54 protein-coding genes (1 of these 54 cut by a window edge) are annotated in these 56,857 nt (G+C 61.0%); 28 read left to right on the top strand and 26 right to left on the bottom strand.

All coding sequences use genetic code 11. The annotated features are described in order from the left end of the window. Window positions 1-30: 30 nt before the first annotated feature. From BS629_RS11295 to BS629_RS11315, 5 genes are all read left to right on the top strand, one after another. On the top strand, window positions 31-522 hold the full coding sequence (locus tag BS629_RS11295; protein WP_018243641.1) for a hypothetical protein: 492 nt from the start codon (window positions 31-33) through the stop codon (window positions 520-522). Between the two features lie 194 nt (window positions 523-716). Continuing rightward, window positions 717-995: a hypothetical protein gene (locus tag BS629_RS11300; protein WP_018243640.1), complete on the top strand. Its 279-nt coding sequence runs from the start codon at window positions 717-719 to the stop codon at window positions 993-995. Between the two features lie 231 nt (window positions 996-1,226). Next, complete coding sequence (locus BS629_RS11305; protein WP_018243639.1) at window positions 1,227-1,967, top strand: response regulator; 741 nt, start codon at window positions 1,227-1,229, stop codon at window positions 1,965-1,967. Beyond that, on the top strand, window positions 1,964-3,340 hold the full coding sequence (locus BS629_RS11310) for a sensor histidine kinase (RefSeq protein WP_018243638.1): 1,377 nt from the start codon (window positions 1,964-1,966) through the stop codon (window positions 3,338-3,340). Before BS629_RS11305 ends, BS629_RS11310 begins: the two co-directional genes overlap by 4 nt. Before the next feature lie 166 nt (window positions 3,341-3,506). Further along, a complete protein-coding gene (locus BS629_RS11315; RefSeq protein ID WP_077988263.1) occupies window positions 3,507-4,166 on the top strand; it encodes a DUF3313 domain-containing protein in 660 nt (219 codons plus the stop codon). 129 nt (window positions 4,167-4,295) lie between these two features. Here the strand turns inward: BS629_RS11315 and BS629_RS11320 are convergent, their stop codons facing one another. From BS629_RS11320 to BS629_RS11350, 7 genes are all read right to left on the bottom strand, one after another. Then, entirely contained in the window at window positions 4,296-4,469 is a 174-nt protein-coding gene (locus tag BS629_RS11320; protein ID WP_003552965.1) for a DUF1328 domain-containing protein, read from the bottom strand. 150 nt (window positions 4,470-4,619) lie between these two features. Then, the gene (locus BS629_RS11325) at window positions 4,620-6,047 is read right to left on the bottom strand and encodes a gamma-aminobutyraldehyde dehydrogenase (protein ID WP_018243636.1); all 1,428 of its coding nucleotides are present in this window, start codon (window positions 6,045-6,047) and stop codon (window positions 4,620-4,622) included. Between the two features lie 13 nt (window positions 6,048-6,060). After that, window positions 6,061-6,873 carry an ABC transporter permease gene (locus BS629_RS11330; protein ID WP_018243635.1) on the bottom strand — a complete coding sequence of 271 codons (813 nt, stop codon included), beginning with the start codon at window positions 6,871-6,873 and terminating at the stop codon, window positions 6,061-6,063. Beyond that, window positions 6,863-7,825, bottom strand: coding sequence for an ABC transporter permease (locus BS629_RS11335; RefSeq protein ID WP_018243634.1), 963 nt, complete (start codon window positions 7,823-7,825; stop codon window positions 6,863-6,865). Before BS629_RS11335 ends, BS629_RS11330 begins: the two co-directional genes overlap by 11 nt. Beyond that, window positions 7,822-8,808 (bottom strand): ABC transporter ATP-binding protein, encoded by a 987-nt coding sequence (locus tag BS629_RS11340; protein WP_018243633.1) that lies wholly within the window; start codon window positions 8,806-8,808, stop codon window positions 7,822-7,824. Before BS629_RS11340 ends, BS629_RS11335 begins: the two co-directional genes overlap by 4 nt. 232 nt (window positions 8,809-9,040) lie before the next feature. Next, complete coding sequence (locus BS629_RS11345; protein WP_018446010.1) at window positions 9,041-10,201, bottom strand: ABC transporter substrate-binding protein; 1,161 nt, start codon at window positions 10,199-10,201, stop codon at window positions 9,041-9,043. Window positions 10,202-10,318: 117 nt separating this feature from the next. Continuing rightward, window positions 10,319-11,227: a LysR family transcriptional regulator gene (locus tag BS629_RS11350; protein WP_003566676.1), complete on the bottom strand. Its 909-nt coding sequence runs from the start codon at window positions 11,225-11,227 to the stop codon at window positions 10,319-10,321. A 179-nt stretch (window positions 11,228-11,406) separates the two neighbouring features. Between BS629_RS11350 and BS629_RS11355 the strand changes: the two genes are divergently transcribed. Next, entirely contained in the window at window positions 11,407-12,156 is a 750-nt protein-coding gene (locus BS629_RS11355; protein ID WP_018243631.1) for a hypothetical protein, read from the top strand. Window positions 12,157-12,324: 168 nt separating this feature from the next. Here the strand turns inward: BS629_RS11355 and lysS are convergent, their stop codons facing one another. From lysS to BS629_RS11380, 5 genes are all read right to left on the bottom strand, one after another. Continuing rightward, window positions 12,325-13,821 (bottom strand): lysine--tRNA ligase, encoded by a 1,497-nt coding sequence (gene lysS / locus BS629_RS11360; RefSeq protein WP_018243630.1) that lies wholly within the window; start codon window positions 13,819-13,821, stop codon window positions 12,325-12,327. Window positions 13,822-13,844: 23 nt separating this feature from the next. Next, window positions 13,845-15,311, bottom strand: coding sequence for a glutamate--tRNA ligase (gltX, locus tag BS629_RS11365; protein WP_018243629.1), 1,467 nt, complete (start codon window positions 15,309-15,311; stop codon window positions 13,845-13,847). A 245-nt stretch (window positions 15,312-15,556) separates the two neighbouring features. Further along, the gene (locus tag BS629_RS11370) at window positions 15,557-16,306 is read right to left on the bottom strand and encodes a TerC family protein (RefSeq protein ID WP_026188530.1); all 750 of its coding nucleotides are present in this window, start codon (window positions 16,304-16,306) and stop codon (window positions 15,557-15,559) included. A gap of 155 nt (window positions 16,307-16,461) precedes the next feature. After that, entirely contained in the window at window positions 16,462-17,301 is an 840-nt protein-coding gene (locus BS629_RS11375; protein WP_018243626.1) for an AraC family transcriptional regulator, read from the bottom strand. Window positions 17,302-17,509: 208 nt separating this feature from the next. Next, window positions 17,510-18,190, bottom strand: a complete 681-nt coding sequence (locus tag BS629_RS11380) for a TetR/AcrR family transcriptional regulator (RefSeq protein ID WP_018243625.1) — start codon at window positions 18,188-18,190, stop codon at window positions 17,510-17,512. A gap of 151 nt (window positions 18,191-18,341) precedes the next feature. On the opposite strand from BS629_RS11380, the gene BS629_RS11385 reads away from it, so the two are divergent. From BS629_RS11385 to xylA, 5 genes are all read left to right on the top strand, one after another. After that, window positions 18,342-19,559: an HlyD family secretion protein gene (locus BS629_RS11385; protein WP_018243624.1), complete on the top strand. Its 1,218-nt coding sequence runs from the start codon at window positions 18,342-18,344 to the stop codon at window positions 19,557-19,559. Between the two features lie 127 nt (window positions 19,560-19,686). Then, window positions 19,687-21,285, top strand: coding sequence for a DHA2 family efflux MFS transporter permease subunit (locus BS629_RS11390; RefSeq protein ID WP_018243623.1), 1,599 nt, complete (start codon window positions 19,687-19,689; stop codon window positions 21,283-21,285). A gap of 208 nt (window positions 21,286-21,493) precedes the next feature. After that, on the top strand, window positions 21,494-22,519 hold the full coding sequence (locus BS629_RS11395) for a LacI family DNA-binding transcriptional regulator (RefSeq protein ID WP_018446020.1): 1,026 nt from the start codon (window positions 21,494-21,496) through the stop codon (window positions 22,517-22,519). 21 nt (window positions 22,520-22,540) lie between these two features. Beyond that, on the top strand, window positions 22,541-23,995 hold the full coding sequence (xylB, locus tag BS629_RS11400) for a xylulokinase (protein WP_018243621.1): 1,455 nt from the start codon (window positions 22,541-22,543) through the stop codon (window positions 23,993-23,995). 154 nt (window positions 23,996-24,149) lie between these two features. After that, entirely contained in the window at window positions 24,150-25,460 is a 1,311-nt protein-coding gene (gene xylA, locus BS629_RS11405; protein ID WP_018243620.1) for a xylose isomerase, read from the top strand. Window positions 25,461-25,541: 81 nt separating this feature from the next. On the opposite strand, the gene BS629_RS11410 is transcribed toward xylA, so the two are convergent. After that, on the bottom strand, window positions 25,542-26,573 hold the full coding sequence (locus tag BS629_RS11410) for a LacI family DNA-binding transcriptional regulator (RefSeq protein ID WP_003543025.1): 1,032 nt from the start codon (window positions 26,571-26,573) through the stop codon (window positions 25,542-25,544). A 170-nt stretch (window positions 26,574-26,743) separates the two neighbouring features. Between BS629_RS11410 and BS629_RS11415 the strand changes: the two genes are divergently transcribed. The 5 genes from BS629_RS11415 to BS629_RS11435 all read left to right on the top strand — a co-directional run bounded on the left by BS629_RS11415 (window position 26,744) and on the right by BS629_RS11435 (window position 33,116). Then, window positions 26,744-28,270, top strand: a complete 1,527-nt coding sequence (locus BS629_RS11415) for a sugar ABC transporter ATP-binding protein (protein ID WP_018243619.1) — start codon at window positions 26,744-26,746, stop codon at window positions 28,268-28,270. 78 nt (window positions 28,271-28,348) lie between these two features. Then, a complete protein-coding gene (locus BS629_RS11420) occupies window positions 28,349-29,353 on the top strand; it encodes an ABC transporter permease (RefSeq protein ID WP_018243618.1) in 1,005 nt (334 codons plus the stop codon). A gap of 100 nt (window positions 29,354-29,453) precedes the next feature. Continuing rightward, window positions 29,454-30,401 carry a substrate-binding domain-containing protein gene (locus tag BS629_RS11425; protein ID WP_018072728.1) on the top strand — a complete coding sequence of 316 codons (948 nt, stop codon included), beginning with the start codon at window positions 29,454-29,456 and terminating at the stop codon, window positions 30,399-30,401. 252 nt (window positions 30,402-30,653) lie between these two features. Further along, entirely contained in the window at window positions 30,654-31,706 is a 1,053-nt protein-coding gene (locus BS629_RS11430; protein WP_012759029.1) for a sugar phosphate isomerase/epimerase family protein, read from the top strand. Between the two features lie 222 nt (window positions 31,707-31,928). Beyond that, the gene (locus BS629_RS11435) at window positions 31,929-33,116 is read left to right on the top strand and encodes a Gfo/Idh/MocA family protein (RefSeq protein ID WP_018243617.1); all 1,188 of its coding nucleotides are present in this window, start codon (window positions 31,929-31,931) and stop codon (window positions 33,114-33,116) included. A gap of 76 nt (window positions 33,117-33,192) precedes the next feature. Here the strand turns inward: BS629_RS11435 and BS629_RS11440 are convergent, their stop codons facing one another. Further along, complete coding sequence (locus BS629_RS11440) at window positions 33,193-33,597, bottom strand: DoxX family protein (protein ID WP_018243616.1); 405 nt, start codon at window positions 33,595-33,597, stop codon at window positions 33,193-33,195. Window positions 33,598-33,848: 251 nt separating this feature from the next. Between BS629_RS11440 and BS629_RS11445 the strand changes: the two genes are divergently transcribed. Next, a complete protein-coding gene (locus tag BS629_RS11445) occupies window positions 33,849-35,222 on the top strand; it encodes a GH1 family beta-glucosidase (RefSeq protein WP_018243615.1) in 1,374 nt (457 codons plus the stop codon). A 113-nt stretch (window positions 35,223-35,335) separates the two neighbouring features. Further along, the gene (locus tag BS629_RS11450) at window positions 35,336-37,549 is read left to right on the top strand and encodes a putative bifunctional diguanylate cyclase/phosphodiesterase (RefSeq protein WP_018243614.1); all 2,214 of its coding nucleotides are present in this window, start codon (window positions 35,336-35,338) and stop codon (window positions 37,547-37,549) included. A gap of 50 nt (window positions 37,550-37,599) precedes the next feature. On the opposite strand, the gene trhO is transcribed toward BS629_RS11450, so the two are convergent. From trhO to BS629_RS11470, 4 genes are all read right to left on the bottom strand, one after another. Next, window positions 37,600-38,529, bottom strand: coding sequence for an oxygen-dependent tRNA uridine(34) hydroxylase TrhO (trhO, locus tag BS629_RS11455; RefSeq protein WP_077988264.1), 930 nt, complete (start codon window positions 38,527-38,529; stop codon window positions 37,600-37,602). 71 nt (window positions 38,530-38,600) lie between these two features. After that, on the bottom strand, window positions 38,601-39,077 hold the full coding sequence (locus BS629_RS11460; protein ID WP_018243612.1) for a VOC family protein: 477 nt from the start codon (window positions 39,075-39,077) through the stop codon (window positions 38,601-38,603). A gap of 138 nt (window positions 39,078-39,215) precedes the next feature. Next, window positions 39,216-40,124 carry a CHAD domain-containing protein gene (locus BS629_RS11465; protein WP_018243611.1) on the bottom strand — a complete coding sequence of 303 codons (909 nt, stop codon included), beginning with the start codon at window positions 40,122-40,124 and terminating at the stop codon, window positions 39,216-39,218. Further along, window positions 40,102-40,590, bottom strand: coding sequence for a CYTH domain-containing protein (locus tag BS629_RS11470; RefSeq protein ID WP_018243610.1), 489 nt, complete (start codon window positions 40,588-40,590; stop codon window positions 40,102-40,104). The genes BS629_RS11465 and BS629_RS11470 overlap by 23 nt, the downstream gene beginning before the upstream one ends. Before the next feature lie 154 nt (window positions 40,591-40,744). Here BS629_RS11470 and BS629_RS11475 point away from each other — a divergent pair, with 154 nt between their 5' ends. The 4 genes from BS629_RS11475 to BS629_RS11490 all read left to right on the top strand — a co-directional run bounded on the left by BS629_RS11475 (window position 40,745) and on the right by BS629_RS11490 (window position 43,177). Next, window positions 40,745-41,383 carry a 2-dehydro-3-deoxy-phosphogluconate aldolase gene (locus tag BS629_RS11475; protein WP_018243609.1) on the top strand — a complete coding sequence of 213 codons (639 nt, stop codon included), beginning with the start codon at window positions 40,745-40,747 and terminating at the stop codon, window positions 41,381-41,383. A 111-nt stretch (window positions 41,384-41,494) separates the two neighbouring features. Next, window positions 41,495-42,214, top strand: a complete 720-nt coding sequence (locus BS629_RS11480) for a tellurite resistance TerB family protein (protein WP_018243608.1) — start codon at window positions 41,495-41,497, stop codon at window positions 42,212-42,214. 64 nt (window positions 42,215-42,278) lie between these two features. Further along, entirely contained in the window at window positions 42,279-42,974 is a 696-nt protein-coding gene (locus BS629_RS11485; RefSeq protein ID WP_018243607.1) for a GNAT family N-acetyltransferase, read from the top strand. Then, window positions 42,971-43,177 (top strand): hypothetical protein, encoded by a 207-nt coding sequence (locus BS629_RS11490; RefSeq protein WP_018243606.1) that lies wholly within the window; start codon window positions 42,971-42,973, stop codon window positions 43,175-43,177. The genes BS629_RS11485 and BS629_RS11490 overlap by 4 nt, the downstream gene beginning before the upstream one ends. A gap of 58 nt (window positions 43,178-43,235) precedes the next feature. Here the strand turns inward: BS629_RS11490 and BS629_RS11495 are convergent, their stop codons facing one another. From BS629_RS11495 to BS629_RS11505, 3 genes are all read right to left on the bottom strand, one after another. Beyond that, window positions 43,236-44,312: a nickel/cobalt transporter gene (locus BS629_RS11495; protein WP_018243605.1), complete on the bottom strand. Its 1,077-nt coding sequence runs from the start codon at window positions 44,310-44,312 to the stop codon at window positions 43,236-43,238. Continuing rightward, window positions 44,306-44,947: a DUF1007 family protein gene (locus BS629_RS11500; protein WP_018243604.1), complete on the bottom strand. Its 642-nt coding sequence runs from the start codon at window positions 44,945-44,947 to the stop codon at window positions 44,306-44,308. The genes BS629_RS11495 and BS629_RS11500 overlap by 7 nt, the downstream gene beginning before the upstream one ends. A gap of 174 nt (window positions 44,948-45,121) precedes the next feature. Beyond that, window positions 45,122-46,015, bottom strand: coding sequence for a LysR family transcriptional regulator (locus tag BS629_RS11505; RefSeq protein ID WP_018243603.1), 894 nt, complete (start codon window positions 46,013-46,015; stop codon window positions 45,122-45,124). Window positions 46,016-46,542: 527 nt separating this feature from the next. Here BS629_RS11505 and odc2 point away from each other — a divergent pair. From odc2 to BS629_RS11525, 4 genes are all read left to right on the top strand, one after another. Next, the gene (gene odc2 / locus BS629_RS11510) at window positions 46,543-47,676 is read left to right on the top strand and encodes an ornithine/lysine decarboxylase (protein ID WP_018517632.1); all 1,134 of its coding nucleotides are present in this window, start codon (window positions 46,543-46,545) and stop codon (window positions 47,674-47,676) included. Between the two features lie 94 nt (window positions 47,677-47,770). Further along, on the top strand, window positions 47,771-48,361 hold the full coding sequence (locus BS629_RS11515) for a GNAT family N-acetyltransferase (protein WP_018243601.1): 591 nt from the start codon (window positions 47,771-47,773) through the stop codon (window positions 48,359-48,361). Window positions 48,362-48,589: 228 nt separating this feature from the next. Then, window positions 48,590-49,642, top strand: a complete 1,053-nt coding sequence (locus BS629_RS11520; protein WP_018243600.1) for a serine hydrolase domain-containing protein — start codon at window positions 48,590-48,592, stop codon at window positions 49,640-49,642. Window positions 49,643-49,761: 119 nt separating this feature from the next. Beyond that, entirely contained in the window at window positions 49,762-50,919 is a 1,158-nt protein-coding gene (locus tag BS629_RS11525; RefSeq protein ID WP_018243599.1) for a GGDEF domain-containing protein, read from the top strand. Window positions 50,920-50,950: 31 nt separating this feature from the next. On the opposite strand, the gene cysE is transcribed toward BS629_RS11525, so the two are convergent. The 5 genes from cysE to BS629_RS11550 form a co-directional block, all read right to left on the bottom strand. Then, entirely contained in the window at window positions 50,951-51,766 is an 816-nt protein-coding gene (cysE, locus tag BS629_RS11530) for a serine O-acetyltransferase (RefSeq protein WP_018243598.1), read from the bottom strand. A gap of 96 nt (window positions 51,767-51,862) precedes the next feature. Then, the gene (locus BS629_RS11535) at window positions 51,863-52,360 is read right to left on the bottom strand and encodes a GNAT family N-acetyltransferase (protein WP_018243597.1); all 498 of its coding nucleotides are present in this window, start codon (window positions 52,358-52,360) and stop codon (window positions 51,863-51,865) included. A 15-nt stretch (window positions 52,361-52,375) separates the two neighbouring features. Further along, complete coding sequence (locus BS629_RS11540) at window positions 52,376-53,365, bottom strand: WD40 repeat domain-containing protein (RefSeq protein WP_018243596.1); 990 nt, start codon at window positions 53,363-53,365, stop codon at window positions 52,376-52,378. After that, window positions 53,365-54,477 (bottom strand): CobW family GTP-binding protein, encoded by a 1,113-nt coding sequence (locus tag BS629_RS11545; protein ID WP_018243595.1) that lies wholly within the window; start codon window positions 54,475-54,477, stop codon window positions 53,365-53,367. Before BS629_RS11545 ends, BS629_RS11540 begins: the two co-directional genes overlap by 1 nt. 148 nt (window positions 54,478-54,625) lie before the next feature. Continuing rightward, a complete protein-coding gene (locus tag BS629_RS11550) occupies window positions 54,626-55,414 on the bottom strand; it encodes a creatininase family protein (RefSeq protein WP_018243594.1) in 789 nt (262 codons plus the stop codon). Window positions 55,415-55,499: 85 nt separating this feature from the next. Here BS629_RS11550 and BS629_RS11555 point away from each other — a divergent pair, with 85 nt between their 5' ends. Together BS629_RS11555 and BS629_RS11560 are read left to right on the top strand one after the other, a co-directional pair. Further along, window positions 55,500-56,012, top strand: a complete 513-nt coding sequence (locus BS629_RS11555) for a MarR family winged helix-turn-helix transcriptional regulator (RefSeq protein ID WP_018243593.1) — start codon at window positions 55,500-55,502, stop codon at window positions 56,010-56,012. Window positions 56,013-56,129: 117 nt separating this feature from the next. Beyond that, window positions 56,130-56,857 carry the 5' portion of a LacI family DNA-binding transcriptional regulator gene (locus tag BS629_RS11560; protein WP_003542973.1) on the top strand. Its footprint extends 295 nt past the window's final position, so only the first 728 of its 1,023 coding nucleotides appear in the window; its start codon is at window positions 56,130-56,132; the stop codon falls past the right edge of the window.

Consider the following 56,857-nt stretch of genomic DNA (forward strand, 5'->3'; position numbering starts at 1 on the left):
GGGCTACACTTTGGGCGATAGGTCAGGAGTGTGCCAGTGATGTCTTCCGCGCAAAACAATCAGCAAAAGCCAATTCTCGTCTTTCTCGCAAAAGACGCTGCCTGCGACATCGTCTCGAAATTGAATGAGAACGGATATGTCGCGGCGGCCGTGTCCGCGGTGCCGGAACTGTTCGACGCCTTGCGTTCGGACCGATATTTTCTGGTCGTAACGATGCGATCGGATATCGACATGGTCCGAAACATCAAGCCGATACCGGTCATCAATCTGGAGGTGTTCTTCCACACTGTCCAGTCGGCCACAAAGTCCGTCCGCTCCTCGAAGGAGTTCGACAGCGATGCATTTCTAAGAAGGATCGCGGCCCTCACGGAGTCAAGGACAGGCAGGGTTAGTGCAGTCCGAAGAGATCCGGCCGCAAACGAGACAGTGATTGCAAGCACGGCGAAGGCATCCCGGTGGCGGGCCGCCACATCTCTTCTGTTGAGTCGCCGCGCCGCGCCCAGCGCAGAACGAGCCGATTAGACGTGGGCGCATTCTCATCGCCGACAGACCGGTCTTCGCTCGATTCAGATCCCGATGACCCGGCGCGCGCGCTCTGGCCGGCCACGCTGGGCCACGTTGCCGACGGATCCTATGCGCATCTTTCTACCGGGTTTCGTCGGCTTGAAAGCGTCATTCCGAAACCAGAACTTCTGACTTGGTGCGGGTGTCTTCTCATGTTTCAGTTGCTCGGGGCAGCGTCAGCGAGCGGATATATCATCACGGCACTGTTCGTGCTCGTGGCGATCGGTCGTCTCGCCAGAAACGTTCTCCATAAGCTCACCGCACGGCTTCCGAAGCGCTCAGCGTTGAAGCATTACACGACGGCGATCGTCTCTCTGGTGTTCTTTTGCCTGCTGGTCGTTCGGATGTGTTTCATCGCCACCGTCATCATCGATAGCGCAATCCGAGGTGACCATGTGGAAGTCAGTGGCGACCCCGAAAGGCAGTTTTGACGGCGGACTCCGTGTCTGAAATCCCGCAACATATCTCAACATTATCGAATATAGCATTGCACGATACTCGATATCCTAAAGGCGGAGCGGTGTCGGCGCGGCGACAGATCGTGTGGTGTCTGATGTCCGGGAGATTAACCACTGCGGTTGACAGTGGCCGAGGCCGCCTGATGTAGACACGGTGAAACGTGGTAATTTCGCGCCGAGAGACATCTCCCGGCAAGAGAACGAATGACGATGGCATATGAAATGGCAGTTCCCAATCAGGCTCATATCCTCATCGTCGAAGACGATCCCGCAATCGCAGATATGCTGGTGGACCTAGTTCGAACCAGCGGCTTCGAGGCCTCGTCGGTGGAGAGCGGCGCGGCTATGGATCGAATGATGGCGCGACAGCAATTCGATCTCATCGTCCTCGATGCGATGTTGCCGGGCGAGGACGGCTTCAGCATCTGCAGGCGGCTTCGTGCGTCGTGCTCGGTGCCAATCCTGATGCTGACGGCACTCCAGGAGGATATCGACCGCATTCTCGGCCTGGAGCTCGGAGCCGATGACTATGTCACGAAACCATTCAACTCCCGCGAGCTGCTGGCCCGGATCAAGAGTATTCTCCGCAGAGCGTCCTATGCTCATCATCAGGAGGAAGCACTTGGACCGATGATGTTCTCGGGATGGCGCATCGATCCAAAAAGCCGTCAACTCCACGACGCCGATGGAGCGCAGGTTTCCATGACAACCGCGGAGTTCGATATCCTCCTGGCCTTCTGCTGCAATCCCAACAAGGTTTTGACTCGCGAACAGCTCTTGTCGATGACACATGCCGGATCAGCGGGGCCGGTCGAGCGCAGCATCGACGCCCACATCAGCCGGGTCAGGCAAAAGATAGAGCCAAATCTGAAAGATCCGTCGTTCATAAAGACGGTGCGGCTGGGCGGTTATCTTTTCGCATCCAAGGTAGAGCGTCTCTCTTGAGAAATTTCCGGCGGGCTTCGATCCAAAGCCAGATCCTCATATTGGCGACCTTCCTTGTCGTGCTCGTTTCCGTGGTGGCGACCGCCATGGAGCCCTATATCTACGGCCGTCATGATCGCGGCTTTCAAAACGGCCTGTTTGCTGCCAGAGCGGCGATGGTCGCGGAGCAATTTGCCCAGGCAAATTCAGCGCAAGATGAAGGCGCCGTTCTCACGAGAGCAGCAGCGCTAGGCGTTGGGGTCGAAAAATTGTCGCTAGACCGGCCGCTCGCCGGCAAACAGCAGATGGTATCTCCAGGCGAGCTGGTGGCGCGTATCAACACAATGCTCGCCGACAATATTTTCGCGGCATTTCATCGCTTCGTCATCGGTCAATCACACCCTGATGTCCTGACTGTCGGAATTGATGATAAGCGCGCCCTTGTCTTTCAACTGCCAGTTTTTCCCAGCTATGTGTGGTTTGTTCCAGCCGCGGCGAGCGGATTTTTAAAAATCGTCATCCCATTGGTGCTGCTCGCATATTTCAGCAGCCGGCTCATCACCGAACCTCTGAGGCACTTTGCCGCCGCTGCAAAACGAGCGAGCATGGAGGGCAGCTGGGAAAAGCCTTTCGAGCCGGACGGCGCATCCGAGATTCGAAGTCTGGCGGAATCGCTGAACGTTATGAGCGATCGAATCCAGAGCATGGCAGAGGATCGAACAAGAATGCTGAGTGGCGTGGGTCATGATCTCAGGACACCGCTGACGAGATTGCGGATGCGTGCCGAGCGTTCCGGCGAGCCCGAGCTTCGCAGCCTGATGCTGACCGATATCGCCACCTTGAGTTTCATGATCGACGAGTGCTTGGCCTATTTCAAAGACGCATCCACTGCGGAGGCTGATCGAAAGGTCGATATCTCAAGCCTGCTGCAGACGATTGCGACAGACTTCTCCGACATGGGCATCGATGTGAGCTTCACCGGTCCGCGGCGACTGGCGTTTATCTGCAAACCTCAGGCCCTTACTCGGGCAATTACCAATCTGGTCGACAATGCGTCTCGTTATGCAAAGCAAGTCGAAATCGATCTGCGAGAGATCGACGATGGCGGGATCAAAATATCGGTGGGCGACAACGGCCCTGGTTTGACCGATGAGGCCAAGGCGAAAGTTCTGGAGCCGTTCTTCAAAGTGGATAAATCCCGCCAGATCAGTGCCAAAGGCGGTTCTGGGCTTGGGCTCGGCCTTCCGATCGCCAAAGGGATCGTCACCAAAGCGCACAATGGACAATTGACGTTGTTGGACAGGAAGCCAACCGGCTTGGTCGTCGTGATCGATCTTCCCGCCCCTCAGGGGATCCAGCCCGGAGGCTCGCCGTCGATCCCTTCATCACATTGACTTACTGCCCGTCGTGGCGTCGTCACGCGTCGCGCTGCCTTCGCAGCAAAAGATCGCTCGCGAACATTTCCGCATATCATAGCAAACACAGCAACATTCGAATTCCATAAAACTGGTGCCAGCAGATCCCATGCCATTCGGCATTTCCAAAGCTGGAGCCAAGTCATTGATAAAAAATCTGAAAATCGGCGTTGCAGTGATGCTCGCCTGTTCGAGCGTTGCCGCATGCACGACCCCTGACCCCACGATTTATTCCGGACTTGCTTCGGCATCACAGCTCCAGCCGAACACTGAGGATAAAACCGGCCGCGTGCCGTATCGCTATCGGACGAAAGTCAACTGGAGCCAATACAACCGGATCATCGTCGATCCCGTTACCGTCTATAGCGGTCCTGACAGTCAGTTTGGCAAGCTTGCGGAAAAAGACAGGATCTTCCTGGCCAATTACATGCAGGCTCAATTCACCGAAAAATTGAAGACGCGCTTTGCGATTGTCAGCACACCCGCTCCGGCAACGCTCAGATTGCATCTGACACTGACGGGGGCGAAGGCGACGACCGCGGTACTCGGAACGGTCACGCGCATCGATGTTGCAGGCGGATTGTACAACACCGTTCAGGCCGCTCGCGGCCGAGAAGGTTCGATGACCGGTTCGGTGAATTATGCCGTGGAGGTCTATGATGCTGCGAGCAATCGTCTCCTGTCTTCCTATGTCACCAAGCAATATCCCAATGCAATGAATATCGGCGCAAGCTTCACGGCGATGGACGCCTCCATGGTGGGCGTCCGCAAAGGTGCCGATGCTCTGCTTGCCGAGTTGAAATAGGGGATAGGAGCAAAAGCCCTAGCCGTGTTCCATGCACGGCCGAACTAGCCGAGACGTTCGACAACAGAGAGGAAGGGCCGCATGCAGAAGTGGTGCGGCCCCGATGTCTTCAAACGGCTCCGCAACCGATCAGAGGATCGCCTGACCGGCCATCAGCGCAAGGACAAGGAAGATCAGGAAGATCACAAGCGCGATGCCGAAAAGAACGCGGGCGATCGTCGCGGTAGCTGCGGAGACGCCCGAGAAACCGAAGAAGCCGGCGATGATCGAAATCACGAAAAATATCAGAGCCCATTTCAGCATGACATCATCCTTTGCGTTTGCCTGGGAAAGACGCAGCAACCGGGAAAATGTTCCAGATCGCTTGAATGGAATGGCGATCTCTGTGAAGCACCTCCCGGTGCTACTGATGGGCATTGCGTCGAATTTCGTACCCTTGCTTTTCCCGCCGGTTCAGCCGTGATTGATCATCACGTGGCGTACGGCGGTGTAGTCCTCCAGTGCGTAGACCGACATGTCCTTGCCGTAGCCCGACTGTTTGAGGCCGCCATGCGGCATCTCGTTGACCAGCATGAAATGCGTGTTGATCCAGGTGCAGCCATATTGCAGGCGGGCGGCGGTCTTCATGCCGCGGCCGATATCCTTGGTCCAGACGGAGGAGGCCAGGCCGTAATCGCTGTCGTTTGCCCAGGCAACGGCATCATCGGCATCGGAGAAGCGGGTGACCGAGACGACCGGGCCGAAGACCTCGCGGCGGACGATTTCGTCGTCCTGCAGGGCGCCTGCAATGACGGTCGGCGTGAAGAAGAAGCCCTTGTCGCCGGAGACCTTGCCGCCGGCAGTGATCTCCATGTGCTTGTGCTCGGAAGCACGGGCGACGAAGCTCTCGACGCGGTCGCGCTGGCGCCTGGAGATCAGCGGGCCGATCTCGTTTTCGGTATCGTCGGCCTGGTTGAAGCGGATGCTCGAGACGGCTGAGGAGAGGTCGGCGACGAAATTGTCGTAGACCTTGGCATCGGCATAGATGCGGCAGGCGGCCGTGCAATCCTGGCCAGCATTGTAATAGCCGAAGGTGCGGATGCCTGCGACAACGGCATCGATATCGGCATCGTCGAAGACGATGACCGGGGCCTTGCCGCCGAGTTCCAGATGGGTGCGTTTGACGGTCTTGGCAGCGGCCTGCAGCACCTTCTTGCCGGTGGCGACATCGCCGGTGATTGAGATCATGCCGATCTTGGCATGATTGATCAGGGCGTTGCCGACACTTTCGCCACGGCCGAGAATGACGTTGACGACGCCTTCGGGAAGGATCTCGGAGAGCAGCTTGGCCATCTTCAGCGCCGTCAGCGGCGTCTGCTCCGAAGGCTTGAAGACGACGGTATTGCCGCCGGCGATGGCCGGCGCCAGCTTCCAGGCCATCATCATCAGCGGATAGTTCCACGGCGCGATCGAGCCGACGATGCCGATCGGGTCACGGCGGATCATCGAGGTGTGGCCGGGCAGATATTCGCCGGCCGCCGGTGCGTGCAGGTTGCGCACGGCGCCGGCGAAGAAGCGATAACAATCGACGATCGCCGGGATTTCGTCGTTCAGCACGGCATTGATCGGCTTGCCGCAGTTCAAAGCCTCCAGTGTGGCGAAGCCGACGGCATCCTTCTCGATCGCGTCGGCGATCTTCAGCAGGTAGCCGGAACGCTCGCCAGGCGTCGTCTGCGACCAGCTTGTGAAGGCTTTTTCGGCGGCATCGACGGCGGCGTCGACCTGGGAGAGCGAGGCTTCCGGAAGGTCGATCACTGTCTCGCCCGTCTTCGGGTTCAGGATGTGCTCTTCCGTCTCCGTGCCTCTTTCGAAGCGGGAACCGATCAGCATTTGGATATCCATGATGTTCTCCCTGTTATTTGCCAGCGCCGGCGATCTGGTCGCCATCGCGGGTGAGGTAATAGGCTGCCAGGATTGGCAGGAGGGTGACGAGCACCACGACCATGGCGACCACATTGGTGACAGGGCGCTGGCGCGGGCGGATGAGTTCTTCGAGCATCCAGATCGGCAAGGTCGATTGCTGGCCGCCGGTGAAGGTGGTGACGATGACCTCGTCGAAAGACAGGGCGAAGGCAAGCATGCCGCCGGCAAGAAGAGCGGTGCCGATATTCGGCAGGATGACATGACGGAAGGTCTGGAAGCCGTCGGCGCCGAGATCCATCGAGGCCTCGATCAGCGAGCCGGATGTGCGCCGGAAGCGAGCGACCGCATTGTTGTAGACGACGACCACGCAGAAGGTGGCGTGGCCGAGCACGATGGTCCAGACCGAAAACGGGATGTCGAACAGGCTGAAGGCGGAGCGCAGGGCAATGCCGGTGATGATGCCGGGAAGGGCGATCGGCAGGATGACCAGCAGCGAGATCGCCTCGCGTCCGAAGAACTTCGTCTGGCTGACGGCCGCAGCACAGAGCGTGCCGAGGACCAGCGCGATCGCCGTGGCGATGACGGCGACCTGTACGGAAAGGCTGAGCGCCGACCAGACATCCGGCCGGTTCCAGGCGACGGCAAACCACTGCAGCGTCAGCCCGGGCGGCGGCCACTGATAGCTCTTCTCTTCGGTCGTGAAGGCATAGACGAAGATCAGCAGGATCGGCAGGTGCAGAAAGAGCAATCCGACGGCTGCGGCGATCTTCAAGGTCAGTGGCGATGTCCTGTGGTCAGAGCGCATCGAAAGCCCCCATTTTCCTGGCGAGCGACAGATAAAGCGCCATGATGACGATCGGCACGACGGAGAAGGCGGCGGCGAGCGGCACATTGCCGGCCGTTCCCTGCTGGGCATAGACCGCCTGGCCGATGAAGAGCCTGGACGAGCCGATGATCTGCGGGATGATGTAATCGCCCAATGTCAGCGAGAAGGTGAAGATCGAACCGGCGACGATGCCGGGGAGCGCTAAGGGCAGGAGCACGGTGCGGAAGGTCTGGCGCGGCGTGGCGCCGAGATCCGCCGAGGCCTCGATCAGGTTGCCGGGCACCCGCTCGAGGGCCGCCTGCGTCGGCAGGATCATATAGGGGAGCCAGATATAGACGAAGACGATGAAGGTGCCGAGGTAGCTGACCGACAGTGAGTTTCCGCCGATGACGGGTAGGTTCAGGATGGCATCGAGCAGCCAGGAGAGATGGAGCTTCTCGAAGATCCAGGTGAGGATGCCCTCCTTGGCGAGGATTAGTTTCCAGGCGTAGATCTTGACGAGATAGCTCGACCAGAGCGGCAGCATGACGCCGAGGTAGAAGAGCGCCTTCCATTTGCCTTGCGCATAACGCGCCGCATAGTAGGCGATCGGGAAGCCGATCAGGGCGGCAGCGATGGTGACCAGCGCCGACATCACCAAGGTGCGGATGATGATGTCGAAATTCGCAGGATTCAGCAGCTGCGCATAGGTCGAGAGGGTGAATTCAGTATTCACCAGCCCGGAGAAATCGTCGATCGAGAAGAAGCTCTGCAGAAGCAGGGCGATCAATGAGCCGATATAGATGATGCCGAGCCAGAGCAGCGGCGGCGTCAGCATCAGGAAGAGCAAGAGCTTCGGGTGCCGCCAGAAGGCATCCGACAGTTGGCCGAAGAAACCTCCACGCCCCGGAAGGATCGAAGTCTTGCCGCCTGTGATGGTGAGCGCCGTCATGCCGCATCATCCATGTAGTGGATATCGGCCGGTTGCCAGGCGAGGCGGATACCGGCGCCGAGATCCGGCACTGGCGCGCCGGCGGGCAGCATGACATGCAGCCGGCTGCCCTTGAGGTCGACGCTGAGACGCGTGGCCGCGCCGAGGAAACTTGCATTTTCAACTTTCGCCTCGACGCCGTCGCTTGCCAGCCGGATCGCCTCGGGGCGGAGGCTCGCCCAGCGTTTCTCGCCGCCAAGCAAGGCCATCAGATCAGGCGCGATGACGTTCGACGAGCCGACGAAATCGGCGACGAAGCGGGTCCTCGGGCAGCGGTAGATATCCTGCGGCGTGCCTTGCTGGACGATGTTGCCATCGTTGAAGACGGCAACGCGGTCGGCCATGGACAGCGCCTCGCCCTGATCGTGGGTGACGAAGACGAAGGTGATGCCGAGCGCGCGTTGCAGGCTCTTCAATTCTTCCTGCATCTGCTCGCGCAGCTTCAGGTCGAGCGCGCCAAGCGGCTCGTCGAGCAGCAGCACCTTCGGCTTGTTGACGAGCGCGCGGGCGAGCGCCACGCGCTGCCGCTGGCCGCCGGACAACTGACCGGGGCGGCGGGCGCCGTAGCCCGGCAGCTTGACGAGTTCGAGTGCATCGCCTGCCGCCTTCATCCGCTCCGCCTTGCCGACGCCCTTGACCATCAGCCCGTAGGCAACATTGTCGAGGATGTTGAGATGCGGAAAGAGCGCATAGTCCTGGAACACGGTGTTGACGTTGCGGCGATAGGGCGGAACGCCGTCTGCCGTCTCGCCGAAGATCTGGATATGGCCCGCGGTCGGCTGCTCGAAACCGGCGATCAATCTCAGGCACGTCGTCTTGCCGGAGCCGGATGGCCCGAGCATGGCAAAGAATTCGCCGGGCGCGATCTCGAGATCGACGCCGTCGACGGCGCGAACCTGGCCGAAATGGCGCGATACCTGTTGGAAACGGACGGCGGGTGTCATGAGGGCTCCGGGTCTTGAGATGCACTGAACGGGTGAGATTCTTGCATACGCAAAAAACTCCTCCCCAACCCCTCCCCAGAAGGGCGAGGGACTTAACCTTCAGCACCCTCCGGATACAACCTTACTGCTGCATACAGCAGGGACGAGGCGGCGCCGCTGAAGCCCTCCCCCTTGTGGGGAGAGGTTGGGAAGGGGTCTTACGCTACAACAGTCCCCTCAGTGAGAACGCAAGTCACCGTCCGCCGATCACGCCGATATAATCCGACACCCAGCGATGATAGGGCACGCATTCGCCCTGCGTCGTGCATTTGGCGACAGGGGTTTTCCAGAACTTGATCTTGTCGAAGTGATCGAAGCCGTTGGTGGCGCAGCCGCTATCCCCCATCAGTTCATTGCCCTTGCAGGCCGCGGGAACGGAGGGCACGGCGCCGAACCAGGCGGCGGCATCGCCCTGGACCTTGGCCTTCAGCGAATGTTCCATCCACATATAGGCACAGTTCGGATGTTCGCTGTCGGCATGCAGCATGGTGGTGTCTGCCCAGCCGGTGACGCCTTCATCCGGGAAAGCGGAGGCGATCTTCTGCTTGTCGGCCTGCAGCAGGTTCACCTGGAAAGGCCAGGAACCGGAGGCGACGACGCCTTCGTTCTTGAAGTCGTCGATCTGGATCATCGCGTCGTGCCAGTAGCGGGAGACGAGCTTGCGCTGGCCGCGCAACAGGTCGAGGGCGGCCTTGTACTGGTCTTCGTTCAGCTCGTATGGGTCCTTGATGCCGAGATCCGGCTTGTGGGCCATCAGGTAGATGGCGGCATCGGCGATGTAGATCGCGCCGTCATAGGCCTGGACGCGGCCCTTGTTGGACTTGCCGTCGGGCAGTGTCTGCTCCTCGAAGACGACGTTCCAGCTGGTCGGCGCCTTGTCCTTGAAGGCATCGGTATTGTACATCAGCACATTCGGTCCCCAGAGATAGGGCACGCCGTAATGCACGCCACCGACCGTATACCACGGTCCGTTCTGCAGGCGCTCGTCGACGGTCTTGAAGCTCGGGATCAGATCGGTGTTGATCGGCTGGACACGCTTGCCGGCGATGAGACGGAGCGAGGCGTCGCCCGATGCCGTGACAAGATCGAAGCCCCCTTCGTTCATCAGCGACACCATTTCATCCGAAGTGGCGGCGGTCTTGACGGAAACCTTGCAGCCGGTCTCCTTTTCGAAATCGGTGACCCAGTCGTAGTTCTTGTCGGTTTCGCCGCGTTCGATATAGCCGGCCCAGGCGACAATGCTGACCGCGCCTTCGCCCTTGCCCAAGGCCTTCAGCGGTTCGGCGGCGATCACCTGCGTCGCGAAGCTCAGGCAGGTGAGCGCCGCCGTGCAGGATTTCAACAGATTCGTCATCATCCGTCTCCCGGTTTGCCACTTTCTGTGGCGGTTTGTTCCCGGATGAAAAGGTGACGCGAAAAAGCCGCTTTCGCAAATTCATTTATCAGAAAGACGGTATCGGAAATTCCGATATCAGCGGATGCGGCCGGATCGTAAGCTTTCGGCGATACCGACGAAGTCGCGCGCCGCCTGGGGCAGGCTGGAGCCCTTGCGCCAGACCATGCCGACCTGCACGACCGGCAGCGAACCGGAGACGTCGCGGCTCTCGATGCGGTCGCCTTCCAGCGACCATGGACGGTAGACGAGATCGGGAAGCAGGGCCACGCCGGCGCCTGTTGCAACCAGGCTGCGCACCGCCTCCACCGAGCGGGTGCGGAAGGCGACATGCGGGCGGGCGCCGAGTGCTGAGAGCAGCTTGCCGGTATTCTCCTCGATTTCGTCGACCGTCAGCATGATCAGCGGTTCGCGGGCGATGTCGGCGACCGAGATGATGTCGGCCGATACCAGCGGATGGCCCATCGGTAGCCATAGTCGATAGGGCGAGGTCTCCAGGATCTCCGCCTGCAGCGCCATGCGGTCGCGCAGGTTTGATATCACCATGACGGCGACATCAAGTTCGCCGCCGACCAGGAGATGTTCGAGGTAACCACCATTGTCCTCGATGGCGCTGACCTCGATGCCCGGACAGGCGCGCCGATATCGCGCCAGCAGGTCGGAGAGGACGTAGCCGGCGACAAGCGAGGTGACGCCGATGTTCAGCGTGCCGGAGAGGGCGCTTTGCTGGCCGGAAAAGCTGGTCCGTGCATCGGAGACGGAGGCCAGGATCTTCGTCGCATGACGCAGGAACTGGTGGCCGTTATGGGTGATCGTCAGGCCGCGCGGATGGCGCTCGAAGAGTTCGACGCCGAGGTCGGTTTCGAGCTCCTTTAGTGCTTCCGTCACCGAGGATTGCGAGATCGAAAGGTTCTGTGCGGCTCGCGTCACCGAACCCTGTTCGGCGACGGCGACGAAATATTGAACCTGGCGAAGCGTGAAGGCCATGGGCGTTTAGAGCATGGCGGAATAGGCCGTGGCAAGCGACCCAAAAAAGCGGACCTTTTTTGGTGTTTTCTCAAAATGGCGCAGGCTTCACACGCCCACTTAAACTTTCGGAAACGTCATTTCTTTAGCGTTCTCAACACTTGTCCTGCGTTGGAGTTTCAGATGGCGGAGCAGTTGGCGTGAAGGCCTTACTGCGCATCTTCCGGCCTTCCCGGAAATTGGCAATCATCATCGGTGGAGTCGCTCTTCTGGCGGGCGTTTCCGGCGGTGCGGCGGTCTATGTCGGCAAGGACAGGCTGATCGGTGCAACTGGTGGTGGCTACGGGCTCGAATGCAGCGACGTCAACCTGGTGACGATCCGGAAGCAGGACCACGTCTGGGTGCGCAAATACATCAAAACCGAACCGACCGACGGGATGACGCGCGTCAAGACCGCGCTTCGTGTCGCCCAGGCCGTTTATGCCGCGCAGAAGCCGGATCTGGTCCAGGTGGTGGTGCTCGACGAGAACGGCCCCACCTTGCGCGCGGATATTCGCGGCCGGGCGATCGGCGCCGATGTCGTCTATATCCCGCATCCCGACAAGACCGTTCCCGGCCTCGACGACAAGTCCTATACGGCGCGCTACTACGACGGCAAGGCCAGTGAAAACGGGCTGTTCTTCGGCGAGCGGATTGAGATGCCACTCGACGAGATCGCCATGATCAGCGCTGGTTTCAAGGACCCCGAGGATTGCGTCGACCCGGTCGCGGTTGGCTCGACGAAGAACGGGGAAAAGGGCAAGGAAAAGAAGCCGGCAGGCGGCGCACATGGCGCAGCACCGGCAGCCGAAAGCGAAGCGGCGCCTGCCGAGAACGCGGGTGCCGATGTGGTGGCGGAAGCGCCGGCCGAAGAGCCGCCGGCGGAAACTGCACCATCTCAGGCCCATTGAACGAACAGCATGAAAAAAGCGGAGCGCCGGCTACAGCGCCGCGCGTCTTTTCGGACGCGCAAAGGACGCTGTAGCACTTTGAGTTGCTGCATAATTTATCCTTAAATCGATCCCGATTTAAGGAATTATGCAGTTGCACCCCGCTTCGATTTTTTGCTTTTCTTCCGGTCAGTCGGCTTTGCTGCGGCGGGCCGGGAAGAGGATGACGTCGCGGATCGACGGCGCATTGGTCAGAAGCATGATGAGACGGTCGACGCCGATGCCGAGGCCACCGGCCGGTGGCATGCCCTGGTCGATGGCGTCGAGGAACTCCTCGTCCAGCTGCTTTTCCTTTTCGCCGCGGGCATGCGCCTGTTCGAGCTGCTCGACCATGCGGCGGCGCTGCTCCTCGGGATCGTTGAGCTCCGAGAAGGCGTTGCCGAGTTCCCAGGCGTTGCAATAGGTCTCGAAGCGCTCGACCAGGCGCGGCTCGCCTGGCACTTCCTTGGCGAAGGGCGAAATGTCCTTCGGGAAATGCGTGACATGCGACGGCTGGATCAGGGTGGATTCGACCTTTTCCTCGAAGATGAAGGCGAGGCATTCGCCCCAGGTCCAATCTTTCTCGACCGCAAAACCGGCAGCCTTGGCGGCAGCGCGCGCCTCTTCATCGGTCTTGATGGCGAGGAAGTCGATGCCGGTCGCTTCCTTGACGGCATCGGGCATCGGCACGCGCTTGAACGGACCCTTGAAGGACATGGTCTTGTCGCCGAAGGGGAATTCCGTCGCGCCGTGGATGGAGAGCGCCAGGTTTTCGAACAACCGCTCGACGAGGTCCATGATGTCCTCGTAATCGGCATAGGCCCAGTAACACTCCATCATGGTGAATTCGGGATTGTGCCGGGTGGAGACGCCTTCGTTGCGGAAGTTCCGGTTGATCTCGAAGACCTTGTCGGTCAGCCCCGACACCAGCGTGCGCTTGAGGAACAGTTCCGGCGCGATGCGCAGGTACATGTCGAGTTTCAGCGTGTTGTGATGGGTCTTGAACGGCTCGGCGGTGGCGCCGCCATAGACCGAATGCAGCATCGGCGTCTCGACTTCCATGAAGCCGTCATTTTCCATGAAGCGGCGGATGCCGGAGAGGATCTTCGAGCGCTGCTGGAAGCGGAGCTTCGAATCCTCGTTGGTCATGATGTCGAGATGGCGCTTGCGATAACGCAGCTCGATGTCGGAGAGACCGTGCCACTTCTCGGGCATCGGTAGCAGCGACTTCGTCAGCATGGTGATCGTCTGCGCGTTGATCGTCAGCTCGCCACGCTTGGTGCGGCGCACGATGCCGGTGACGCCGATGATGTCGCCGATATCGATCATCGGCAGCAGGGCGCGGGCTTCCTCGCCGGTGACATCCTTGTGCGAGAAGATCTGGATCTTGCCGGAGGCGTCATGGAGATCCATGAACATGCCCGAGTTGCGCGAGGAATAGACGCGGCCGGCGACGGTGACGACATCCTGCGTCTCGGTGTCCGGCTCCAGGCTCTCGTATTTCGCGGTAAGCTCGGCATTGCCCATCGTGCGGTGAAAATGCGCCGGATAGACCTCGCCGACCTGCTCGCGCAGCAGCTTCAGCTTCTGGGCGCGCACTTCCGTCGCGTCGGAGGAAAGGGTGTTTTCGGTCTTGTTGTCAGCCATTGTCGAAAATCCTCTGACTGTTCTTACTTCGAGCCGACGAGGGCGGCGACCGCCTGCGAGGCGAGCTTCAGACGCTGACGCACGACGGACCGGCCGAGGATCGCCATGGAATCGAAAAGCGGCAGGGAACGCGATGAGCCGGATACGGCGACGAAGAGCGGCGAGACCACGACCTTCAGCTTCTTGCCCATGCGGTCGGCGATCGCGCGCAGCTCCGCCTCGATCGTCTCGACGTTCCATTCCAGGATCTTTTCGAGATCCGGCTGAACGGTGTTGAGGATCTCCAGGATCTCCTCCGGCGGTGACTTGATCTTGGCGAAGTCGGAAGGCTGCAGGCCGAGATCGGACTTCAGCAGGAAGCCGGCGAGATCGGGCAGTTCGCCGAGCTTGGAAATGCGCGTCTGCGACAGGCGCAGACCTTCCTTCAGACGGTCGTTTTCCATCGCCCAGGTCAGCACACGCGCCTGGAACTCCTCTTCGGACAGCTTCTCGCGGATCCAGCGGCCATTGAGCCAATCGAGCTTTTGAATGTCAAAGATCGCACCGGCCTTGGAGAGGTTTTCCGGGTCAAACTTCTCGGAGAGCTCGTCCATCGTCAGGAGCTCTTCGCCCTCGGCGATCTGGACGAAGAACAGACCGAGGAAGTTCATCAACGCTTCCGGAATGTAGCCAAGCGCGGAATAATAGGAGATCGAGGTCGGGTTCTTGCGCTTCGACAGCTTCGACTTGTCGGCATTGCGCATCAGCGACAAGTGCATGAAGACCGGCTGGTCCCAGTCGAAATAGCGATAGAGAAGGATGTGCTTCGGCACGGAGGCCAGCCATTCTTCGCCGCGTGCGACGTGAGTGATCTTCATCAGATGGTCGTCGATGACGTTGGCCATATGATAGGTCGGCATGCCGTCGGCCTTGATGAGGACCTGCATGTCGACCGAATCCCACGGAATGGAGACATCGCCGTAGACGCCGTCAGTGAAGTCGCAGGAGCCTTCGGCCGGAATCTTCATGCGGATGACGGTCGTCTCGCCGGCGGCCATGCGCGAGGTGACTTCCTCGGCCGTGAGGTTGAGGCAGAGACCATCGTACTTCGGCGGCTTGCCGGCGGCGCGCTGGGTTTCGCGCATCTGCTCCAGCCGCGCGGGTGTGCAGAAGCAGCGGAAGGCATGGCCCTTGTCCAGCAATTCCTGCCCGTAAGGCTGGTACATTTCCTTGCGGTCGGACTGGCGATAGGGGCCGTAGGGACCGCCGATATCAGGGCCTTCCTTCCATTCCAGCCCGCACCATTTCAGTGCGTCCAACACCTTCGTTTCGAATTCCGGGGTCGAGCGCGTCGCATCGGTATCCTCGATACGCAGGATGAACTCGCCTCCGTGCTTCTTGGCGAAAAGGTAGTTGAAGAGAGCGATGTAAGCGGTGCCGACATGCGGCTCGCCGGTCGGCGAGGGAGCGATGCGAACGCGGACGCCGGTAGCTGTCCCGGAAACTGTCATTGTGTGTGCCCGTCAATGATGCCGGACGGCTTTCATGGGGAAAGCGACGTTCGGCCGGAAGGATGCAGATATCTTCATCGGCAAACCGGCCGGAAAAGGGCATGCGCCCGCACTATCCACCGATCGTCCGTTCGGCTGGCCTTAGGCCATATTCAACCGGGCGCGTCAAGAAAAACCACGCCTGCAAAGGCCTGATGGTGGTGCGTGAGGGCGCGTCGGTTCCGCCGCGCCCTCGTGCCCAAGCCTCAATGCGCGGCGTCGCGTTTTCGCTTGCGGGCGTTGCGCGCGATCATGTTCAGCACCTCGACCAGCGCCGAGAAGGCCATGGCGGCATAGACGTAGCCCTTCGGCACATGGAAGCCCATGCCTTCGGCGATCAGCGTCGTGCCGATCATCAGCAGGAAGGCGAGCGCCAGCATGACGATCGTCGGGTTCCTCTCGATGAAGTTGGCAAGCGGGGTCGCGGCAACAAGCATGACGGTGACGGCGGCGACGACGGCGACCACCATGATCGGCAGATGAGGCGTCATGCCGACGGCGGTGATGATGCTGTCGACGGAGAAGACGAGGTCGAGCAACAGAATCTGGCCGATGGCCGATGCAAAGCCTGTCGTGGCCGACTTGGCGATGAAATCCTCTTCATGGTCCACGGGGTCGACGCTGTGGTGAATTTCCTTGGTGGCCTTCCAGACGAGGAACAGACCGCCGGCAATCAGGATGAGATCCTTCCAGGAGAAGCCGTGGCCGAAGGCTTCAAACAGCGGTTCGGTCAGCTGCACGATCCAGGCGATGGTGCCGAGCAGGACGAGACGCATGACGAGCGCAAGACCGATGCCGATCTTGCGGGCCTTCTCGCGGTGTTCGGGCGGCAGTTTGTTGGTGAGAATGGAAATGAAGATCAGGTTGTCGATCCCGAGAACGACTTCCATCACCACCAGCGTGATGAGCGCCACCCAGGCGGCCGGATCCTGAATGAGCGTCATGATTTCCTGCATCAGCATATATCCCTTTTGCGTCACGTGAGTAATGACGCTCGCAATGTAATGTCGCCGGCCTGCCAGGCAAGCGCCGCAAGGGGGTATACGAAACCGATGTGACTTTTATTCCCTAGAACAGGATGTCGTCCGAAAACCGCTGACACTTTTCGGCATCATGCTCTGATCGGCAACCAGATTTCGGTGACGCCCATGCCGGTATAGGGGTCGAAGCGCTCGTCGTAGCGTTCGAACATGTCGGGTGTCTCGCCGTGCTCCAGGCCCGAGGTCGGCCACCATGCGCCAAATATCCGGTTCATGGTCGCCGGAATGCCGGAGACATGGCCGCGATGGGCAAAGACGACGTAGCGCTGGCCCGGAAGCTTGAGCGTTGCAAAATCCGCCGGCAGATCGTCGGCATCGGAGATTTCGACCGCGGCCATATAGCGGAATTTCTCCGCTTCACCGTCGATATGCGTGCAGATGCCGTAGGCGACATTGCCTTTCTGACCGGAGATATGACCGAAATGGGCATTGAACTTCTGCCAGAGAGAGGGAATTGCGGCGTTGCCGCCATAGGGGTAAATCTCCTGCAAGCCGGCAAACAGCATCGGTTGGAGGGTTTCGAAGCGGGGCGGTTCGAGGTCGTTGAGGTGGGCAGGGTCCATTCTGATCGGCTCCAGCAAGACAAGGTTACGGGCGTGCCCCTGTCTGCGCACCGCATCCGGCGTCATGCCGAACTGGTCGCGGAAGGCACGGGTGAAGGCCTCGTGCGAGCCGTAGCCCGCGCAAAGCGCAACCTCGAGAATGGTGGATGAACCGCCGACCAGTGTGGGCACGGCGCGGCTGAGGCGCCGCCCTCTTATATAGCCGCTGATCGAGTGACCGGTGACGAGCCCAAAGACGCGCGACAGATGGTAGCGCGACAATCCGGCTGCTTCCGATATCTCTTCCAGCGATATATCGCTTTCGAAATGGCTCTCGATGAACCAGATCGCCCGTCCGACGGCGCTCATCCTCACTCTCCTACAGCGCCGCGCGTCTTTTTGAGAGGCGCAAAGGACGCTGTAACACTTTGAAGTGCTGCATAATTTTATCCTTAAATCGATTTCGATTTAAGGAATTATGCAGTGTTGCAGCTTCTTCCTTAAAGAAAAGCCGGCAGCCGGATTTGATCGCTATTGCGGGATTTTGGCCGATGGAGTGCGGCGGTCTAGGGTGCGGTCAGGCGGTCTCGTGCCGGCGCACGCCATAGGCGGCCATGAAGACCCGGATCGCGCCGCGGATGACGCGCTCGATTTCGTCACGCGGCGGCGGCTCTTCCATGCTTCCGAACAGGCGGAGTTTGAAGAAACTACCGCTGGCGAGATCGAGAAACTGGCCGGCGGCGAGATCGATGTCATCGATCTCCAGCCTGCCTTCGGCGATGTGCCGTTCCAGGAAGTCGCGCATGATGGTGCGCAGGTTTACCGGGCCCTTGAAGAAGCGTTGACAGAGCACCGGCATGCGGTCGCGAACGCCGAGAACGGTGCGCATGGCGTTGATGACCTTCTCATCGGTCATATGGGTGACGAAGCTTATCCCGAATTCATACAGGCCGGCTTCGGGATCGTCATGTTCGGCAAGCGCCGTGCGCACGGCCGCCACGAAGGCGGCGCGCTCGGTCTCGATCATCGCCGAAAACAGCTCTTCCTTGTTGGTGAAATAAACGTAGAGCGTTCCCTTGGAGACTCCGGCCTCGCGCGTCACGTCATTCATGCTGGCGGCATCAAAACCCATCTTCATGAAGACGCGCTTGGCGCCGGCGAGGATCTGTTGGCGCTTGGCCGGATCTTCGCCTGCGGCAAATCGGCCTCCGGCAGCGGGAGGACTGAATACGGCGGCGTGGTCGGGTTTCAGCGTCATGTCCTCTTAACCGTGTTTACGGTTTCGCATTTTCTTTAAAGAAATCGAACCGATTGGTTCTATACATCTTGATATGACGATAAAACAGGTTTAAGTCAACTGAACCGAACCGTTCAGTTCGATTATTTACTCCAAGATCGGTAAAGTGGTTATGTCGAGCAACCAGAAGAGCAACGTCGCGCGTATCGTCAGCGAAAACGCCGAGACCGAAGAGGTAAAGGCCGAGGTCGCGGCCGTTGCAGAAGCTCCGACGGCGGAAGCCCGCGAAGTACCTTCCGCTCCCGCGCAGTCGGCGCCGGCTTCGGTCGTCGCCGCACCTGCGGCTGCAAAGAAGCGCCGCAGCCCGGTGCTGCCGATCGTCGTGCTCGCCCTTCTCGCAGGCGGCGGCTGGTATGGTTACGAATGGTGGACGAACGGCCGCTTCATGGTGTCGACCGACGACGCCTATATCGAAGGCGATATCGCAACGATTTCGCCGAAGGTCACGGGCTACGTCGCGAAGGTGAACGTTGTCGCCAACCAGGAAGTCAAAGCGGGCGACGTGCTTGCCACGCTTGATAACGGCGACTATCAGAACGCCCTCGACTTGGCCCAGGCCCAGATCGTCACCGAACAGCTTTCGCTGCAGCGTATCGACGCGCAGATCGAAGGCGCGAATGCGAGCCTCGTGCAGGCGCAGGCGCAGAAGGTGGCACTCGAAGCGGCCGTTCGCGGTGCCGAGATCACGCAGAAGCGCCAGAGCGACCTTCAGGCGAAGTCGGTCGGCACCGCCGCCGATCTCGACAACGCCAATATCGCCCTCGACCAGGCCAAGGCCAATCTTGCCGGCGGCGACGCCAACATCACCGCTGCACAGGCCAACATCACCATCCTCCAGGCCCAGCGCAAGGAAGCAGAAGGCTCGGTGCGTTCGCTGGAAATCTCGCGCGACAAGGCCGTCCGTGACCTTTCCTTCACCGTGCTCAAGGCGCCTTATGACGGCATTGTCGGCAACCGCTCCGTCCAGGAGGGCGACCTGGTCTCTCCCGGCCAGCGCCTGATGGCACTCGTTCCGGTGCGCCAGCTCTACATCGACGCCAATTTCAAGGAAACGCAGATCCAGCATCTGGTGCCGGGTTCGAAGGTCAACGTCCAGGTCGATGCCTATAGCGATCATCCTATTGTCGGCACCGTCGAATCGATCTCACCGGCCTCCGGCTCAGTCTTTTCGATGCTGCCGCCCGAAAACGCCACGGGCAATTTCACCAAGGTGATCCAGCGGGTGCCAGTGCGCATCGCGCTGCCGCAGGATGCGCTCGACAGCGGGCGTCTGCGCGCGGGCCTGAGCGTCGTCGTCGACGTCGACACCCGTACGGCGCCGAGCAAGTAAGCCTTTAGAGCAATTCCAGCAAAAGTGTGCAGCGGTTTTGCACCCGGAATTGCGTGAAACAAAGAGATAGAGCAATTCCGTAATTCGAAGAAAAACGGAATTGCTCTGGAAAGGCGGAGGTGGTCTGATGGCCGGGAGCGCGACAGCAACAGCGGGGACGATTCCGGCAGCGCCTGCCCATGCCGACGAGCGCATGGATCCGAAGAAGCTCATCGCTTTCTTCGCGATGGTGCTCGGCATGTTCATGTCGATCCTCGACATCCAGATCGTTTCGGCCTCGCTTGCGGAGATCCAGGCTGGCCTTTCGGCCGGCAGCGACGAGATCGGCTGGGTGCAGACGTCCTATCTGATCGCGGAAGTGATCATGATCCCGCTGTCTGGCACGTTGGCGCGCATCATCTCGACGCGTTATCTCTTCGCGATCTCGGCCGCCGGCTTCACCATGGCGAGCGCGCTGGCGGCGACGGCGACGAATATCGACCAGATGATCGTCTATCGCGTCATCCAGGGCTTCATCGGCGGCGGCATGATCCCGTCGGTCTTCGCGGCCGCCTTCACCATCTTCCCGCCGTCGAAGCGTAGCATCGTCTCGCCGATCATCGGCCTGATCGCGACGCTGGCGCCGACTATCGGCCCGACGGTCGGCGGTTATCTCAGCCACGCCTTCTCCTGGCATTGGCTGTTCCTCGTCAATATCGTTCCCGGCATCATCGTCACGATCGTCACCTGGAACTTCATCGATTTCGACAAGCCGGAACTGTCGCTCTTCAAGAAGTTCGACTGGTGGGGGCTGATCTCGATGGGTGTGTTCCTCGGCGCGCTGGAATATGTGCTCGAAGAGGGCAATTCGAACGATTGGTTCAACGACAGTTCCATCACCATCGCAGCGGTTGCCTCCGGCGTTGCAGCCATCGTCTTCTTCTATCGCGCCTTCACGGTGGATTTCCCCGTCGTCGACCTGAAGGCTTTCGCGAACCGGAATTTTTCCTTCGGCTCGGTGTTTTCTTTCGTCATGGGCATCGGCCTCTATGGCCTCACCTATATCTATCCGGTCTATCTCGGGCGCATCCGTGGATATGACTCATTGATGATCGGCGAGACGATGTTCGTCTCCGGACTTGCGATGTTCTTCACCGCGCCGATCGCCGGCCGGCTGTCGACCAAGATGGACCTGCGCCTGATGATGGTGATCGGCTTCGTCAGTTTCGCTGCCGGCACTTTCATCATGATGCATCTGACGGCGGATTGGGATTTCTACGAACTGTTCATCCCGCAGATCCTGCGTGGCTTCGGGCTGATGATGTGCATGGTGCCGATCAACAACATCGCGCTCGGCACGATGCCGCCCTCGCGCATGCGCGGCGCGTCCGGCCTGTTCAATCTGACCAGAAACCTCGGCGGCGCCGTGGGCCTTGCCGTCATCAACACCGTGCTCACCAATCGGCAGGACGTGCATTACGAGCGGCTGCGGGAGAATATGGATTGGGGCAATCCGGCGGCGATCGACCAGATGAACAACATGGCCGCGAATTTCAACACCTATGGCATGGATGGCGCCTCGGTCGCGATCAAGCAGATGGTCGGGCTTGCCACCAAGCAGGCGATCATCCTCTCCTTCAGCGACGTGTTCCTGATCCTGACTGCGCTTTTCCTCGCGATGATCCTCGGTGTCGCGATGATCAAGAAACCCGCGCCGCAAGGCGGGGGAGGCGGTGGCGGCCACTGACCTCCGGCCTGCCGCCCCTTGAAAAGGCCCTCTTCGGAGGGCCTTTTTGTTTGCTGTTTTTTGGCCTCCGTGCCATCCGGCAGATAAGCGCTGGCCGGATCGGTGCGAAGCGGACCGCAATACCGGAAAACAATGCGGAAATTGGCCTATTCGTTTTTTTGATTTACGTACATCAAAATTGGCGCTAATGGTCTCGTCAGGAGGAATGATGAGGCCAACAGTTCACGATATCGCCGCCGCGGCCGGTGTCAGTCTCGCGACTGTCGACCGGGTTCTCAATCAGCGCCCCGGTGTGCGCCACGTCACGCGGGAAAAGGTCGAGACCGCGATCCGCGAGCTTGGTTATGTCAGAGACGTCGCCGCCGCCAATCTTGCCAAGGGGCGCACCTATCCGCTGGTCTTCATCCTTCCGGCCAGCGACAATTCCTTCATGTACGGGCTCAATGCCGAAATCCGGCAGGCCGCTCTCCGCTCGCCGGCCGAGCGTACCGATATCCGCACCATCGAGGTGCCGGCCTTCGATCCGGCCGCCCTCGTCTCCGTGCTCGAAGGGCTTTCCCAGGAAAAACCTTGTGGCATCGCACTGGTCGCGACCGATGCGCCTGAGGTGCGCGCCGCCGTCGACCGGCTGGTGCGCGAGCGCTTTCCCATCGTTACCCTGGTTTCCGATCTCACGGGCTCGCTGCGCCATCACTATGCCGGCGTCGACAATATCGCGGCCGGCCGTACAGCCGCCCGACTGCTCGGTCGATTTCTTGGGCGGCGAAAGGGCGAGATCGCTGTGCTCGCCGGCTCCATGCTCGTGCGCGATCATCGCGAGCGGCTGGAGGGCTTTAGCGCAGTCATGGCCGAGGAATTTCCTGATCTGGCAATCCTGCCGGTTCTCGAAGGCCGCGACGACCCCGAGGTCGCCCACATGCTCGTCGCTGACGCGCTTTCAAGGAATGCCGGGATCATCGGCGTCTACAGCCTCGGCGCCGGCAATCGCGGCCTTATCCGGGCGCTGAAGGAGAAGGCCGTCGACCGCATACTGACCGTGATTGCCCACGAGCTGACCGCCCATACGCGGGCGGCACTCATCGACAACACGATCGATGCGATCCTCAACCAGGATGCCGGCCATGAGGTGCGCAGCGCAATCCGCGTGCTGAAAGCCAAGGCGGACGGGCTTGCCGTCATCGAAGCGCAGGAGCGCATCCGCCTCGACATATTCCTGAAAGACAATCTGCCGTAACGGCAAAGGGAGAAATACCACATGTATCTGGGTCTCGATCTCGGAACCTCCGGCGTCAAGGCGATGCTGATCGACGGTGATCAGAAGATCGTCGGCTCGGCCAATGGTTCGCTCGACGTCTCGCGTCCGCATTCCGGCTGGTCGGAGCAAGAGCCGGCCCACTGGGTGCGCGCCACGGAGGAGGCTGTCGCCGGCCTCAAGGCAAAACATCCGAAGGAGTTAGCTGCGGTCAAGGGCATCGGCCTTTCCGGCCAGATGCACGGCGCAACGCTCGTCGATGCCTCCGACAAGGTCCTGCGCCCCTGCATCCTCTGGAACGACACCCGCAGCTATGTCGAGGCCGCGGCACTCGATGCCGATCCGCGCTTTCGCGCGCTCACCGGCAACATCGTTTTCCCCGGCTTCACGGCGCCGAAGCTCGCCTGGGTCGCAAAACATGAGCCCGATGTCTTCGGCAAGATCGCCAAGGTGCTCTTGCCGAAGGACTACCTGCGTCTTTGGCTGACTGGCGAGTATATCTCGGAAATGTCGGATTCTGCCGGCACTTCCTGGCTCGACACCGGCAAACGTGCCTGGTCCTCCGAACTGCTCGCCGCCACCAAGCTTTCCGAGGAGCAGATGCCGGCGCTTGTCGAAGGCACCGAGCAGGCCGGCAAGCTCCGGTCCGAACTGGCGGCGCAATGGGGTATATCAGGTGATGTCGTCGTTGCCGGTGGTGCCGGCGACAATGCGGCTTCGGCCTGCGGCATGGGCACGGTCAGCGATGGCGCCGCCTTTGTCTCGCTCGGCACATCAGGCGTACTTTTTGCCGCCAACGGCTCGTATCTGCCGAAGCCGGAAAGCGCCGTGCATGCCTTCTGCCACGCGCTGCCGAACACCTGGCACCAGATGGGCGTCATCCTGTCGGCGACCGATGCACTGAACTGGCATTCCGGTGTGACCGGCAGATCGGCCGCCGATCTTACCGGCGAGGTCGGCGACACGCTGAAGGCGCCCACCGGTGTCACCTTCCTGCCTTATCTCTCCGGCGAGCGCACACCGCACAATGATGCCGTCATCCGCGGCGCCTTCATCGGCCTCGAACACGAAAGCAGCCGTGTCGTTCTCACCCAGGCAGTGCTCGAAGGTGTCGCCTTCGCCATTCGCGACAATCTCGAAGCGCTGCGCTCGGCCGGCACCGGCATATCCCGGGTCACGGCGATCGGCGGTGGTTCGCGCTCGCGTTATTGGCTGGCGTCGATCGCGACCGCGCTCGGCGTTCCGGTCGACCTGCCGGCCGACGGCGATTTCGGCGCGGCCTTTGGCGCAGCCCGCCTCGGCCTGATCGCAGCAACGGGGGCAGATCCCATTGCCGTCTGCACGCCGCCGGTAACAGCCGGAACGATCGAGCCGGTGTCGGCACTGAGCGGCGCTTATGAGGATGCTTACAAGCGCTACCGCGCGCTCTACCCGGCGATCAAGTCGCTGGCGCATTGATATTTGGGCAGCCGCCGATCCGCCTGCCTGCACCCTCTCCCCAAGGGGAGGAGAGACCAGCAGCGGCGCCTCTTTCCCTCTCGCCAGCGGGGAGAGGGTAGGGTGAGGGGGCCCCACGGAACAACAGACAAGAGTGAACCCAAGGAGAACCAACATGAGCACCGGATTTTTCGGCGATATCCAGAAAGTAAAATACGAAGGCCCGGACAGCACCAATCCGCTGGCCTTCCGCTACTACCAGCCGGACGAGATCGTCATGGGCAAGCGCATGGAAGACCATCTGCGCTTTGCGGTGGCCTATTGGCACACCTTCACCTGGCCGGGCGGCGACCCGTTCGGTGGCCAGACCTTCCTGCGTCCGTGGTTCGAGGACACGATGAAGGCCGCCAAGCTCAAGGCCGACGTCGCCTTCGAATTCTTCTCGCTGCTCGGCTCGCCCTACTACTGCTTCCATGACGCCGACGTGCGTCCTGAGGGCAAGAGTTTCGCCGAAAACACCAAGAACCTCAACGAGATCGTCGATTATTTCGCCGAGAAGCAGGCCGCAACCGGCACCAAGCTGCTCTGGGGCACGGCGAACCTCTTCTCCCACCGCCGCTATATGTCGGGCGCTGCGACCAATCCGGATCCCGATGTCTTCGCTTTCGCAGCTGCGACGGTAAAGACCTGCATCGATGCCACGCAGAAGCTCGGCGGCGAAAACTACGTGCTCTGGGGTGGTCGCGAAGGTTACGAGACGCTGCTCAACACCGATATCGGCCGCGAGCTCGACCAGCTCGGCCGCTTCCTCAACCTCGTGGTCGAATACAAGCACAAGATCGGCTACAAGGGCACGATCCTGATCGAGCCGAAGCCGCAGGAGCCGACCAAGCACCAGTATGATTACGACGTCGCGACCGTCTATGGCTTCCTCAAGAAGCACGGCCTTGAAAACGAGGTGAAGCTCAATATCGAGCAGGGCCACGCGATCCTTGCCGGCCACTCCTTCGAGCACGAGCTGGCGCTTGCCAATGCACTCGGCATCTTCGGCTCGATCGACATGAACCGCAACGACTACCAGTCCGGCTGGGACACCGACCAGTTCCCGAACAATGTTCCGGAAATGGCGCTCGCCTATTACCATGTTCTGGCAGGTGGCGGATTCAAGACCGGCGGCACCAACTTCGACTCGAAGCTTCGCCGTCAGTCTCTCGACCCGGCAGATCTGCTGATCGGCCATATCGGCGGCATGGATTGCTGCGCCCGCGGCCTGAAGGCCGCCGCCAAGATGATCGAGGACAAGGCTCTGTCGCAGCCGCTCGCTGATCGTTATGCCGGCTGGGAATCCGCCGAGGCGCAGAAGCTCTTCCGCGGCGAGTATTCGCTGGATGAGATCACCCACTATGTCGAGAGCCACGACGTGAACCCGCAGCCGAGATCCGGCAAGCAGGAGCTGCTGGAGAACGTCGTCAACCGTTACGTTTGATGAAGCGCACCGGCGGTCATCGACCGCCGGTGCAAGCCTCTTCGGGCCGGCGAGGGCGCAAAGCCTTCAGCCTCTATTGGTTTACCGTTTCGACCAGTTGCGCGATGGGGCTGAGACGGAGTTTCGAACCACCAGATCCGGCCGCAGCAGGATTTCCGTTTCGGTCGGCCGGCCATCGGACAGGAGTTCCAGCAGCAGAGCCATCGCCTGCTTGCCGATTGCCGTTCTCGGCTGGCGGATCGTGGTCAGCGGCGGCGATATGAAGACCGCCTGCGGCACGTCGTCGAAACCGGTCACCGAGAAATCCCGCGGAATATCGTAGCCTCGCGCGCCGAGCCCGACCATAACGCCGATCGCCGTCTGGTCGTTGACGCACATGAAGGCCGTCGGAAGCGTGTCGCGCATGAAAAGCTGTTCGACCGCATGCCGCCCGCTTTCGATCGTGCCGTCACCTTCGAGCACGATCCTGGTGTCGGGCGGGATGCCGGCGGCGTCGAGACCGGCATCGTAACCCATCCGGCGCCTGGTATAGGCAAGCCGGGTGCGCGAATCGCCGATGAAGGCGATCTTGCGATGCCCTTCGGCCAGCAGCAGGTCCACCGCTTTCCGAGCGCCCTCGGTATCGTCGACGCCCACATAGGGAATGCCGCCGTTGAACACGGGCTCGAAAACACCGACGCTCGGCGGCAGCCGTGCGGTCATCGTCTGATGCCCGAAGGGCAGGATACCGGTGAAGAGGATCAATCCGGCCGCCTGGTTGGAATTGAAGAATTTCAGATATTCCAGACCGCGCTGGGCATCGTTCTGCGTGTGGCCGATCAGGATGCCGTAGCCGTGCGCGCGCGCTTCGTTCTCCAGCCCGACGAGAATGTTGGAGAAATTGGGATCGCCGATATCGGGCGCCACGACAAGGATCATGTTGGAGCGGCCGAGCCTCAGGCTGCGCGCCATGGCATTGGTCGTATAGCCGGTGATGGCGATCGCCTGGTTGACCTTGAGGCGCGTGGAGTTGGCGACCTTCTCCGGCATGTGGATTGCCCGGGAAACCGTCGCGATAGAGACCTCGGCGATCCGGGCGACGTCTTCGATGGTTGCGGGCGTGGAATTCGACACTGAGCTCTGCCTTGGGCTGTCTTCGCCGCGACACTACACAGACTTGTCGAGAGGTCAAAGGCAGGCTTCAACTGATCTGTGTAAATCAACGATGTAAACCTTTACACGATGTATGTAAAGGTTTACATAAGGCTTCAGAGCGGACGGGGAGCCGCTTTGGGGAGGATCAGATGACCGTGGAGATCGCCGACACCGCACCCGTGGTGCTGTCCGCCAGGCGCATATGCAAATCCTTCAGTGGAGTGCAGGTCCTCTTCAGCGTGAACTTCGATCTCCGCGCCGGCGAAATCCATGCGCTCATGGGTGAAAATGGCGCCGGCAAATCCACGCTTGTCAAGGTTTTGTCCGGTTTCGAACAGCCGAGTTCCGGCGAAATCCTGCTCGACGGCAAGTCCGTCGTCCTGCCGCCCAATGGCGCCGCCGAGGCGCTGGGCATCGTCATCATTCACCAGGAATTCAACCTTGCCGAACATCTGACCGTGACGGAAAGCCTCTTTCTCGGGCGCGAAGTCACCCGTTTCGGCATGCTCGACCGCAAATATATGCGGTCGGAGACACGCAAGGTTCTCGACGTGCTCGGTTCGCATGTCGATGAGAATGCGCTGATCAGCACGCTTTCCATCGCCGACAAGCAGATGGTCGAAATCGCCAAGGCGATCAGCCGCGATGCGCGGGTGGTGTTCATGGATGAGCCGACCGCGGTGCTGTCGCGGGAAGAGACCAATATGCTGTTCAAGCAGGTTCGCAAGCTTCGCGACCAGGGTACCAGCTTCGTCTTCGTGTCCCACAAGCTCGACGAGGTGATGGAATTGACCGACCGCGTCACGGTGCTGCGCGACGGCCAGTGGATCAAGACTTCGGCGACGTCCATTCTGGACGGGGAATCGATCGCACAGCTGATGGTTGGCCGCGAACTTTCCAGCCTCTATCCCGCCAAGGTCGAGCCTGATGTCGACGAGGAGATCGTCCTCAGCGTCGCCTCGGTGTCGACGGGCTATGTAAAGGATGCGAGCTTCGAGGTGCGCAAGGGCGAGATCATCGGTTTTTCCGGCATGATCGGCTCGGGCCGCACCGAACTGATGGAAGCGATCGCCGGATTGCGGACCCGTCTCGAGGGCGAGGTGGTCATCAAGGGGGAAACTGTTCCCTCCGGCGACGTGCATGCCGCCAATCGCTGCGGGCTCGCCTACATGACCAAGGACCGCAAGTCGAAAGGCCTGCTGCTGCGCTCCGGCATGGTGACCAATCTGACACTGCAGTCGCTCGGAAGGCACGCTTTTCACGGCTATCTGAGCCCAGGCAGCGAAGCGGCCGCGATGGCAAAGGCCAAGCGCCGCTTCGATATTAGGGTTCGCGACGGTAATATCGTCGCCGGCCGGATGTCGGGGGGGAACCAGCAGAAGCTGCTGCTGGCCAAGGTCATGGAGACCGAGCCTCAGATCATCATCATCGACGAGCCGACGCGCGGCATCGATGTCGGCACCAAACAGCAGATCTATCATTTCATCTCGGCGCTCGCCCGGGACGGCCGGTCGATCATCGTCGTGTCCTCGGAGATGCCGGAGGTCATCGGCCTCTGCACGAGAGTGGCGGTGATGCGCGAAGGGCGTATCGTCGGCGTGCTCGAAGGAGACGAGATTTCCGAGCAGGAGATCATGCGTTACGCCGCCGGGCTCAAGAAGAAGGCGGCCGCCTGAAGGCTGAAGCAGGGCTTTGCCGATCAGGAGGACACATAAGATGCCCAGAAAATATGGGACGGGAGGTTGGTTTTGGAAATGAGTGTCAACGAGGAGACCAGGGAAATCCGGCGCCGATCCTGGCGGGATGTCGACCTGCGTGCGGTCGCGCCCTTCGTCGCCCTTGCGCTGCTGCTGATCGTCGGAGCCCTGGTCAATCCGAATTTCATCGGCATTACCAACCTTGCCAATGTCGCGACGCGCAGCGCTTTCATCGCCATCATCGCGGTCGGTGCGACCTTCGTGATATCAGCAGGGGATCTCGATCTGTCTGTCGGCTCGATGGTGGCCTTCGTCGCCAGCCTGATGATCCTGCTGATGAATTCGGGCGCCATCGCAAACCCGGCTTTGATGCTGACGGTCGCGGTCGTCTTCACCATCGTCGCCGGCGCGCTCTGCGGTCTGGCAAACGGCCTGATCACGACGGTCGGCAGGATCGAGCCCTTCATCGCGACGCTCGGAACGATGGGCATCTATCGCGGCCTGACGACATGGCTGTCGCAGGGCGGCGCGATCACGCTTCGCTCCGCCGATATCCAGACGCTCTATCGCCCTGCTTATTTCGGTAATGTCGCCGGCATACCAGTGCCGATCGTGGTGATCCTGGCAGTGACGGCGGTTGCGGCCTTCATCCTCTATCGCACCCGCTACGGGCGCCACGTCGTCGCTGTGGGATCAAACAGCGATGTCGCCCGCTATTCAGGTATCGCGGTCAACCGCGTCAGGACGATCGCCTTCGTCATCCAGGGACTGTGCGTCGCCATCGCCGTGCTGCTCTATGTTCCCCGTCTCGGCTCGACGTCGGCGACGACGGGCATCCTGTGGGAGTTGCAGGCGATCACGGCCGTCGTCGTCGGCGGCACGGCGCTCAAGGGCGGCGCGGGCAGGGTCTGGGGCACGATCTGCGGCGCCTTCATTCTCGAACTGGTCGGCAACATCATGCTGCTTTCGAATTTCATCAGCGAATATCTGATCGGCGCCATCCAGGGTGCGATTATCATCATCGCCATGTTCGTCCAGCGCTCGCTGGTGCGCAAATCATGAATTGACCGGGCTTGTAATTGGCCGGGGTTACAATTGATCGGGCTTACAGGGCGCCCGGTCCCGATATGGAAAAGTCCCTGAATTATTGGGAGGAAATAGCATGCGTAAATTGATGTTGGGCCTGGCGGTTGCGGCGGTGACCTTCGCCGGCGCCGCTCACGCCCAGGACAAGAAATTCACGATCGGCGTGTCCATTCCGGCCGCCGACCACGGCTGGACGTCGGGCGTGGTGTTCCATGCCGAACGCGTTGCCAAGCTGCTGATGGCCGAACATCCCGGTCTCAACGTCATCGTCAAGACCTCGCCGGACGCCGCAAGCCAGGCCAACGCCGTGCAGGATCTCGATACGCAGGGCATCGACGCCCTCGTCATCCTGCCGTCGGATCCGGATCCGCTCGTCAACGCCATCAAGGAAGTCAAGGGCAAGGGCAAGTTCGTCGCCCTCGTCGACCGTGCGCCGAGCAACAACGACAATTCCGTGCGCGATCTCTATGTCGCCGGCAACAACCCAGCTCTCGGCGAAGTCGCCGGCAAGTACATCAAGGACACCACGCCGGATGCCGAAGTGGTCATCATCCGCGGTCTGCCGATCCCGATCGACCAGCAGCGCCAGGACGGCTTTGACAAGGGCATTGCCGGCTCGAACGTCAAGGTTCTTGACCGCCAGTACGGCAACTGGAACCGCGACGATGCCTTCAAGGTCATGCAGGACTATCTGACCAAGTACCAGAAGATCGACGTCGTGTGGTGCCAGGACGACGACATGGCCGTCGGCGTTCTGCAGGCGATCGAGCAGGCCAAGCGCACCGACATCAAGTATGTCGTCGCCGGTGCCGGCTCAAAGGACATGGTCAAGAAGGTCATGGATGGCGACAAGCTGATCCCGGTCGACGTTCTCTATCCGCCGGCAATGGTCGGTACGGCGATGGAGCTGACGGCGGCGGCACTTTACGACCAGGTCCCGGTTCACGGCAGCTACATCCTCGACGCGACGCTCGTCACCAAGGACAATGCCAAGGACTTCTACTTCCCGGATTCTCCGTTCTGATCCATTCATTGGAGATGTGCGCCCATTCGAAAGGATGGGCGCATTTTTTATGCTTTCCATAGAGCGGGTGGCCGAAAATGCTGCACGTACCTCTTGCCCGCCAAAGCCCATCATGATTAGCTCGCCGCCATATCGCATCTGGCTTCGCGCCAAATCACGAGCCAAGGGCGAGGAGGCGCCTTGCTCCCGCCAAATTGCGTGCTACAACACTTTCAGAAACGTTTACGGTCGATATTCAGGGAGGAATCTGACATGAAGACGATCAAAGGCCCCGGCCTTTTCCTTGGCCAGTTCGCGGGCGATACTGCTCCTTTCAACTCGTGGGACGCGATCACCAAATGGGCGGCCGACATCGGTTACAAGGGCGTCCAGGTGCCGACCTGGGCCAGCCAGTTGATCGATCTGAAGAAGGCTGCCACGTCCAAGGATTATTGCGACGAATTCGCCGGCAAGGCGCGCGAAAACGGCATCGAGATCACCGAACTCTCCACTCATCTGCAAGGACAGCTCGTCGCCGTTCACCCGGCCTATGACGAAGCCTTCGACGGGTTTGCTGCACCGGAGGTGCGGGGCAATCCGAAGGCGCGTCAGGAATGGGCTGTCGAGCAGGTCAAGATGGCACTGACGGCGTCCAAAAACCTCGGGCTCAAGGCGCATGCGACCTTCTCCGGCGCGCTTGCCTGGCCCTTCATCTATCCCTGGCCGCAGCGTCCTGCCGGTCTGGTCGAGACCGCCTTCGACGAACTCGCCCGCCGCTGGACGCCGATCCTCAACCATGCGGACGAGAACGGTATTGATGTCTGCTACGAGATCCACCCGGGCGAAGACCTCCATGACGGCATCACCTTCGAGATGTTCCTGGAGCGGGTGAAGAACCATCCGCGCGCCAACATGCTCTACGATCCCTCGCACTACGTCCTGCAGTGCCTCGATTATCTGGACAACATCGACATCTACAAAGACCGCATCAAGATGTTCCACGTCAAGGATGCTGAGTTCAATCCGACCGGACGTCAGGGCGTCTACGGTGGCTATCAGGGCTGGGTCGAACGCGCCGGCCGGTTCCGTTCGCTCGGCGACGGCCAGGTCGATTTCGGCGCGGTGTTCTCGAAGATGACGGCAAATAATTTCGACGGCTGGGCCGTGGTCGAATGGGAATGCGCGCTGAAGCATCCGGAGGACGGTGCCCGCGAAGGCGCCGAATTCGTTGCCGCCCATATCATCCGAGTCACCGAAAAAGCCTTCGACGATTTCGCCGGCAGCGGCACGGATCAGGCGGCGAACCGGCGGATGCTGGGGCTCTAAGCTTCTATTCCCTTCTCCCGAGTGGGGAGAAGATGCCCGTAAGGGCAGATGAGGGGATGAGGAGCGATAGCGACGAATGCCTTGAGCGACAAGCGAAAGGCATATCTGTCGCCGGGCCCCCTCATCCGGCCCTCCGGGCCACCGACCGGGGTTGAGCCACGGGGCTCAACCCGTCCTTCGAACCCCCGAGGGGAGAAGGGAAGAAAAATTCAGGAGGAATCAATGGCAATCGAAGCATCATCCGAACAGACACGTGAGCCGCGCATCCGGCTCGGCATGGTGGGCGGCGGCGCGGGCGCGTTTATCGGCGCGGTGCACCGTATCGCGGCACGTATCGACGATCAGTACGATCTCATCGCCGGCGCGCTGTCGGCTTCGCCCGAAAAGGCGATCGCATCCGGCCGCGACCTCGGCCTCGATCCGTCGCGGACCTATTCCAGCTATCGCGAGATGGCGATCCGCGAAGCGAAGCTGAAGAATGGCATCGAGGCGGTGGCGATCGTCACGCCGAACCATGTTCACTACGATGCGGCCAAGGAATTCCTGAAGCGCGGCATTCATGTCATCTGCGACAAGCCGCTGACATCCAACCTTGCCGATGCGAAGAAGCTGAAGAAGATCGCCGACGAGAGCGGCGCGCTCTTCGTGCTGACGCATAATTACACCGGCTATCCGATGGTCCGCCAGGCGCGGGAGATGATTGCGAATGGCGAACTCGGCGACATCCGCGTCGTCCAGGCCGAATATCCGCAGGACTGGCTGACGGAAGCGGTCGAGCAAACCGGCCAGAAACAGGCTGCCTGGCGCACCGATCCGGCGCAGTCCGGCGTCGGCGGCTCGACCGGCGATATCGGCACGCATGCCTATAATCTCGCCGCCTTCATCACTGGCCTGGAGCTCGACAGCCTCGCCGCCGATCTCGACAGTTTCGTTCCGGGTCGCCGGCTGGACGATAATGCGCATGTCATGCTGCGCTTCAAGGCGAAGGGCTCGGAGAAGCCGGCCAAGGGCATGCTCTGGTGCAGCCAGGTTGCGCCCGGCCATGAAAACGGCCTGATGGTGCGTGTCTACGGCACCAAGGGCGGGTTGGAATGGACCCAGAAGGACCCGAACTACTTGTGGTACACGCCTTTCGGCGAGCCGAAGCGGCTGATCACTCGGGGCGGCGCCGGCTCAGGCGCTGCTGCCGGCCGTGTCACGCGCGTGCCATCAGGGCATCCGGAAGGTTATCTCGAAGCCTTTGCGACGATCTATACGGAAGCCGCGCATGCGATCAACGCCCGCAAGAAGGGCAAGGCCGTCGACAAGGCGGTGGTCTATCCCACAGTCGATGATGGCGTGAAGGGTGTGGCTTTCGTGGAGGCCTGCGTCGCGTCTTCAAAGAAAAACGGCGCCTGGATCAAGGTGTGAATTTACCGATCCGCGTGGCCCAATGAAAAGCGCCGAGGCGATCTAAAGTCGCCTCGGCGTTTTATTTTATTTTCGGTCAGGCAGCAGCGGTGCGGCCACGCTTCAGTAGGTTGTCGACGCTCAAGGGTCCGGCGCCTGCCGCCACAAGATAAAGAAACACGAAGCAGAACAAGATCGCCGCGACGCCGCCGTTCTGGGCGGGGTAGATGCCCTTCGAGGCATGCCCGATGAAATAGGCGAAGGCCATCAGGCCGGAGAGCACGAAGGCTGCGATACGGGTCTGGAATCCCACCAGGACCAGGAAGCCGAGGGTGAGTTCGAGCAGCCCGGCAATCCAGGAGAGCGAGCCCGCGGGCGGCACACTTGCCGCAGCGGGAAAATGCAGGATCTTCTGTGTTCCGTAGCTGAAAAGTACAAGTGACGAGACAATGCGCAACAGGCTCAGCAGATGAGGCTGCAGCGAATGGACCGAAGAGAGCATTGGATTCCTTTCATATTTGTGATGCCATTTCCCCGTGTAAGGATCGCGGTCTCAACGGCCAAATCACGACTGCTGACATTGCCGTTATGAGGGCAGCTCCGTGGTGGGGGAGGGGCGGCTGCAACGCCGTTGCAGCTGTTCTGTTTTTCCTCCTGCAACGTTGCAGTTTTTCTTCCGGCCAGCCTGTACTTTGCCTTCAGGCTTGGCTAAATCCGGCGCAAACGGCTCAACCTGAGAGATAGGATTTACAGATGATCGATCCGAAGAAGCTCGCGGAGCGCTTTCCCGGCGACTTCACTTTCGGCGTTGCCACCGCTGCCTTCCAGATCGAAGGCGCCAGCAAAGCCGAGGGCCGCAAGCCATCCATCTGGGATGCTTTCTGCAATATGCCTGGCCGCGTCCGTAATCGCGATAACGGCGACGTTGCCTGCGATCACTATAACAGGCTGGAACAGGACCTCGATCTCATCAAGGAAATGGGTGTCGAAGCCTATCGGTTCTCGATTGCCTGGCCGCGCATTATCCCCGAAGGCACGGGTCCGGTGAACGAGGCCGGCCTCGATTTCTACGATCGGCTGGTCGACGGCTGCAAGGCGCGGGGCATCAAGACCTTCGCGACGCTCTACCACTGGGATCTGCCTCTGTTGCTCGCCGGCGAGGGCGGTTGGACGGCGCGCTCGACCGCCTATGCGTTTCAGCGCTATGCCAAGACGGTGATGAACCGCCTTGGCGATCGCCTCGACCGGGTCGCGACCTTCAACGAACCCTGGTGCATCGTCTGGCTCAGCCATCTCTACGGCATCCATGCTCCGGGCGAGCGCAACATGCAGGCCGCCCTTCACGCCATGCATTACATGAACCTTGCCCACGGTCTCGGCGTCGAGGCGATCCGCTCGGAAGCCCCAAATGTGCCCGTCGGGCTTGTGCTCAACGCCGCTTCGGTCATTCCCGGCTCCGACAGCCCGGCCGATCTAGCCGCCGGCGAGCGTGCGCATCAGTTCCACAACGGCGCCTTCTTCGATCCCGTCTTCAAGGGCGAGTATCCGAAGGAATTCGTCGAGGCGCTCGGCGACCGCATGCCTGTCATCGAAGATGGCGACTTGAAGCTTATCAGCCAGAAACTCGACTGGTGGGGCCTGAACTACTACAAGCCCGAGCGGGTCACTGATGATGCCGAACGCAAAGGCGATTTCCCCTGGACGGTGGAAGCGCCGCCGGCAAGCGACGTCAAGACCGATATTGGCTGGGAAATCTATGCGCCGGGCCTGAAGCTCTCGGTCGAGGACCTCTACCGTCGCTACGAACTGCCGGAATGCTACATCACCGAGAACGGCGCCTGCGACAACACCGATGTCATCGACGGCGAGGTCGACGACACGATGCGCCTCGACTATGTCAGCGATCACCTCGAAATCGTTGCCGGCCTCATCAAGGACGGCTATCCCCTACGCGGCTATTTCGCCTGGAGCCTGATGGACAATTTCGAATGGGCGGAAGGCTACCGCATGCGCTTCGGTCTGGTCCATGTCGATTATGAGACCCAGGTGCGTACGGTAAAAAAGAGCGGCAAATGGTATCGCGAACTCGCGGCCAAGTTCCCGAAGGGCAATCATAAGCCGGGTTAGGGGGTGCGTCCTCAGGCGGGGCACAAAAATAACTCGTCAGAAACCTGCAACAGCCGGTTGCTTAAACGTTTTTGAACCCTTGGCTGGCAAAGTCCGACGGTCAGGGAGTCGTAATGCAGACAGCCGGAAAGTCGCAGAGCAAAGGATCGGGAGTAAGCCGTCACATCACCGTCACCGGCGTGCTTTTCTCCTTCGCGGTCATCGTCGCAGTCGTCACCATCATGGTGCTGACCGCGCTCGAACGTGTGGCTGAAAATGCCAATCTCCTCGATGACGAGCGCTCGCGCGAAACGACGGTCGGCGCGCTGAAGACCTTCGAGGATCAGCTCGGCGCGACGCTCGACGATTACGCCGCCTGGGACGACGCCGCCGTCAACGTCTATGCGCCGGACGGCATGGCCTGGACGGTGAGCAATTACGGCGAGATGTCGGTCAACAGCTCGCTGTTCGACATGGCGATCGTCATCGATGGTGAGAAGAAGGCGATCATGGCCTATCGCGACGGCAAGCCGATGGAGGCGCCGCTCACGGCTTTCTTCGCGCCGTCGCTCTGGAGCCTGCTCGACACGGTGAAGGCGGCCGGTCCGGCCGATCGTCCCCAGGCGATCGGTTTCGTCACCACCAAACGGGGCATTGCCGCCGTCGGCGTGGCATTGGTTCGGAAAAAGTCCGGTGCGCTTGATGTGCCCGCCGGCCAGCACCGCTACCTCGTTTTCGCCCGCCATCTCGATGACGACAGGGTGGCCGCTCTCGGCCAGACCTATGTCATCGGCGGGCTGAGGCTGGCGCCGCCGAGCTTTGCGGCCGACTATCGCGTACCGATCGTCGATCCGACGGGGGCAACGCTCGGCAAGCTCGTCTGGATCTCGCGTTCACCCGGCGATATCGCCTATGCACAGGTGCGGCCGATGGTCATCCAGGCGCTCGGCCTCGTCGGATTGTTTTTCGCAGTACTGCTGGCTATCGGCTGGCTTGCCGGCCGCCGCCTGAAGGCGGAGGAAGGCAGCGCCCGCGAGGAGGCGCTGCGCGACAGGCTGAGCGGCCTTTCCAATCGCGACGGTCTCGGGCTCGCCGTCGATCGTTTTGTCGTCGAGGCACGCCAGACCAAGCGCAATGTGCTGCTCCTCTATCTCGACCTCGATGGCTTCAAGGAAGTCAATGACAGCTATGGCCACGGCACCGGTGACCAGTTGATTCGCGCGGTCGCGGCCGGGCTCGACGTGCTCATTCCGCAAGGTGCGGTTCTTGCCCGTATTGGCGGCGATGAATTTGCGATCGCCTTTCTCTCCGACAGCGAGAATGCCGCCGCCCTGCAGCTTGCCGAGCAGATCCTCGATTTTCTCGTCGAGCCATTGGAGATCGGTCGCCGTGTCGTCGTCGTTGGGGCAAGCATTGGTATCGCCATGTCGCCTTTCGGGGCGATCGGGCGTGAGGAGCTGGTGCGCCGTTCCGACCTTGCCATGTACAAGGCGAAGGAGGCCGGCCGCGCGCGCATGACGCTCTACGACCCGTCGATGGACGCCGATCGAGAGCAGCGCAATGCGCTGGAGCTCGATCTGCGGATCGCCATCGAAAGCGGCGACTTGACGCTTGCCTACCAGCCGCTGATCGATGCGGCGACGCATGCCATGACCGGCGTGGAGGCGCTGGTGCGCTGGAACCGTCCGGGACATGGCCCTGTGTCGCCCGAGCTGTTCATCCCGATCGCCGAGACCAGCGGCCTCATCGAATCACTTGGCCTGTTCGTGCTGCGCAAAGCCTGTGAGACAGCCAAGCAATGGCCGGACCTCAACGTCTCGGTCAACGTCTCGCCCGGCCAGTTCCGCAATCCCGCCTTTACCGACTATGTGCGCTACGTGCTGAAGCAGACGGAGATCGAGGCCGGTCGTATCACGCTCGAGATCACCGAAGGCTACATGATCCAGAATCCGCAGCGCACCCGCCAGTCGATCGAACGGTTGAAGGGGCTGGGGGTTAAGGTGGCGCTCGACGATTTTGGCTCCGGCTTCTCCTCGATCGGTTATCTCAGGCAGTTCGGCTTCGACCGCATCAAGATCGACCGCTCGCTGGTCATGGGTGTCAACGAGGACAAACGCCAGCGCGAGATGCTGCAGGCGACGGTAGCGCTTGCCCGCTCGCTCGACATTCCGGTGACGGCCGAAGGCATCGAGACCGAGGAGCAGGCGATAGCCATGCGCCTGTTCGGCTGCGACTGCCTGCAGGGCTATTGGTTCGGAAAGCCTGTGACATCAGACCTTATCACCGAGATGCTGAACGAGCGGCGTGCAGCGGAGCCGCAAGCTCGGCGCCGCATCGGCGCTGTCTGACCGGTGGCCTGATCCTCAGACAGCAAGGCTGTTCCAACCGGAATCCCGGCTTAGCTGCCGAAATGTCGCTGGCCGCGCTTTTTTGCGAGGGCGATCTGGTGCTGCCGCTGACGGTAACGCAGCCGGTCTTCCTCCGTGCGCTTATGATAGCAGTGGCTGCAGGAAACGCCTTCCTCGTAGAGCGGTGAGGTGATTTCTTCTGCGGTGATCGGGTTGCGGCAGGCGTGGCACAGCCTGTGTTCGCCTTCCTTCAGACCGTGCTCGACGGAGACGCGCTCGTCGAAGACGAAGCAGGCGCCATCCCAGAGGCTTTCCTCCTGCGGCACTTCCTCCAGATATTTCAGGATGCCGCCCTTCAGATGATAGACCTCGTCGAAGCCCTCAGCCTTCATGAAAGCGGTGGCCTTCTCGCAACGTATGCCGCCGGTGCAGTACATGGCGACCTTCGGCTTGTTGTGCAGGCCGGGATTGTTGCGCACCCAATCGGGAAATTCACGGAAGGTCTTGGTCTTCGGGTCGAGCGCGCCGCGAAAAGTGCCGATTGCCGTCTCGTAATCGTTGCGGGTGTCGATGACGATCGTATCGGGATCGGAGATCAGCGCATTCCAGTCCTTGGCCGCCACGTAGGTTCCGACCACTTTGTTGGGGTCGATGTCCTCGACGCCCATGGTGACGATTTCCTTCTTCAGCTTCACCTTCATGCGCAGGAAGGGCATTTTCGAGGCGCGGCTTTCCTTGTGCTCTAGGCCCGAAAATTCCGGCTGGGCGCGCAGGAAGGCGAGCGCGGCTTGAATGCCGGCATCCGGGCCCGCGATCGTGCCGTTAATGCCTTCATGCGCCAGAAGCAGCGTTCCCCTGACGCCATTCTCCTCGCAAAGCGTCTGCAGCGGTGCCTGCAGGCTGGGAAAGCGCGGCACGGAAACGAAATGGTAAAGTGCGGCCACGAGGAACGGGCTGGTGTGTGTCAGGCTGTCGGTCATGGGCCGGAAATACAGAAAATCAGCGGGCGGCGCAATTGCCTTCGCCGGTGGCGGCCTTGACAGATAATCGATTATCCCTGCGCCTGCCATTCGGAAAACGGCCGCACGCCGAAGCTCCGGTCGGGGTCGGCGTCGAGAACGCTGATGAACTCGATTGAGTGCCCGTCCGGATCCTTGAAATAGATCGACAGCGCCGGCATCCAGCCGAGAACTACCGGCTCCGTTACCGGTTCACCGGTAAAGCCGAGAGGTTCCACGCCCTTTGCCCTGAGAATGTCAGGCGCCTGCAGCACGCCATCGGCGGTCATGCTGAAGGCGATGTGCAGCCGCATCTTCAGCGGCCCGGTTCCGGTTTCCCAAAGGCCGAGCATACCGGTCTTCCTGTCGTCCACCCAGAGGAAAGTGACTTTGCGCTCCTCGAACGACGCTGCGAGTTCGAGCCCGACGACATCGCGGTAGAATTCCGTGGAGGTCTTGAGATCGGCAACGGTCAGATGTGTTTCGTAGAGCCCGAGTACCTTCGGCATCGCGGCATTTTCGGCGGTCATTTTTTCCTCGCGGATCAGGTCTCTGCTTGTTTGACCACCGCAAGCTAGGACCTCAAGATTGGTTGAGGTCAACAGGGTTCTTTGTGATATTGCAGGAAATGCAGAGCAACGCGCAGGCACTTCCAGTTTCGCTGTCTCTCAACTCCCGGCCATCAGCCAGAGAAGCTCGATGCGCTGGGCTTCCTCGTCGGCATCATCGGCGAAGACGGCTTCGGCTTTGATCAGCGCTTGCCGCCGGTCTTCCTGCTGGCGGAAGATGATGATGTCGAGCAGATGCGTCAGGTCGTCATTGCGAGTGAAGAGCTGCGGTTCTGCCTCGACCAGTTCGGAGAGTACGGTGAGATCATGGATGTGGCCGAGATCCTCGACGAGTTCGCTGGCCGCATCGCGCTTGGCCTTCATCGCGCCCGGCCAGATGTCGCGCAAAAGGGCATGGTAGAGCCGATAGTCGTAGGTGCGTTTGCGCAGATCGTGGAAATCGTCGGCCGATGCCTCGCCGTGACAGGCTGTAAGCGCGGTCTTGGCCTTCAGCGCGATGCGGCGCCAGCTCTTCGCCAGCATGCGTGCATTTTTGCGGTGGCCGCCATCAAAGGAGACGGCGTCTAAGGCGGCGATCGCCTCCTTCAGAACGTCGGAGGTTTCCGCGAGCCGCTGTTCCAGGCCGCTTTCGGCTTCCGCCATCCAATCACGGCGGCCTTCGAGGATGGTGACGATGCGGCCGAGCGCCTCGCTCTCCTCGTTCCCGCGGGCTGCATGCTGCAGATATTGGGCGGTGCCGATGAGGGCGGTAGCGTCGCGGATCGCCGAAAGCGAGTGTGCGGCATCGCGCAGCCTCGCATTTTCTTGGGCTTGGAAATCCGGAATTTCGCGGGCCACGAGGCGGTAGAGCGAGCGTAGTCGCTTCAGGTTCTTGCGGAAGGAATGGATCGCCTCATGCGCGCCGTCCGGGCGCTTCCTTAGGACAGTGATGGCGTGTTCCAGCTGCCTGGTGGCGACGCTACGGAACGCTTCGGTGAAATCGGCGTCAGGCCGAATGCGATAGGCCATGCCTGTCGTGCCCGTATTCTGTGGCAAGGGCCTGGTTGGAATAGCGGAAGTCCCCGGTTACTTCGCGGCCGAGCCAAGCGGGCAGGGCCGGATCGTCGGTTTCCGCCGTCATCTCCACCTCGGCGATCACCAGTCCGCGATGCTCGCCGGTAAAGACGTCGACTTCCCAGACGAAACCCTCATGCGGAACGCGGTAGCGCGTCTTCTCGATGACGACGCCGATCGCGTTCAGCAGCAACTCTTCGGCATCGGCGATTGGGATATCGTATTCGAATTCGTCACGAGTGATGGTGCTGCGGCCGATCTTGATCGTCAATCTCGCCTTCCTGCCGTCGAGGATGCGCACCCGCACGGAACGGTCGTCCATCGAGGCGATGTAACCCTGCCTGAGGACAGACTTCGTCTCGACGGCGGAACGCCATCCATCGCTGCGTACAAGAAACTTCCGCTCGATTTCTTTCGCCATGCCGGTGAACCTTTTGTGACGATTGCGGCACGGTAGCCCACTTTCCAGGCATTTCATACCCTTCTTGTGATGCGGTCCGGTTTTATCTCGACAAGGTTCCGCGGGGGCGTTATTCGGGATGCAAATTCAATCGTTTCAAGGAAGTCGCACGACCATGGGCGAGAAAACAGAGAAGCTCCTTTCCATCCTGAAACTCCAGCCTGTCGTTCCGGTATTGATCGTCGACGATGCGAAGTCAGCGGTGCCGCTCGCCCGCGCGCTCGTCGCGGGCGGGCTGAAGGCGATCGAGATCACCATGCGCACGCCGGCGGCACTCGAAGCCGTGCGCGCCGTCGCCGCCGAGGTCGAGGGCGCCGAAGTCGGCGCCGGGACGATCCTCAATGTCGCCCATTGGGAAGCCGCCGTCGCCGCCGGTTCGAAGTTCATCGTCAGCCCCGGCACGACGCAGGAACTGCTGGATGCCGCCGCCGATTCCGACGTGCCGCTGCTTCCGGGGGCCGCGACCGCCAGCGAAGTCATGGCGCTGCGGGAAGAAGGCTACCAGGTGTTGAAGTTCTTCCCGGCGGAGCAGGCTGGTGGCGCCGCTTATCTCAAGGCGCTGTCCTCGCCACTTGCAGGCACGTTGTTCTGCCCGACCGGCGGCATTTCGCTGAAGAACGCCCATGATTATCTCTCGCTGCCGAACGTCATCTGCGTCGGCGGCTCCTGGGTGGCGCCGAAGGAACTGGTTGCAGCTGGCGACTGGGCTGGGATCACCAAGCTCGCGGCAGAGGCGGCAGCGCTGAAGGCTTGAGTTTCGGCAGGAGCGGGTGAGCGCCACCGCTCAATCCCGCTCCTCCTATTTGTATTTCAGCCGTCGCAAACCTATGTTCTCCTCCAGTTTCAAACAGGGAGACGACGAGGAATGTTCGACGCAAAGAAGCTTCTCGACCAGTTCTTGGGTTCACAGATGCCGGGTCTTGGCGGTTCGGTCCGCGACAGGGCCGGCGACGCCGTGCAGACGGCAAAGAACAATCCGCTGGCGACTGGCGCCATTGCCGCCGTACTTCTCGGCACCAAGACCGGCCGCGGTATTGCGGGCAATGCGCTGGCGATCGGCGGTCTTGCTGCCATTGCCGGCCTTGGCTACCAGGCCTACAAGAATTACCAGGCGGGGCAGGCGCCGGCAGCCCCCTCGGATGCGCCGTCGGCAAACAACCCGGTTCTCCTGCCGCCGCCTGCCGAGTCCGGTTTCGGGCCGGCGTCGCCTGCCGGCAGCAATGAATTCGTGCTAGTGCTGATCCGGGCGATGATCGCCGCCGCCAAGGCCGACGGCCATATCGACGATGCCGAACGCGCCCTGATCATGGACAAGGTCAAGGCGGCCGATGTCAGCGGCGAGGCTGCGGCCTTCATCGAGCATGAACTCGCGTCGCCGACGGATATCGATGCGCTGGTTGCTGCCGCGACGACGGAAGAACAGCGTGTCGAGCTTTACACCGCCTCGCGGCTCACCATCGACCCGGATTCGCGCGCCGAGCGCGGTTATCTCGATCTGCTTGCCGGCCGTCTCGGCCTTGCCGACCAGCTGGTCGACCATATCGAGGCAACGGTGTCCTCCGCCAAGGTGACCTTGTCACAGTGACATCTAGGCCGGTTGCCTTTGTCGGGCGGCTGGCCTATCCACTCTTCCGAAAAGGGGAGTGGACATGCGCGATCTTGCAAATTTCAAGGGCTGCCCGGCGCCGAAGCCGGTCACGCTGAAGGGCCGTTTCGTCACCGTCGAGCCTTATCGGCGCGCCGAACATCTTGAGGCGCTGTGGGATGGGCTTGGCGGCATGGGCATCAATCCGCTGCTTCTCTATTTCGCGCAGGACGACTTCTCCGGCATCGACGATTTCGCCAGCTGGCTGGAAACCGTCAACACCAAGTCCGGCTGGCTCACCCATATCTTCCGCGACAATGCCACCGGCAAGATTGTGGGCATGGCGAATTACATGCGCGCCGACCCGGCAAACGGCGTCGTCGAGATCGGCGGGGTGGCACATGGGCCTGAGATGAAGCGGTCGCCGCTTTCGACCGAGGCGCATTATCTGATGGCCAAGCATGTCTTCGAGGATCTCGGCTACCGCCGCTACGAATGGAAATGCGACAATAAGAACGAGGCGAGCAAGACGACGGCCGCCCGTTACGGCTTCAGCTTCGAAGGCATCTTCCGCCAGCACATGATCTCCAAGCATCGCAACCGCGACACCGCATGGTTCTCGATGATCGACAGTGAATGGCCGCTGATCAACGATGCCTTCGGAGCCTGGCTTTCGCCTGAGAATTTCGATGCCGAGGGCAACCAGATCCGCCGCCTGCAGGACATCCGCGCCGATCTTGAAAAGGAAAGGCTGGTATGAGCCCGGAAAGCCGCTCGCAGGCGACCGCCGCCGGTATCATCCTGCTCAGCGCCGCCCTCGTCATCTATTTCCTGCCGACCATCGTGCTCTGGATCGGCAATTTTTCGCCGACGCTGGCAATCGTCGTCGGCATCTGCCTGATCATGGCGTTTTTCGCAGTTTTCTGGCTGCGGGCGCGCTACCAGCGCAGCCGGGGGAAATAGTCTACAGCATTGCGCAATTCCGGACGCAAAAACGCTGCGCACTTTTGCTGGAATTGCTCTAGCCCTGCAGCGAGGCCCCGAGCAGCAGGGCGCCCATCAGCATGACGAGAACGGCGCCGAGGATTTCGATGGCGTTGCCGATCCAGATCGAGGCGGTCGAGCCGCGTCCGGAGAGGCGGACGGCCGCACTCTTGGCGGTGACGGCAAGTGTGGCAAGCAGCGAAACGGTGATCGCCGTGCCGAGCGACATGGCGGCGACCGAAAGCACGCCGCCGAGATAGAGCCCGTTCAGCAGCGAGAAGGTCATGACCAGCAATGCGCCGGAGCAGGGGCGCAGACCGACGGCCACGATCGCCGACCAGGCCTCGCGGGCGCTGAACCTGTCGCCGGCGAGCAGGGACGGATCAGGCACATGGGCATTGCCGCAGGTCTCACAGACCATGCCGGGAACGAAGGTGTGGCCGGCTTCCACAGCCTGCGCCTTGCCGTTGAAGGCATAGGCCTGGCGTTCGGCGGCATTGTCCTTCCAGTCGAGCATCATGCTGACCGGACCGGCCGGCGTCGCCATCAGCCGGCGGCGCGGCATGTTGCCCACCAGCGACCGCAGTTTGCGGAACAGCAGCCAGCCGCCGAAGAGGATGACCATGACGAAGCTTGAGATCTCCATCGCGTGGGTCGCCGCCGTCAGCGTGATGCCGGTGCCGCGCAGCACCAGCCAGGCACCGCCGACCAGCGCCACCGCCATCACGCCCTGGACGAAGGCCGAAATGAAGGAAATCACCACGCCGCGCTTCAGCTCGACCTCGTTGGCGATCATGTAGGAGGAGATGACCGCCTTGCCGTGGCCCGGGCCGGCGGCATGGAAGACGCCATAGGCGAAAGAGAGGCCGATCAGCGATGCCAGCTGCCAGGGGTCTTGGCGCATCGCCTTCAAGGCACCGGTCAGCGCCCGGTAGAAGGCTTGCTGCTCGTAATTGACGTAGAGAAATAGTGGCGCAAACGGCCCGCCAGTCGGCTGGAAGCTCGGCTCCGCCGTGCCGATGCCAAGCGGCGATTGCGCATGAGCGAGGCTTGCAGCCGTCACCAGCGCAAGGGTCGCAGCGGAAAGGATGAGGGGCAGGCGTTTCGTCAGCATGTGACCTCCAGCCGGGTGGCGAAGAGTTTGGACATGTTGGTGCCGGTGGGATCGTTGAAGAAGGCGTCCGTCAGCGACTGTTTGTTTTGCGAGATCACCTCGTCGGCATCCGGCCGCACCACCTGATGTTTGCAGGCCTTGAAGCCGTCTCCGACGATCGCAAGCTCGTTGTCTGTCGGAAAATCGATCGAGGTGTAGAGCGTCGGATCGTAGACGCCGAAAGTGAGCCGGCCCTTCAGCGGCATCTTTTCCACCGGCTTTACCGCGAAGAACATCAGCAGCTGACCATCCTTGTAGTCGACATGGATGATGTCGGGTTTCTGGACGGTGATGTTTTTCCCGTTGATCGTCAGGTTCATGTAGTAGTCGTAATCGGCAAGCGACTTCTTGACCGTGTTGCCGACGTCGGTCAGCTCGTTCGGCTCCAGCTTCAGGTCGGTGTTCTTGTCGAAATCCATGACCACGGAGGACGAAAAGACCTCGTCGAAGCGCCAGACGTTGCGCAGTTCCTCGACACTGCCGTCCTTGCCGGCCACGACTTCGAGACGCGCCTCCACGAAGATGTGCGGATGAGCAAAGGCGGCGGTCGGCGCCAGCGAAAGAAGCGCGGCGATCAGTATCTTCGAATATCTCATCTATCTCGCTGCCCTGTTCGCTGCCCCTGACTTCTTGCCAGAAATTGGGACGGAATTGGGACCGGGCTCGGCATCGGTTTCGCGGGGCCGGATGTTGATGCAGGGCGGAATGTCGCATCGCTTCGCAAGGGCACTGCGCTAAAGCACGTCGCGAACACTTTTGCGCGACATGCTCTACGGATGCTTCTTGAACCAGTTGTGCAGGTAATCGACGAAGATCCTCACCTTGGCCGGCAGGTAGCGCCGGTGCGGATAGACGGCATAGATGCCGCGGTCCGTCGGGATGTAGTCGTTGAATAGCGTTACCAGTTCGCCGCTCTCGATCGGCTTGCGGGCGATGAAATCCGGGATGAAGGCTATGCCGATGCCGGCGAGTGCTGCGCGTAATGTCGCATGCGGACTGTTGACCTCTATCGGTCCGGATACGGCGACGGCGAACGAGGTGTTGTCGGGATTGTGGAAGCGGATGCTCGCCTGGGTGCGCGCATTGGTGTCGACGATGAAGGGGACGTTGGAAAGGGCTGTCGGGTGATCGAGATCGGGATGACGCTCGAGAAACTCGGGGGTGGCGCATATATGGATGCGGAAATCCGAGATCTTGCGGGCGATCATGCCGGAATCCTCGAGCTTGGTGATGCGGATCGCCACGTCGAAGCCTTCCTCGATCAGATCGACGAACCGGTCATCGGCGGCGATCTCCAGCGAAAGGTCCGGATTCTCCTTGGCGAAATCGATCAGCGACTGGCCGACATCGGCATCAACGAAGGTGCGCGGCACGGAAATGCGCAGCCGTCCTTTGAGCTGTGCATTGTTCTCACGCACGAGATCGGCGAGGTTGTCGATCTCCTTTAAGATATCGGAGGCGGTGCGGTAATAGGTATGGCCGGCTTCGGTCATGGAGAATTGCCGGGTGGTGCGGTTGAGCAGCAGGGCGCCGAGCTCATCCTCCAGTTCGCGCACATATTTGGAGAGCAGCGCCTTTGAGCGGCCGGTGCGTCTTGCCGCGGCGGAGAAGCCTTCGGCCTCGACGACATCGATGAAGGCACGTATGCGGGTCAAGGTATCCATGGCACCCCTCAGGCTGTTTCGGAATGTTGAACAAATTGGCTCGTCTTGTTCAATTATTTTTTTAGCCCGAGATCAAAAAATCGCTTGATTATGAAGGCGAATATTCTTATTTCCCACTCAGCCCAAAGTCGCACGTGCCCATGGGTGTCCGCCGAACCCTCGAATTGGTGAGGAAATCGGTAAGGTACCTGGAATTAACCCCTCCAGTCGCTATTCCGGCCAACCGGAAAATGCGAGGACGCCTGAAGCAACGACGGTGCGGGCCTTTTTGTTCTCTCCCTGCTTTCCATCAGCGGGGGTTACTGAAGAGGCACACCATCATTGCCGGAAGTGCGGTTGGGACTCTCCCTCCAATCCATGGCAGACAAAGCCGAACTTACACCGCACCGCGGCGTTGGTTCACCATCCGCGCATCGAGCGCTTGCTATGGTTCCGGGGTCTCCACCGGCTGGTTCCAATGCGAGCTATCGTATGCCCTTTGTCCTCCGGTTCATGCCGGAGCTCTGGAATTGGAAGAGGGAATCGATATGACCACCCAGCGCATCCGCGACTTTCTCGCAACCCGACGTCCCGATGGTCCCTGCCTTGTGGTTGACCTCGACGTCGTTCGCGACAATTTCCACGCCTTCCGTCACGCTATGCCGGACAGCGCCATCTATTACGCCGTCAAGGCCAACCCGGCTCCGGAAGTGCTGAAGCTGCTCGCAGGCCTCGGCTCCAATTTCGATTGCGCATCCGTTGCCGAAATCGAAATGGCGCTTGAAGCCGGTGCGACCGCCGCCCGTATCTCCTACGGCAACACGATCAAGAAGGAACGTGACGTTGCCCGTGCGCATGCGCTCGGCGTTAGCCTCTTTGCGGTCGACAGCCACGAGGAAGTCGAGAAGATCTCGCGCGCCGCTCCCGGCGCCCGTGTCTTCTGCCGCGTGCTCACGGATGGTGAAGGCGCTGAATGGCCGCTGTCGCGCAAGTTCGGCTGCGTCCCGCAGATGGCTGTCGACGTTCTCGTCTACGCCCATCAGCTTGGCCTGCAGTCCTATGGCGTCTCGTTCCATGTCGGTTCGCAGATGACCAAGGTCGATGCCTGGGATTCGGCACTCGCCGATGCCAAGCGCGTCTTTGTATCGCTTGCCAAGCAGGGCATCCACCTGCAGATGGTCAACATGGGCGGCGGCTTCCCGACCAAGTACCTGCGTGACGTTCCGTCCGCAGAAGCTTATGGCAAGTCGATCTACCAGGCGCTGCGTACGCATTTCGGCAACCAGATCCCGCAGACGATCATCGAGCCGGGCCGCGGCATGGTCGGCAATGCCGGTGTGATCAAGGCGGAAGTCGTGCTGATTTCGAAGAAGTCGGACAATGACGATGCCCGTTGGGTATTCCTCGACATCGGCAAATTCGGCGGTCTCGCCGAGACGATGGACGAAGCCATCCGCTATCCGATCCGCACGGATCACGACGGCGACGAGATGGAGCCCTGCGTCATCGCCGGCCCGACCTGCGATTCGGCCGACGTGCTCTACGAGAAGAACCTCTATCCGCTGCCGATCTCCCTTTCGATTGGCGACGAGGTCCTGATCGAAGGCACCGGCGCCTATACGACGACCTATTCGGCGGTCGCTTTCAACGGTTTCGACCCGCTGAAGGCCTACATCATCTAAGGTCGTTTCCGTCGGCCCCGTAACCAATCGGGGCGGCAACTTCACAATTTTCTTTCATCGCCGCTGATAACGGTATTGGGTACGGGAGGCCAAGATGGCCGCTGTTCTTGATTCTGTCCGCGCATTCTTTGCGCCTACCACTTTCGCCATCGACGCCGAAAATCCCTCGGATGTCGTTGCTCGCGAAAACCTGCTCGACCGCGTCATGGGCCCGGATCGCCGCAAAAAGTCGTCGGAGAAGATCCGCCGCAACCGCGTTCCGGCCGAGGGCCTTGCGCTGGTGGCGCGCGATCGCGACGGCCATGTCATTGGCTCGGTGCGCCTCTGGAACATCGAGGCCGGCGTCAATGACGAAGGCACGCCGATCAATGCGCTGCTGCTTGGACCGCTCGCCGTTGCGCCCCATCACGGCGGCAAGGGCATCGGCTCGGCGCTGATGCGCGCAGCGATCCTCGAAGCGAAGAAGCGCGGGCATGGCGCCGTCCTGCTCGTCGGCGATGCTGCCTATTACGAGCGTTTCGGCTTCTTTGCCGAGAGGGCTCGCCATCTTGTCATGCCGGGTCCGTTCGAACGTTCGCGCTTTCTTGCGCTCGAACTCACGGAAGGCTGGCTTGACGGCGCGGCCGGCATGATCGTCCCTTCGGGACGCATGCTAGCCAGCGCGCCGGTTCGCCGCGCCGCTTGAGCTGTGCCGATCGGCCGGTCGGGGTTGGGAATCTTTCCCTCCTGGCCGGCAATGTCCGCGCCGCTTGACCATGGAGGCAGGCGGGCCTGTCGTGGGTGCGGCGCGGATTGTCTTTTGACGGGTGCGCGGCTGTGGTCAGCTGGGTAAGCGTCGCAGGCGAAAACACAATCGCGTGAAAAGTGGCGCCGGCACGCGAACAAATCGCTGCGATATCCTATCTTGCGCCGCATGATCCGCCTTCTCTCCCTTCTGCTTCTCTTCTGCCTGCCGCTTGCCGCAACGGGGCCGGCGGCTGCCCAGAGCACGGCTTCCGGCGTCAGCGGGCTTGGTCCGCGTCTCGACCACGCGGCGAGCGAGCCCGCGATGAGGCCTCTCAAGACGGTGATCGTCGCTCGCGACGGACGCGTGCTCGGCGAACGCGGGTTCCATGGTCATTCGCCCTCGGAATCGACCAATATCAAATCCGCTTCGAAATCGATCATCTCGGCGTTGGTCGGTATCGCCATCGATAAAGGCCTGCTGAAGGGGCCGGATCAGAAGATCGCGCCGATCCTGAAGGCCGATCTCCCGGTAACGCCAGACCCGCGCATCAACGACATCACCATCGGCAATCTTCTCTCCATGCAGGCTGGGCTCGATCGCATGTCGGGGCAGAACTACGGCCGCTGGGTCTCTTCGCGCAACTGGGTGCGCTTTGCGCTCTCGCAGCCTTTCATCGATCAACCCGGTGGCGAGATGCTCTATTCCACCGCATCCACCCATCTGCTGTCGGCCATTCTCACCAAGGTCGGGGGGCGGTCGACGCTGGCGCTGGCGCGAGAATGGCTGGGTCCTGTCGAAGGCTTCCGCATTGGCGCATGGGAACGCGATCCGCAGGGCATCTATCTCGGCGGCAACCAGATGGCGATGAGCGCCCGGTCGCTGCTTGCCTTCGGCGAACTCTACCGCAACGGCGGCAAGACCGCCGACGGCCGCCAGATCGTCCCTGCCGACTGGATCTCCCAGTCGTGGCAGCAGCGCACAAACTCGCGCTTCTCGGGCGATGAATATGGCTATGGCTGGTTCACGCGGCAGATCGGCGGCGAACAGGTGCATTTCGCCTGGGGTTATGGCGGGCAGATGCTCTATATCGTGCCATCGCTCGATCTCACCGTCGTCATGACCTCGGAAGAGAGCGGTCCATCTGCCCGAAACGGCTACAGGGACTTGCTGCACGATCTGTTGGCGGACATTATCGGCGCGGAGCCGCGCGTCTCGGCGGACGCGCAAAGGACGCTGTAACGCTTGAATTGCTGCATTATGCCGCAGGAAAACCTCGCGATCGTTAAATTCTTAGCGAAGCGCCCAATCAAACCGCAAAACGCTTCCTGTAAATTCCGCAAGAATTTCGGGAAAGCGCCATGCTGCTGGATCTCAGGACAATCTATTTCATTGTTGCCGTGAGTTGTTTCGTGCTGGGCATCCTCCAGCTTGCTGCCTATGCGACCGGCCGCTTCGAGAAGTGGCCGCTTTGGTGGGGTTTGAGCAACCTTCTTGTCGGCGTCGGGTCCTTCCTCGTCGCGTTGCGCAATCTCGTTCCCTACTCCGTCTCGATCGACGGCGGCAATATCGTCACCATCGCCGGCTACATGCTGATGTTCTTTGCCGTGCGGGTGTTTTCGGGGCGGGCGCTCGACCAACGCACTTTCTGGCTTGCCATCTTGCTCGTCAGCGTTCCTGTCGTCCTCATCGTCAGCGATCCATCGGCAGTCTCGGCGAGGCTCCTCTACGTCTCCGTCATCTGCTGCCTCTGCGATCTTGCCGTCGCAAGGGAGGCAATCAGCATTGTCCGGCGCGAGAAGCTGTATTCGGCAGCCCTGCTTGTCGGCCTCTATATTTGCACTGCGGCGATCTTTGCGGTTCGCAGCATTCTCGCGGCGACCGGTGAGATCGGTGGGCCGGATCCTTTCGGCGGTAGTGCAATTCACAGCTGGATGGCGGTATCGGCGGTCGCGTTCATCATGCTTCGCAGCATGGCGATGGTGCTGATGGCTGCCGAGCGCAGCCGAAATCAGCTGACGGAACTCGCTCACCACGATCCGCTGACCGGCGCCCTCAATCGCGGTGGCCTTGCCCAGCATCTGCCGGCTCTCGGTTCCCAGCCGGTCTCGCTGCTGATCATCGATATCGACCATTTCAAGCAACTGAACGACAGGCACGGCCATGCCGCCGGCGACGATATCCTGCGGCTTTTCGCCAGCGTTTCGAGAAGCATCATGCGCTCCGACGACCTGCTTGCCCGTCAAGGTGGGGATGAGTTCCTGGCGGTGCTGAAAAATGTTTCCCGGGAGGATGCAGTGGCGATTGCCGAGCGCATTCGTCTCGCCTTCGCCGCCGCCGTCCTGCAGCGGCCGGATCTGGTAGTCTTTCCGACGCTGAGCATCGGCGTTGCCGCGCGTGCGGAAAGCGGCGGAGATTTTGAACGGCTGGTGCAGAAGGCGGACGAGGCGCTCTATCGTTCGAAGCGCGAGGGCCGCAACCGGGTCGAAGCCTTCGGGGAGAATCAGCAGGCAGCGTAGGAACGGGGCGCGCGCCTATCTCAGCGCGTGCCTAGATATTCTGGTCCATCGTTTCGGCCGGGATCTCGTCCGCGCGGTGGACGCGCACGAGCGTTGCCGGCACGCCGGCGACGGTGCAATGCGTGGGAACCGATTTGAGCACGACGCTGCCGGCGGCGACTTTGCTGAAGGCGCCGATTTCGATATTGCCGAGGATCTTGGCGCCCGCGCCGATCATCACGCCGTGGCGGATCTTTGGGTGGCGGTCGCCGGTCTCCTTGCCGGTGCCGCCGAGCGTGACGTTCTGCAGGATGGACACTTCATCCTCGATGACAGCCGTTTCGCCGATGACGATGCCCGAACCGTGGTCGAGCATGATGGACGCGCCGATCCGTGCCGCCGGATGGATATCCGGGCCGAAGACCAGCGAAACGAGATTGGCGAGCCAACTGGCGATCTCCGGACGGCCGGAGACCCAGAGCGCATGGGCGATACGATGCGTCTGCAGCGCATGAAAGCCCTTGAGATTGAGAAGCGCGTGCAGAAATGTCGTGCAGGCCGGATCGCGCTCGCGCACGGCGATGAGATCGGCCTCGACCTTCCGCATGATATCGCCATCAAGTGTGGACAGGATGAGATCGAACAGATCACCGGTTTCCACCTGCGCCACGGAGAGCCGCGCGGCCAGCACGCGGGCGATGATCTCATCGTTGCCAGCGGTGTCCGTTACCTGAGCGGCAAGCAGCTGCTGCAATATCGGCTCGCGTGCGGCAAGCTCAACGGCCTCGGCGCGGATCACGGTCCAGACGGATGCGTCGCCCAAAGTCTGCGGTTGTTCGGTCAAACCGAGGCCGGTCGATTTCGACATTCCCGTTTCCTCCGTCAGCCACGGCAGCGCAAAGCGTTTCCCGCGCGTGGTTTATGTTTCGCCCGGGCCAGGCATTTGGCAAGCCCCGATTATAGTCTAGCCGTCCGACGGCTGCAGGTCAGGTGTCCGCTCCGGAAGCCGGCGCCAGTGATAGAGCACATCCGGCTCCCGTTCTTCGTTGTCGGCGCCATCGGTCTCCTCTTCGGCGGTAAAGCCGTGCTGTTGGTAGAACGCACGAGCGCCCGCATTGCGCTGGAACGTCCAGAGCCTGATCTCGTCCATCTCTTCCTTGGCGCAGCCAAGAAGCAAGGAGCCAATGCCCATGCCCTGAAAGTCGGGAAGAACGTAAAGCTGCTCTATCCAGTTGTCGCCATAGGCGATGACGCCGACGAGCCGGTTGCCCATGGCAGCGCCGAGGATCGAGCAATTCGGCAGCAGATGCATGCGCCAGTACTGCTCCTCTTCCTCGGGTGTATGCAGATCCGGCAGCCAGGGCAGCCGCTGCCATAGGGCGACACGTCTGATTTCAGCTGCGGCTTGCATGTGGTCGGCCGTCAGCGCCACGATTTCGGGTTCCGTCAGGGCGTCGTCCATTACCGGCAGCGGGGCTCAGGCCGAAATATCGATGACGCCGCAGTCGCCGGCTTCGGAGCCGAAGGCGAGCAGCTTGCCGTTTTTGCTCCAGCTCATCGCCGTGATCGCGCCCTTGCCAGGTCGGCGCAGCAGCGCTTCCTTGCTGTCGGCGATGCGCACGGCCAAGATCATGCCGTCGATGAAGCCGATGGCGAGGATATCCTCAAGCGGATGGAACTTCACCGCGGTCGCCATGATATTGGCGCGAGTGCCGAGCTCCAGCGGCGCCTTGCCCATCGGCCCATCCTTGCCCTGGAAGGGCCAGACGATTGCCGCAGGCGCGCCTGAAGACGCGAGCCACTTGCCCTTGACCGACCATGAGAGCGATTTCACCTTGGAGGGGTAGCCGGTCATGCGCATGTGGCGGGCTTCGGTGCCGGGCTTGATGTCGAGCTTCCAGCCGTGCAGTGCGTTTTCCTGCATCGAGGTGACGAGAAAATTACCATCAGGCGAGAAGGTGACGCCGGTATGCGCACCCTTCCATTCCAGATCGACCGGCTTGGCGTTCATGCCGATCCAGTGCAGCGACACACCGTTGTAGCGCGCCGCCGCGATGCGCAGACCTTTCGGCGCAAAGGCAAGGCCTTCAACCGTGCGCTCCTCGGGGAATTCCTTGGTCGTGCCGTCGGCAAGGCGTACGAGCGAACTCTTGCCGTAGGAATAGGCAACGGCACCCTGCGGGCCGGCTGCGACCTGCGAAATCCACTTGCGAGGCGCGGTCGCGATTTCGCTGACGCTGCCGTCGGCGGCAATGCGCAGCACCTTACCGTCCTCGCCACCCGAGATCAGGCTCTCGCTGTAGGGATCACGAATGGCGGTGAGCATGCCCTGATGGGCTTCGGAAACCCTGTCGCCGCCATCCAGCCGGTGGAATGTACCGTTTGCGCTTGCGAAGAAGGGAACATCACCTAAAAATTCGACGGCCAGAACGTGGCCGTCGAGATCAAGCGGTGCAACTGTCGGCATCAGGCGGCTGCCCCGCAGGCCTTGAAGGAGGCTTCGAGCTTCTCGCGGTCGAGTTCGCGGCCGATGAAGACGAGACGGCTCTCGTGCTTTTCGCCTTCCTTCCACGGACGCTGGTGATCACCCTCGATGATCATGTGCACGCCCTGAACGACGTAACGCTCGGGATCGTCCTTGAAGGCGATGATGCCCTTGAGACGCAGAATATTCGGCCCCTGCGTCTGGGTGATCTTCTGGATCCAGGGGAAGAAGCGCTCCGGGTTCATCTCGCCGCCGCGCAGCGATACCGACTGCACCGTCACATCGTGAATCGCTGACATCGCGCCATGTTGATGGGCGCCATGGTGATGATGGTCGTGACCGTGGTCATCATGCTGATGACCGTGATGATCATGGTCATGATGGTGGTGGTCATGATCGCAATCGGGGCCGCAGACATGGTCGTCATGGCCCTGCTCGAGGAAATGCGGATCGTTTTCGAGCGCGCGTTCCAGGTTGAAGGCGCCCTGATCGAGCACGCGGGCGAGATCGACGCCGGAGCGGCTGGTCTTGTAGACGCGGGCAGCCGGGTTGATGGCGCGGACGATATCCTCGATCACATCAAGTTCTTCCGGGGTCACCAGGTCACTCTTGTTGATGATGACGACGTCGGCGAAGGCGATCTGGTCTTCGGCCTCGCGGCTGTCCTTCAGGCGCAGCGGCAAGTGCTTGGCATCGACGAGGGCGACGACGGCATCGAGCTCGGTCTTGGCGCGTACATCGTCATCCATGAAGAAGGTCTGGGCCACCGGTACCGGATCGGCAAGGCCCGTCGTTTCTACGATGATGCCATCGAAGCGGCCGGGACGGCGCATCAGGCCTTCGACGACGCGGATCAGGTCGCCGCGCACCGTGCAGCAGACGCAGCCATTGTTCATCTCATAGATTTCCTCGTCCGACTCGACGATCAGGTCGTTGTCGATGCCGATTTCGCCGAATTCATTGACGATGACCGCATATTTCTTGCCGTGATTTTCGGAGAGAATGCGGTTGAGCAACGTTGTCTTGCCGGCGCCGAGATAACCGGTGAGCACGGTAACGGGAATAGGCTTCAGGGTGGAGATCGCGTCGGTCATGAGAACCTCTAGGATTAGGCGTGCGGCCGAGCGGCTTGGGATCGGCTGCTTGAACGGTTGGTCTCATATAATGGCTTGAGCGTGGCAGTTCAAAGGGTTTTATAATGTTATAAGATCACATCGTTTGCACGGCGCAGACGAGCCATATTTACCGCAGTTGAGTGATGTCGAATGCATCGACATCCTCCAGCAGTTCCACCAATCCTTTGACCGAATGCGCAATCAGCGCCTCACCCTTTTGCGCCGTCGCAGCCGCGGCGTTGCCCGCCACGCCCTCCGTGTTGAGATCCGACATCTTCCAGCCGAAGGCATGCGGCCCGTAGGCGCGCAGATGCTTGAAGCGCCCGGCGAATTCCGTCTGTCGCGAGGGAAAGTCCGCCGCCTTCGCCATATCAACCTTGTCGGGATGAAGCGCCAGCATCACCGAGGTCTCGATATCGCCGCCATGGATGCCGATCGCCTTTTCCTCCGACGTGATCACGCCATCCGGCACGCCGAAACGGGTCCAGCTCGTTGCCACCGCCAGCATGGCAAAGCGGACCCGCGCCTCGGTCGCGACGACTGATATGACGGACGAATTGCCGCCATGGGCATTCAGCATCACGAATTTACGGATGCCCTGCTTCGCCAGGCCTTCGGCGATGCCGAGCCAGCGGTTTACCGCTTCGTCGAAGGCAAGCGTCTTCGTTCCTTCAACGTCCATATGCTCAATGGAATAGCCGATGGCTTCGGCGGGCAGGAAGGTGACCGGCAGGCCGGCGGGCAAGGCTATCTTCAATCGCCCGGCAATGCCTTCGGCAATCAGCGTGTCGGTTTCGAAGGGCAGGTGAGGGCCGTGCTGTTCATGGGCGCCGAGCGGCAGCACGGCGATCAGGTTGCGCCCATCAGGGGCAAAGGCCGGGTTGCCGTCCTCGAAGCGCGGCGAAGGTGTCATCATCCGGTCGTTACCTCTTGTTTATGACGAGATCCTGCGCAATGTCATATCGCAGCGGCGTCGGGGCTTAAAGATCAAAGGGATGGCTATGGGAAAGAAGCGCAAGGACGGCAAAAAGAACAAGTCCAAGAAGAAGGACCAGACCGAGTATACGCTCGTCGATCTCTCCCCGGCTCTGACCCAGGCGGCGCGTTCCATGCGGACGGTGCTGTCGCGCAACCTGCTGGAAAGCGGCCTTTATGCCGGCCAGGATGGTGTCATTCTGTTGCTTGCCGAGAGCGATGGTATGACGGCCGGCGGCCTTGCCCAGAAGCTCGGCGTCAAGGCGCCGACGATGACGCGCACGATCGGCCGCATGGAGGCGCAGGGCTTTCTCGAGCGCAAGCCCGATGCCGAGGATGCACGCCTGACCAAGGTCTACCTCACCGACCTCGGCCGTGGCAGCGTGCAGGGGATCGAGATGGCGGCTTCGGCCTGCGACATGCTGGCGACGCAGGAGTTCTCCGAGAAGGAAATTCGCAATCTTGTCCGATTGCTGAAGGCGATCGATGCCAATCTGCAAGCCGAAGCCATTCATATCGAAGAACCGGACGAAGACTGAAATTTCCCCGAAAGACGAATTGCTTCCACCGATTAAATCTTTTAATTAAACATTTTAAGGGCCGCGCCGGTTTGACGGCGGGGTCTTGCTGCTTGCGTGCTGCCTGGAGGAGGACACGTGGTCCAGAAGATCAAGCTTTCGACTATTGCCGAAACGCTCGGCATTTCAACGGCGACCGTATCGCTAGCCTTACGCGACAGTCCGCTCGTCGCCGGCAATACCCGGGAGAAGATCAAGGAGCAGGCGCGCGCGCTCGGCTATATCTACAATCGCCGTGCCGCCAGTCTTCGCACCTCGCGCTCCGGCATCATCGGCGTCGTCGTGCACGACATCATGAACCCCTTCTATGGGGAGATCCTGAAGGCGATCGAAAGCGAGCTTGACCGCAGCCGCCACACCTTCATCCTTTCCAACCATTACGACAATGTCGAGAAGCAGCGCACCTTCATCGAGACGCTCCTGCAGCTCGGCGGCGACGGCGTCATCATGTCGCCGGCGATCGGTACGCCGCCTGAGGATGTGCAGCTGGCGGAAGACAACGGCATGCCCGCGATCCTGGTCGCCCGCTCGATGGAAGGGCAGGACCTGCCGACCTATCGCGGCGACGACAGCTATGGCATCTCGCTTGCCACCAACCACCTGATCGGTCTCGGTCATCGCTCGATCGCCATGATCGGCGGCACGGACCAGACATCCACCGGCCGCGATCGCTACCAGGGTTATGTCAACTCGCTGCGCAAGGCCGGCATCGAGGTCGATCCGAACTTGCGCATTCCCGGTCCGCGCTCGAAGCAGGGCGGTTTCGAGGCTGCAGTGCATTTCCTTTCGCTGCCGCAGAAGCCGAC

This window comes from Rhizobium leguminosarum bv. viciae USDA 2370, assembly GCF_002008365.1.
Taxonomy (GTDB): Bacteria; Pseudomonadota; Alphaproteobacteria; order Rhizobiales; family Rhizobiaceae; genus Rhizobium; species Rhizobium leguminosarum.

Excerpts from the sequence above, each read along its gene's own strand:
- BS629_RS11375 (WP_018243626.1), bottom strand. The coding sequence starts at position 17,301 with ATGAGCGCCGTCGGACGGGCGATCTGGTTCATCGAGAGCCATTTCGAA.
- BS629_RS11345 (WP_018446010.1), bottom strand. The coding sequence starts at position 10,201 with ATGACGAATCTGTTGAAATCCTGCACGGCGGCGCTCACCTGCCTGAGC.
- BS629_RS11320 (WP_003552965.1), bottom strand. The coding sequence starts at position 4,469 with ATGCTGAAATGGGCTCTGATATTTTTCGTGATTTCGATCATCGCCGGC.
- BS629_RS11555 (WP_018243593.1), top strand. The coding sequence starts at position 55,500 with ATGGGAAAGAAGCGCAAGGACGGCAAAAAGAACAAGTCCAAGAAGAAG.
- xylA (WP_018243620.1), top strand. The coding sequence starts at position 24,150 with ATGAGCACCGGATTTTTCGGCGATATCCAGAAAGTAAAATACGAAGGC.
- BS629_RS11350 (WP_003566676.1), bottom strand. The coding sequence starts at position 11,227 with ATGGCCTTCACGCTTCGCCAGGTTCAATATTTCGTCGCCGTCGCCGAA.
- BS629_RS11485 (WP_018243607.1), top strand. The coding sequence starts at position 42,279 with ATGCGCGATCTTGCAAATTTCAAGGGCTGCCCGGCGCCGAAGCCGGTC.
- BS629_RS11450 (WP_018243614.1), top strand. The coding sequence starts at position 35,336 with ATGCAGACAGCCGGAAAGTCGCAGAGCAAAGGATCGGGAGTAAGCCGT.
- trhO (WP_077988264.1), bottom strand. The coding sequence starts at position 38,529 with ATGACCGACAGCCTGACACACACCAGCCCGTTCCTCGTGGCCGCACTT.
- BS629_RS11460 (WP_018243612.1), bottom strand. The coding sequence starts at position 39,077 with ATGACCGCCGAAAATGCCGCGATGCCGAAGGTACTCGGGCTCTACGAA.
- BS629_RS11500 (WP_018243604.1), bottom strand. The coding sequence starts at position 44,947 with ATGAGATATTCGAAGATACTGATCGCCGCGCTTCTTTCGCTGGCGCCG.
- BS629_RS11430 (WP_012759029.1), top strand. The coding sequence starts at position 30,654 with ATGAAGACGATCAAAGGCCCCGGCCTTTTCCTTGGCCAGTTCGCGGGC.
- odc2 (WP_018517632.1), top strand. The coding sequence starts at position 46,543 with ATGACCACCCAGCGCATCCGCGACTTTCTCGCAACCCGACGTCCCGAT.
- BS629_RS11305 (WP_018243639.1), top strand. The coding sequence starts at position 1,227 with ATGACGATGGCATATGAAATGGCAGTTCCCAATCAGGCTCATATCCTC.
- cysE (WP_018243598.1), bottom strand. The coding sequence starts at position 51,766 with ATGTCGAAATCGACCGGCCTCGGTTTGACCGAACAACCGCAGACTTTG.
- BS629_RS11330 (WP_018243635.1), bottom strand. The coding sequence starts at position 6,873 with ATGCGCTCTGACCACAGGACATCGCCACTGACCTTGAAGATCGCCGCA.
- BS629_RS11435 (WP_018243617.1), top strand. The coding sequence starts at position 31,929 with ATGGCAATCGAAGCATCATCCGAACAGACACGTGAGCCGCGCATCCGG.
- BS629_RS11540 (WP_018243596.1), bottom strand. The coding sequence starts at position 53,365 with ATGCCGACAGTTGCACCGCTTGATCTCGACGGCCACGTTCTGGCCGTC.
- BS629_RS11535 (WP_018243597.1), bottom strand. The coding sequence starts at position 52,360 with ATGGACGACGCCCTGACGGAACCCGAAATCGTGGCGCTGACGGCCGAC.
- BS629_RS11505 (WP_018243603.1), bottom strand. The coding sequence starts at position 46,015 with ATGGATACCTTGACCCGCATACGTGCCTTCATCGATGTCGTCGAGGCC.
- BS629_RS11545 (WP_018243595.1), bottom strand. The coding sequence starts at position 54,477 with ATGACCGACGCGATCTCCACCCTGAAGCCTATTCCCGTTACCGTGCTC.
- lysS (WP_018243630.1), bottom strand. The coding sequence starts at position 13,821 with ATGGCTGACAACAAGACCGAAAACACCCTTTCCTCCGACGCGACGGAA.
- BS629_RS11395 (WP_018446020.1), top strand. The coding sequence starts at position 21,494 with ATGAGGCCAACAGTTCACGATATCGCCGCCGCGGCCGGTGTCAGTCTC.
- BS629_RS11385 (WP_018243624.1), top strand. The coding sequence starts at position 18,342 with ATGTCGAGCAACCAGAAGAGCAACGTCGCGCGTATCGTCAGCGAAAAC.
- BS629_RS11335 (WP_018243634.1), bottom strand. The coding sequence starts at position 7,825 with ATGACGGCGCTCACCATCACAGGCGGCAAGACTTCGATCCTTCCGGGG.
- BS629_RS11340 (WP_018243633.1), bottom strand. The coding sequence starts at position 8,808 with ATGACACCCGCCGTCCGTTTCCAACAGGTATCGCGCCATTTCGGCCAG.
- BS629_RS11325 (WP_018243636.1), bottom strand. The coding sequence starts at position 6,047 with ATGGATATCCAAATGCTGATCGGTTCCCGCTTCGAAAGAGGCACGGAG.
- BS629_RS11465 (WP_018243611.1), bottom strand. The coding sequence starts at position 40,124 with ATGGCCTATCGCATTCGGCCTGACGCCGATTTCACCGAAGCGTTCCGT.
- BS629_RS11520 (WP_018243600.1), top strand. The coding sequence starts at position 48,590 with ATGATCCGCCTTCTCTCCCTTCTGCTTCTCTTCTGCCTGCCGCTTGCC.
- BS629_RS11515 (WP_018243601.1), top strand. The coding sequence starts at position 47,771 with ATGGCCGCTGTTCTTGATTCTGTCCGCGCATTCTTTGCGCCTACCACT.
- BS629_RS11475 (WP_018243609.1), top strand. The coding sequence starts at position 40,745 with ATGGGCGAGAAAACAGAGAAGCTCCTTTCCATCCTGAAACTCCAGCCT.
- BS629_RS11420 (WP_018243618.1), top strand. The coding sequence starts at position 28,349 with ATGAGTGTCAACGAGGAGACCAGGGAAATCCGGCGCCGATCCTGGCGG.
- BS629_RS11425 (WP_018072728.1), top strand. The coding sequence starts at position 29,454 with ATGCGTAAATTGATGTTGGGCCTGGCGGTTGCGGCGGTGACCTTCGCC.
- gltX (WP_018243629.1), bottom strand. The coding sequence starts at position 15,311 with ATGACAGTTTCCGGGACAGCTACCGGCGTCCGCGTTCGCATCGCTCCC.
- BS629_RS11415 (WP_018243619.1), top strand. The coding sequence starts at position 26,744 with ATGACCGTGGAGATCGCCGACACCGCACCCGTGGTGCTGTCCGCCAGG.
- BS629_RS11470 (WP_018243610.1), bottom strand. The coding sequence starts at position 40,590 with ATGGCGAAAGAAATCGAGCGGAAGTTTCTTGTACGCAGCGATGGATGG.
- BS629_RS11490 (WP_018243606.1), top strand. The coding sequence starts at position 42,971 with ATGAGCCCGGAAAGCCGCTCGCAGGCGACCGCCGCCGGTATCATCCTG.
- BS629_RS11525 (WP_018243599.1), top strand. The coding sequence starts at position 49,762 with ATGCTGCTGGATCTCAGGACAATCTATTTCATTGTTGCCGTGAGTTGT.
- BS629_RS11440 (WP_018243616.1), bottom strand. The coding sequence starts at position 33,597 with ATGCTCTCTTCGGTCCATTCGCTGCAGCCTCATCTGCTGAGCCTGTTG.
- BS629_RS11300 (WP_018243640.1), top strand. The coding sequence starts at position 717 with ATGTTTCAGTTGCTCGGGGCAGCGTCAGCGAGCGGATATATCATCACG.
- BS629_RS11445 (WP_018243615.1), top strand. The coding sequence starts at position 33,849 with ATGATCGATCCGAAGAAGCTCGCGGAGCGCTTTCCCGGCGACTTCACT.
- BS629_RS11480 (WP_018243608.1), top strand. The coding sequence starts at position 41,495 with ATGTTCGACGCAAAGAAGCTTCTCGACCAGTTCTTGGGTTCACAGATG.
- BS629_RS11380 (WP_018243625.1), bottom strand. The coding sequence starts at position 18,190 with ATGACGCTGAAACCCGACCACGCCGCCGTATTCAGTCCTCCCGCTGCC.
- BS629_RS11550 (WP_018243594.1), bottom strand. The coding sequence starts at position 55,414 with ATGATGACACCTTCGCCGCGCTTCGAGGACGGCAACCCGGCCTTTGCC.
- BS629_RS11390 (WP_018243623.1), top strand. The coding sequence starts at position 19,687 with ATGGCCGGGAGCGCGACAGCAACAGCGGGGACGATTCCGGCAGCGCCT.
- BS629_RS11495 (WP_018243605.1), bottom strand. The coding sequence starts at position 44,312 with ATGCTGACGAAACGCCTGCCCCTCATCCTTTCCGCTGCGACCCTTGCG.
- xylB (WP_018243621.1), top strand. The coding sequence starts at position 22,541 with ATGTATCTGGGTCTCGATCTCGGAACCTCCGGCGTCAAGGCGATGCTG.
- BS629_RS11370 (WP_026188530.1), bottom strand. The coding sequence starts at position 16,306 with ATGCAGGAAATCATGACGCTCATTCAGGATCCGGCCGCCTGGGTGGCG.